A 57,671-nucleotide genomic window follows, 5' to 3' on the forward strand; every position below is an offset into this window, starting at 1 on the left:
CAAATGAGAAACTCCAAGCATGTCCGGCAGAACTTGCAAGTCCTAGCCATATTCAGAACGTTGCAGAAATGGCAGAAACCGCAGTGGATGCGGTCATCGAGGCAGAGTTCAATGCGTTTGAGGCTGAAACAGTAACATTCCCTGACTTTACCGATGCGTATGCAGAGGCGGTAGAAACTGCAGTGGATGAGATGATCGAGCCAGAGGGACGAATTATTCAGGCTGAAGCCGCAAAGGCCGCAGAAGCTGCAAAGGTTGCTGAAGCAGCAGAGGCCGCTGAAGCAGCAAAGGCCGCCGAAGCAGCAAAGGCCGCCGAAGCAGCAAAGGCCGCTGAAGCAGCAAAGGCCGCTGAAGCAGCAAAGGCCGCTGAAGCTGCAAAGGCCGCTGAAGCAGCAAAGGCCGCTGAAGCAGCAAAGGCCGCCGAAGCAGCAAAGGCCGCAGAAGCAGCAAAGGCCGCTGAAGCAGCAAAGGCCGCTGAAGCTGCAAAGGCCGCTGAAGCTGCAAAGGCCGCTGAAGCTGCAAAGGCCGCTGAAGCAGCAAAGGCCGCTGAAGCAGCAAAGGCCGCTGAAGCAGCAAAGGCCGCCGAAGCAGCAAAGGTTGCAGAAGCAGCAAAGGCCGCTGAAGCAGCAAAGGCCGCTGAAGCAGCAAAGGCCGCTGAAGCAGCAAAGGCCGCTGAAGTAGCAAAGGCCGCTGAAGCAGCAAAGGCCGCAGAAGCAGCAAAGGCCGCTGAAGCAGCAAAGGTTGCTGAAGCAGCGAAGGCCGCTGAAGCAGCAAAGGTCGCTGAACCTTCTATAACGGCTGCAAAAACCGCAGCAAAAACTGCAGTTGAGATCCTGACCGCGCCAGGCTTCCAGTCTGTTCCCTTTACAGGATTCGGCTCAGGATGCGACAGCTTTTTCGGCGGTTCCTCAGACGACAGCGACCCAATGATGTTCCTGCTGGAAAAGGATCAGACGGCTATCGAATACGCCTGCCCAGAGGATATAGTGGAACTACAGAAGTCATATAACGTCGCCCATGTGGCGCCTGACGGGAAGGCGCAAGAGCGTTGCGAGGGGTACGTCTGCTGCCTGAGAAAGACCGATACGGTGCAGGTATATGCGGTATTGTTCGGTACGCAGAGCGGCAAGACCGGAGTGTATGCTCCGGAAGTGCAACCTGCCGACGAGGGTGGGGTGGCCGCGACAGTAGCCGGGGCGATCAGTTTTCTGGAGCAGGTGGGATTGATGGTCGACCCCGTTGATCTTAGCTCACCTCAGAAGCGGACAGAGATCATGACGACCTGTCCTGTACTAAGGTGCACCGCCCTCGATACAGGCAGTGCTGCTGCAGCCTAGACGACATTGGCAAGAGGAGGCGATCTGTTTGGGGGGAGACGCCACAGACAGCTGAACACAGGATGGCGAGCAGAATATACTGCGGCGGAGTAAGACCGTGTTCCTGGGACTCTTCCCGGAACACGGCACAAAAACTCATAACACTTTGCTCGATGTCAAACACGACACTCTTCGCGGTTATGCACCCTTATGGGACGACCACCTGCAGGTGATTCCCCAACGCGACATCATCAACCGCTGCCGTCACTACCTTGGAGACCGGAATCAACGCGGCAAAGGCCCTTTCAACCTGCTTGGGATCCTTCTCAAGTCTGCAGCGAACATCCTGCGACATGGGGTCGGGGAAAATTTCCTCGTCATCGTTCTCCAGCCCAGCCAAGATTGCGGCGGCGACCTGCTCCGGGGTCGCCTTGGGCATTTCCTGGCCGGCCGTCATCCTGGTATCCACCGGGCCGGGGTAAACCCCGACCACCCGTACCCCATGGGGAGCAAGTTCGGCCCTCACCCCCTGCAGAAGGGAGTGCACAGCCGCCTTGGAGGCGGAATAGGTCCCGTTGACGGGCAGGTTGACCAAACCGACGACGGAACATACGTTCACGATCACTCCCCCCCGGGAGGCGAGTATAGGCGCGAATGCACGACACATGGCCAAGGTGCCGAAGAAATTCACCTTCATTTCATCCTCGGCGCTTGCCACGCCGGCAGGCTCCAGCAGGCCGGTGCACCGATTGACGCCGGCATTGTTGATCAGCAGATCCACATCCCGGCAGAACTCTGCGGCCAACGCCACACTGGAGGGATAGGTGATGTCCAGCCGGAGCGAGACAACCCTGTCGGTTTTGCTTTTGGACAATTTCGTTACCGCTGTGACGGTTCGCGCGGACGCATAGACCTTGGCGGCCCCCCTGTCGAGAAGCGCCTTGACCAAAGCCCCACCGATGCCTCCGTTGGCGCCGGTTACCAGTACATTTTTACCTTTTAGATCCATGATGATTCCTCTCTTGCTTGTAAACTGCAGTATGAGCCTGGGTGATGCAGGTGATCGGGAGAAGACGTCGTGCAGGGTTTTTCACCCGCCTTTACGAGGTTGAAATTCTGGTAGCCAGCTTATCTCTTTTAGCGGCTCCCCTTCCTTGTAGTACAGGGATGGAGACAGCGGCACAAAGAAGATATGGACATCCCGATAACCGAAATGGCTGAGGAGGTCGTTGAGGTTTTCAGCGATCCGATCGTGCTTTTCCTGCGACCTCAGAAACATGAATATCTCCAGCGAACGTGGAGTAGCCGTGAGCTGGATGACGGGAAGTAGCTCGATCTTTACTATTTCCCGCGGCACGGCGGCGACACGGGCAAACTCCTCGACCAGCACGGGGAGTTGCTGCCGCAATAAACCTTCGTCGAACCCCTTGAATCTCAGATAGGGCATTGCAGTCTCCCCCCCTCCCAGCACTCCTCCCCCGTTGCATAGAAACCGGATGTATCCCCCGGAGCCGGCGATGATTCAGGCGCTGAAATCTCATAGAGGGCGGCGGCAGCCCTTTCCAGAACCGGCGCAACAGTGCCGCGGAGGGCAAAGACGAGGTGCGGCCGCTGGTGGATGATGAGCCGGCGAAGTGCGTGAGGCATCACTGTCTGCCCCGCTGCCGTACAGTGCTGACGGTGGTTTCCAGCCGCTCGACAAATCCCGCCACCTGGGAAAACTCGCTGTCACTGAAGGGGCTCAGCAGCTCGCTTTCAAGATTCATCATCGTTCCGTGAATCCTGGCCACGACTGCCCGCCCCGGGGTGGTGAGGCAGAGGAGTTTAGCCCGGCGATCCGTGGCGTCTTCCGAACGCTCGATCAACCCCTTGGCGATGAGCGTGTCGAGCAGACGGACCAGAGAGGGGCCCTCGATCCCGATGGATGCAGCCAGGTCTTTCTGGCGAATACCTTCGCCAAGAAGATGAAGATGCAGGAGAGGACGCCAAGTAGCAGCGGTCAGGCCTGCATCCTGGAATTCGTTGTCCAGGATCTGTCGCCAGCGACGCGTCAGAAGTGCAAGACGGAAAAGCAGGTTGCTGCGGTCAATTTTCGTGGCGTATACGGTCATGAATTTTAGATAGCATTCTAACTATCATTATGCAATGTTTTTTTTGCCGATCCGCGGCTGGCGAGAGGTGAGGGCGGTCTTGCCGTAGTTACGAAGGTCCCCCTGGCTACGGCGCGGCAAGCTGCCCAGCCGTCCTGGGGTTAGGTGGGGATCGCCTTGCGCAACGCCTAGCAGAGTCATCATGGCCTAAGTGCGCACTTTCAACCAGGTCGAGGCATCTATCAACCGCAGCCCTGCCGACTTGCTGAGCGCCCTCAATCTTCTTTCTATTGACAGGCTGTGAGAGTTGTCTTCTGAATTATGACTGTTACTATAAATGACTGTGACTATAAGACATGATTAGGTGTAAGCTTTGTCAGGATAGCAGCAAGATACGAAATAACGACGGGCCGTCATGGCCCATATCATGAGGAGGTAAATCGAACATGTGCAAGATTTTGATAGTTCACTACAGTATGTATGGGCACATCTACAAGATGGCAGAGGCTGTAGCTGAGGGGGTTCGTAGTGTTGCGGGATGCGAGGCGGTTATTAAGCGCGTGCCGGAAACTCTGTCCGACGAGGTGCTTGGGATGATGGGGGCCCTGGAGGCGAAGAAGGGGATGGCCCACATCCCGGTTGCCACTGTGGATGACCTGGCCGATGCCGATGCCGTCATCTTCGGCACTCCGACCCGGTTCGGCAACATGTGCGGCCAGATGCGGCAGTACCTTGACGCCACTGGCGGGCTCTGGGTGAAAGGGACGTTGGTGGGGAAAGTCGGCAGCGTCTTCGCCAGCTCCGCAACCCAGCACGGCGGCCAGGAATCGACCATCCTCAGCTTTCACACCACCTTGCTGCACCAGGGTATGGTAGTGGTTGGCCTCCCCTACAGCTTCGCCGGCCAGATGGGGGTCGGTGAGATTACCGGATGCTCCCCTTATGGTGCGTCCACCATTGCAGGAGGTCAAGGTGAGCGGATGCCGAGCGAAAACGAGCTGGCAGGAGCCCGGTTCCAGGGTGCCCATGTGGCAGATATCGCTCTGAGGCTGAAAAGAAAATAAATTCCACTAGGTAATCCCCCGGCTCTGCCGGGGGAGGGTTACCCCGCAGACTGCTCTCCTTCTTTTTCTCGTTACTCCAACTGAGTAACTGGGACAATCAGTGACTGCCAAAATGCAGCTTATTAAGCTCATGAGGAGATATGTTACAGGTCTCTCGGCCCCACGGACTCGAGTTATGAAATGCGGGAGGGCTCATGTCGCAATTTGTCAGTCGTTTTTTTGAGGAGATTGATCAGATATTGCCGATGATCGAGGCCATATATAAAGATCTCCATCAAAACCCTGAACTGTCTTTGCAAGAGATGCGTACCGCCGGCATTGTCGCGCAGAAGTTGCGCGAGGCCGGTTACCAAGTGACCGAAAAGGTCGGCAAGACAGGGGTGATCGGTATCCTGGAAAATGGCGAAGGCCCTACGGTTATGTTGCGTGCCGATATGGACGCTTTGCCGATAAAGGAAGCTACCGGAGTGCCTTACTCGAGTTCCAAGGAAGCCGTAAACGCCAAAGGCGAGGCCGTACCGGTCGCGCATTCCTGCGGGCATGATATGCACACCTCTTGGCTGCTCGGAGCCGCCATGGTACTGGCCCAGAATCGCGATGCCTGGCGCGGCACCCTCATGACGGTTTTCCAACCGGCAGAAGAAACCGCCCAAGGGTCGCAAGCCATGCTCGACGACGGCCTCACCGATCGTTTTCCCAGGCCTGACGTCATCATGGGCCAGCATCTGCTGCAGTATCGCGCCGGCACCGTGGGCTGGCGTTCCGGGCAGGTTCTGACCTCCGGTGACAGCATGCTGGTGCGTTTTTTCGGCAAAGGAGCGCACGGCGGGATGCCCCAAAACGGGGTTGATCCGATCGTGATGGCTGCCGCAACGGTACTGCGCCTCCAGACCATCGTCGCTCGCGAGATTTCCCCCCAGGCGCAGTGCGTGGTGACGGTGGGCGAATTCCACGCCGGAACGGCAGAAAACATCATTCCCGCCGAATCATATATAAAGCTTAATGTGAGGACTACGGACGAAACCGTGCGCGACCACGTGCTGGCTGCGATCAAGAGGATCTGTATCGCCGAGGCCCGTGCTTCGAACGCACCGAAAGATCCCGAGTTCCAAGAAATCAACAATTACCCGCTGACCGTCAATGATGCGGAGGTGACCAAAAAGGTAGCCGACGCGTTTCGTGGCCGGTTTGGCGACCAGTTGATAGAAGTCCCATCTCAGGGTGCCAGCGAGGATTTCGGCCGTTTCGGGAATGCCTGGCACACCCCCTATACCTATTGGTTCGTCGGCGGTTGCTCACCAGAGAAGTATGAACAGGCGGTGCGGGAGGGAAGTGTGGCGCAACTGCCCGGTCCGCATTCGCCCTTTTGGGCGCCTACCCTGCATCCCACATTGCAAACCGGTATAGAAACCATGCTGACCGCAGCTGGTGTCTGGCTGGCCAAGTAAAACCGGAGTGAGCCGCGCATGGCTGCCAAGAATAGCTGTGTTGCAATTGTCGAAAGTGCTATTGCCGCCATCCAAGATGGTGGTTTCGTGCGGCAAAAAGACCCAGGCTTGAACAGGTATAGCCATGGAACAGACCGGGCTCATAATTTTGAAAAAGGAACTGACAGCGGAGCGGCTCGTTCTGGTGCTCGATCTTGTCGGTACCTTCGTCTTTGCCCTCAGCGGTGCCATGGCGGCGGTCAGACGGCACCTTGATATTTTCGGCGTTCTGGTGCTGTCCTTTACCGCAGCGACTTTCGGCGGGATCACCCGTGACCTGCTGATCGGAGCGGTGCCTCCAGCGGCGCTCAGTAACTGGCGCTATCTCGCAGTGTCGCTCTTTGCCGGAGTCATCACCTTTTACTGGCATGCTACCGTTGCCAAGTTGAAGAGTCCCGTACTCATCTTCGATGCTGCCGGATTGGCGCTATTCGCAGTCTCCGGAACGCACAAGGCGCTCTCCTTCGGGCTGGATCCGGTTATGGCAGCGCTGCTCGGCATGTTGACCGGGATCGGCGGAGGCATGGCGCGCGACGTCTTGCTGAGCGAGATTCCAACGGTCTTGCGAGCCGAGCTTTATGCCGTTGCCGCTTTGGCCGGTGCGGCCGTAGTGGTAAGCGGTGAAATGCTGGGATTTTCATCCACCGTGGCATCCCTCGCGGGCGCGGCCCTTTGCTTCTGGCTCAGGTTTATGGGCATCCGCCACGGTTGGCAGTTCCCCGTCGCCCGCGGTCACGATCCAGAGGAAACCAAGAGTCCGCATGACAAAAAATGACGGCTGACGGCTGACGGGACGCCGGTGACTGACGGCTGATCGCTGACGGAGACGCCGGTGACTTGTTGATTGAAACCAGGTGCTGTGAACGCGTTGGCTTTGCTTTTTGCCTTGAGGCATGTCCAGATGGTGGCGGTGGGGAAGTCGTGAGAGGACGCGGGGCCGCGGCAGACATACTGGTAGCCTCTGGCGCGGGTGACGAGAGGGCGGGACTGGCTGGACTCCATAACGAGAAACTCCGAAAATGTTTGCATTGATCTTTGCAAACGCCTTCGGAGTCTCTTATGATGCTGCGTAATAATTGAAAATTGGTGGGCGAGACGGGATTCGAACCCGTGACCCCTGGCTTCGGAGGCCAGTACTCTATCCAGCTGAGCTACCCGCCCGGGAAAGAATAAACTTTTACACTATTTCCACACCCAACTCAAGGGCTAATTGCAAAAAAAGTTGTGCTGGTATATCGAGTACTGGCTCTATCACCTCGCCACTGAGGCATAGATTGGTACGGTTATCTCTTTTTTGTTCGGACTACTCGTCATGATATGGACATAGCCGCTCAGGACCTTGGCTTCGGGGCGTGCAGTGACTGTCAGCTCGATGACTGCTGTCTCTCCCGGCTTCAGCTCATTCTTCTTGATCGTCGGCTTTATCTGAAGGGAAGTGGAGTTGACGTTCACCGAGAGAAGTTTGACGCTGCTCCCGCCCTTGTTGGTCACGCTGATCGAGACCTGCTTCGACACGCCCGCAGCCATCGCCCCCAGGCTCACCTGCCGCGGGGATACCTGCAGTTCCTCTACGATGTTTCCTTCCATGTTGAAGGTATAACTCGGTGTCTTCCCTGCATTGGTGTTCATTGTCACGGTTTTCTGCACCTTTCCGGAGAAGTTGGCGGAATCGAAGATCACTTCGACCTCCGCGCTCTTGCCCGGCAGGATGAGGGAGGAAGAGGGCTTGGCCGCGGTACAGCCGCACGAGGCGGTCAACTGCTTGATCTGCAACGGGCTGTCACCGGTATTTCTGATGATGAAGACGTGCTGTACTTTCTTCCCCTGGGTGATGGTCCCGAAGTTGAAGGTCCCATGGTCGACGGCAAGCTCGGGTGCGGCGAAGGCCGTAACCGCGGTCAGTAGGGTTGCCAGCAAGGCGAGAGCAGATAAGTGTACTTTCATGATGTCTTACCCCTTGGTTCTTTGCTATCAACCCGTAATTTATACCACAATGGAGCTCTGTAGACCAGAATGATTTGACAGTACAAATTGCATCTGTTATAGAAAAATGTGGAGAATATTAATGGAACTGGTAAAGTTTCCAAGCTCTCACGGAGCCGCGCTCTCTGGAAAGTATTGCTGACGAAGGAATTCTTAGACAAATCCAACGTGAAGGGATGTGCTGGTGGTCGAGAAAGGACCCGCGGTCTCACCCTTCATTTTTATGTTAACAACTTGCCGCTTTACCACGTTTCAAAAAAAAGTATGGAGACGCTGAATGATACTCCAATGTGACCAGTGCAACACCAAGTTCCGGCTCGACGATTCCAAGCTCAAACCGGGCGGAGTTAAAGTCCGGTGTTCGAAATGCCGCCATGTCTTCATTGCGGGGACTGAGCAAAAGCAGGAAGAGTCGGATTTCGATGCCATACTCTCCGGCCTTGGGGCCCCGACCCCCGGTAAGCCGGAGGACCAGGTGCCCCGGGAAGGGTTGACTAAGGCCCCCGAACCTGCAGCGCAAGCTGCAGAGCCTCCCGCACCGGAACAGCCCGCTGCCGCCGCGCCTGCCCCCGAACCCGATTTCGCCGCCGAGTTTGCCGGGTTCGAGTTCGCTCCCGAGGCTGCCGCTCCCGCGGAGCCGACGGTCAAAGAGGAGGCTGAGGCGACGCCACCTTCTCAGGGACTCGATTTCGGCGAGTTCGCTTTCATGGAGGAGCCTGCCGCGCCCCAGGCGGAACCGGCAGCGGCCGCAGGTCCGGGCCCTGGAGAAGAGCTGGAACCGGCTGAAGGCGCCGGGGAGAAGGAAGCCGCCGCGCCGTCCGGCAGCGCTCTCGAATTCGGGGAATTCGATTTCAACCCCGAGCCCACGGTGAAGCCGGAGGCGGCAGCTGCCGCTCCGGAACTTGATTTCGGGGAGTTCTCGTTCCCTGAGGAACCGGCCGCACCAGCCGAGGAGGCGGCGCCTGCCGCTCCGGAACTTGATTTCGGGGAGTTCTCGTTCCCCGAGGAACCGCCTGCACCAGCCGAGGAGGCAGCGCCTGCCGCCCCGGAACTTGATTTCGGCGAGTTCTCCTTCACCGAGGAACCGCCTGCACTAGCCGAGGAAGCAGCACCTGCCGCCAAAGGCGAATTCGACTTTAGCGACTTCAGCTTCACTGAAGAGCCGGCTGCGGCTGAGGAAGCTCCCGCTGCCAAGGAGGAGTTCGACTTCAGCGACTTCAGCTTCTCCGACGAGCCGCCGGCCATGAAGGAAACCACTGCTGCAGAGGAAGGGAGCGATCTGAGCGAGTTCCCCTTCGGTGAGGAAATTTCGCAAAAGCCGGAAGAAGAGGGGGGCGAGCCTGGCGGCTTCAGCCTCGGCGAATTCTCCTTTGCCGAAGAGAAAGAGACTCCTGCTGTTGAGCCGGCGAAGCCGCCCGCAGGCGAAGGGATGGCAGAAGGGCATGCTGCCGGCGGTCTCGCCGCTGCCGGCCTCGCTGCTGCCGGCCTCGCTGCTGCCGGTGCTGCTAAATCCGTGGCTCCTGAACCGGCCGAAGCCCCCGTGCCGCCTGTGCAGCCGGAGCCGCAGGCCAAGAAAGAGGCTGGCAGTTCCCTCGACTTCTCCTTCGGTGGCAAGCCCGAGCCGATCGCTGCCCCCTTTGGTGGCGAGGAAGAGGAGGAACTCCCCCCCCTCTCCATCTCCTCGAGACGCAAGGGGCGGTCGATCCTCACTGTCTCGGTCGTTGCCATCTGCGTGGCAGTGATCCTGGCCCTGACCGGCGCCGGTCTCTACCTCCTGCAGAGCGGGCCGACCGCGCTGGCCAAGTTCGACAAGCTGGGCCTCGGGTTCGTCGGCAAGTGGTTCGGCATGGAGACCCCCGAGGAAGGGCGCATCACCATCAGGAAGCCTCTGGCCTCCTTCTACCAGAACAAGGAAGCAGGCGAGCTTTTCGTGATCACCGGCGAGGCGGTCAATAATTTCAAGAAGGCCAGGGCCTCCATCCACGTCAGGGTCACCATCTTCGACAAGAAGGGTGCCGTGCTGGTGCAAAAGACCGCCTACTGCGGGAACAGGTTGTCCAAGGAGCAGCTCGAAACGCTCCCGATGCCGAAGATCGACGCCATCATGAACAACCAGTTCGGCGATTCCCTCTCCAATCTCAGCGTCAAGCCGGGGCAGGCGATAGGGTTCGTGGTTGCCGTCGCCAATGTTCCCAAGGATGCCGCTGACTTCGGCGTTGAGCCGGTCGGGTCGACGGTGGCCAGCCAGTAGGATCTGTAACCACAGCTGAAAAAAGAGAAGGCCGGCTAAATGCCGGCCTTTTTTTGTCCTGTCTGTGATGTTGATAAGCCGTGAATCCCGACCTCCATGGGGAGGGCAGGGGGGTAGTTTATTTCAGAGCGGCGATGTAGCTCTTGATCCCGGTCAGGATGCCGTCTGCCGTCAGGTCCTGGTACTGGGGATCCTTGAGCTTCTGCTCGTCTCGTTCATTGCTGACAAAGGCGGTCTCCACCAGGATGCTGGGCATGGTGGCCCCGACCAGCACGTAGAAGGGACCCTGCTTGACCCCCAGGTTCTTCACCGTCGGGTATCCTGTCAGCGCCTTCTTGTGGAGCGCCTTCTGGACCTCGTTCGCCAGGTGTGCGGAATCGTTGAGCTTGTAGTTGGCCATCAGGTCGAAGAGCACCGCCTGCAACAGACTCACCTTCTCCAGGGTCGTCCCGTTCTCCTTGGCCGCCAGTTGGGCCACCTTCTCGGTCTTGGCCAGGTTCAGGTAATAGGTCTCTATACCGCTTGCCGCACGATTGAGCGAGGCGTTGGCATGCACCGAGACGAAGAGGTCGGCGCCGACCTTGTTGGCGATGGCCGTCCTCTCCTGCAGTTCGATGAAGACATCGGTGGACCTGGTCATGACGGTGTCGATACCGAGTTCCTCGCGGATCTTCGAGGCCAGCTTGAGACCGATCTGGAGCACGATGTCCTTCTCCCTGGTTCCGGAAGGGCTCATGGCGCCGGGATCATGCCCCCCATGTCCGGGGTCGATCACGATCCTTCTGATCCGGCCGGGCTTGAACGGAGCTGCCTTCGGTTTCTCGACCGGGGCAGCCTCGTGCTTGTCGGCCTCGATGACCTCCTTCGAGGCCGAAATCTCCTGTCTCCTGTCTCCCTTGACGTCGATAATGATGCGGAAGGGTTCGGAGAAGGTGAAGATCTTGTATTCCTTGATGCTGTCGAGGTCCAGCACCACACGGACCGTCGAGGCCCGGTACTGGGCGATGCGAACGTTCTTGAGGAGGCCGTCCCCGATGGCGAGGTCCTTGACGCCCCGGTTGAGATGTGCCCCGCTGATGTCGAGGTACAGCTTTCCCGGGATCTTGTGGTGCTCGAACTTCGCCTCTTCGTCCAGGGTGATGGAGACCCGGGTGTAATCGGGGGTGGACCAGTGCTTCAGTTCCGTCACCCCGATCAGGCCCCCTTTTTCGGACTGAGCCGCCAGGGACAGGAGCGGATTCATCAGCACCGAAGCCTGAGCGGCCATGAGCTCGCAGATGAGCCATTGGTGCATGGGCGCCGAAATACCCAGGTACTTGAGGAACTCCCGTCTTTTCATCGGCGAGCCCCCCCGGAGGTGATACGGAAAGATCCTGCTATTTCAATAGGGTACGTCGTCATCCCTGAACCATCCTTTTTAATTCGTCCACAAGATTTAGAGCCTCGAGCGGGGTCAGGGTCGTCACCTCGACGCCCCTGAGGCGTTCCCGTATCGCATCATCGGAGGATGATCCGAACAGGGAGAGTTGCGGCGACTGGGGAGGCGTCTTCTTTCCGCGGGCCAGGCGGGGGACGCCCCCTTCGCCGTATTCCCCCTTCTCGAGGTTAAGCAGGATCTCCTTGGCCCGGTCGATGACCGCCTGGGGAAGCCCTGCCAGCCGCGCCACCTGGATGCCGTAGGAGTGAGAGGCCCCGCCGGGGACGATCTTCCTGAGGAAGATGATCCGCTCGTTCCATTCCCTGACCGCGATGTTGAAGTTCTTGATGCCGGGACGGGTCACCGCCAGCTCGGTCAGTTCATGGTAGTGGGTGGCGAAGAGTGTCTTGGCCGCGTGCATCCTGTTGTCGTGCAGGAACTCGGCGACGGCCCAGGCGATGGAGACGCCGTCGAAGGTAGAGGTGCCGCGGCCGATCTCGTCAAGGATCACCAGGCTCTTCGCCGTGGCGCCCCTGAGGATGGCGGCGCTTTCCATCATCTCGACCATGAAAGTGGAGTGGCCGCGCGCCAGGTTGTCGGAGGCGCCGACCCTGGTGAAGATGCGGTCCACCAGCGGGATGCGGGCCTTATCGGCCGGCACGAAGCTCCCCATCTGGGCCATCAGGGTGATGAGGGCGACTTGGCGCATGAAGGTCGATTTACCCGCCATGTTCGGGCCGGTGATGATGATCAGCTGGTTTTCGCCGTTGTCGAGCAGCGTGTCGTTGGGGACGAAGCGCTCCGAAGAGTGCATGTCCTCGATGACCGGGTGCCGGCCCTCAGTGATGCCGAGTTCGCTTCCTTCGTGGACCTCCGGGCGGCAGTAGCGCTTGTCGTGGGCCAGTTCGGCCAGGGAGAGCAGCACGTCCAGGGTGGCCAGCCGGTCCGCGGTGCGGGCGATGCGCTCCCCTTCGGCCGCCGCGGCCTCGCGCACGCTCTGGAAGAGCGAGAATTCCAGGTCCCGGATGCGCTCCTCGGCCCCCAGCACCTTCTCCTCGTACTCCTTCAGCTCCGGCGTGATGTAGCGCTCGGCGTTGGCCAGGGTCTGTCTGCGGATATAGTCCTCGGGGATGGCTGCGACGTTGGCCTTGGTGACCTCGATGTAGTAGCCGAAGACCTTGTTGTAGCGGATCTTCAGGGAGCTGATCCCGGTGCGGGCCTTCTCCTTGGCCTCCAGCCTGGCGATGAAACCTTTACCCTCGCGGCTGATGGCGCGGAGCTCGTCCAGCTCTGTGTTGAAGCCGTCGGCGATGATCCCACCCTCACGCAGCACGAAAGGTGGATTCTCGACTATGGCCGCCTCGATGAGGGCGCAGATCTCCGAGAGGGGATCGGTGGCGCCATCGAGCTCCCGCAGAAGCGGCGACGAGAAGGCGGCAATCTTCTCCTTGATCCCGGGTATGCGGGAAAGAGAAACCCTGAGCGAGGCGAGATCCTTCGCGGTGGCTGAGGCCAGGCTGATCCGGCAGTTCAGGCGCTCGAGATCGTAGACGCCGTCCAGCAGCTCCCTCAGCTCGGCCCGGGTTCCCGGCGCCTGCAGCAGTTCTTCCACGGCATCCTGGCGCTGGTGGATCTTCTTCAGATCCATGAGGGGATAGTTGATCCACTGCTTGAGCTTCCTACCTCCCATGGCGGTGATGGTGCGGTCCATGAGGCCGATAAGGGAGCCCTTGCGCCTTCCCTCGGAGATGGTGGCGGTCAGCTCGAGGTTGCGCCTGGTCGACTCGTCCAGCAGAAGATGTTCGCTGTCGCTGTAGGGCGTTATGGTCGTTACGTGCGGAGCGTTCCCTTTCTGGGTCTCCAGCAGGTAGTGCAGGACCGCGCCGGCGGCGAGCAGAGCAACGGGAAGGCCGTCGCAGCCAAGAGAGGCGGCGGTGGCGCCCTTGAACTGGTTGGCGATCATGCGCCTGCCGTAGTCGGCATCGTAGACCCACTCCTCGAAGTAGGTCAGCGTCCGGTCCGCCCCCAGCAGGGCCAGCTCCTTTGCCTTGGGCTGGTCCCTGAAGCTGGAAGGGAGGATGACCTCGCGGGGTGATATGCAGGCGACTTCGGCCAGGGCCGCCAGCATGCCTGCCAGTTCGGTGATGCGGAACTCCCCGGTCGAGAGGTCGAGGTAGGCGAGGCCGAAGCGGTCGCCTTCGGAATAGAGGGCCAACAGGTAGTTGTTTTCCTTGGGCGAGAGGGAGGCATCCTCGACCACCAGCCCGGGGGTGATCACCTTCACCACCTCGCGCTTCACTATTCCCTTGGCCAGCTTCGGATCCTCGGTCTGCTCGCAGATGGCCACTTTCTCGCCGGCCTCGACGAGCTTGGCGATGTAGGGAGCGCAGGAGTGGAAGGGTATCCCGCAAAGGGGGACGTCGGCGCCGTCGGAGTTTTTGTTGCGCGAGGTGAGGGTGATGCCCAGGATGCGGGACGCCTTTATCGCGTCGTCCAGGAACATCTCGTAGAAGTCACCGAGTCTGAAGAAGAGGATGCTGTCGGGGTAGTCTGCCTTTATCTCAAGGTACTGCCGCATCATGGGCGTAATTTCGGACATTTGTAAACCTTTTCGGGTAGGAGAGAAGCGGCGGACATCTTAACAAAATGGCTGTGCCATGTAAAGCTCTCGACGGGGGAGCGCGGGAATAAATGGATGGTTGAGGGGTGGGGGGAAGGACGGTGCCCCGTGGCGGCTCAGCGGCAGGCATGCCGGTCGATCCCTTTGGCATTTAGACCCCCTCGGCTATACTTGACGGGAAGGTTTACAGTCACTGCACGGAAGGCGGATAATAAGACATTAGAAAACCTGGTGGCGTGAACCGGCACTAATAGGAGAGAGCGATGCCAAAGGGAATGAGAGGTATATTGAGGTGCTCCCCTTCGAGCGGACATCACTCATACCCGAAGGACCTGGTGTCTTTCATCTACGAGAGGTGGCAGGACGCAGCCTACGTGTCCCGGATGTCCGTGGGGCAGGAGCCGGGGTTCAGGCTGCCGGACCGCGCGGTACTCGAACAGGTTCTCTCCACCTGCTACCAGGCGAGCCTGATGAGGGAAGAGGAGCGGCCGGTGATGTTTCGGCTGATCGTCAGGGAATCCCATCTCTTCCCCGCCAAGGAAGGTCCGCCGACCGGCATCCATAGGCTGATCTTCTCCAGGAAGCGTCCCTTCAACGAGTACGAGCTTCATCGGCTGGCTCCTGCCGCCGACTTCTATCGCACGCTGATAGGTATTTCGATGGATCCGGTGGAGGGTGCGCAGATCTGGGGCCTCCTCCACTCCGGCACCCGGTGGATGCACAACGTCTACGGCGGCAGGAAGACCTCTCCGCCGCTCCCTTTTTGCCTGGTCATCTATGTCACCGGCGCAGGCCAGCTTTCCGTCTGCATCGGTTCCGAAATCATCGCTTCCCTAAACGGCGGCTTCATCAACTGTCCGACACTGGATGTATTCAATTCGAGATGGATCGCCGACAGCCTTGCCACCGTCCACTCCGAAACCTGGGACATGCATAAGGCGGCGCGGGCGCGAGCGGAAAGACCCTGGGCGAACCTGGACCCCGAATTCGGGAAGTACGTCAATCAGCAGGCGATCCGCCGCATCATAAGCGTCATCCGCAACTCGCACCACGGCGGTCTGCTGGTCTACCTCCCCCCCGAGATGACCGACGAGATCATGAAAGAGAACCGGTACATGACCATCAAGTACCAGTTCCTGGAGCTCGAGTCGCGGCAACGTTTCCGGACCCTGACCCTGCGGATCATGAACACCCTGGCCGAGATTCATGGCGACGCCAAAAAACCGGAGAAGCAGGTCGGCTGGCAGGAGTACGTCAGCAGCAAGGATGACACCATTGCGCTCTTGGACGAAGCCATCTTCGACGTGGCCCATTTTATCGCGGCTCTCTCCGCCGTGGACGGTGCGGTCGTGATCACCAAGCGCCAGGAACTTCTCGGCTTTGGCGGGGTGATCTCCGGGGATCTCGACAGCGTCGGCATGGTCACCCATGCGCTCGATACCGAGGGGATTCAGTCGGAGGCGGTGCTGAGCGAGGGGGTTGGGACGCGGCACCGGGCGGCTTACCGGCTATGCCAGAAGCTCCACGAGGCGATCGCCATCGTCATCTCCCAGGACGAAAGCGTGCAGATAGTGAAGTGGCACAACGGGTCTGTGACCTACTGGGATCAGGTGCCGACAGGGGTGCCGGGGTTCTAGGGGCGGTGAAGGGTAAAGGGTGAAGGGTGAAGGGTGAAGGGGCCGCCGCGGGTCGCTGCAGAAGCATTGTCCTACCGTAACGCAAATCCTCGAACCTCGGTATTCATTCGACGCTGTTCCTAGTCGACATCTACATTGCGGAGACCTTCCGGACGCCAGGCGGGGGAGATGACTTTGGAGCCGCCATCCTTGCCGAGCAGGCTTCCGAAGGTCACGGAGAAGTCCCCGAAGCGGTTGTTGACGTCATCCATGGCACTGGCCAACAGGGCCTTTTTCCGGTCCTGCCCGAAGAGCGGCAACTGCTCTTCGTGATAGCGCAGGTTGCTGATCCTGACTCCCAGAAGCCTGACGGATTGGGTCAGTTCGACCGTTTCCAGCAGCTTCACTGCTGACAGGTAGATCTCATTGCTGTTGTTGGTGTGGCTGGCCCTGCTTTGCTGCCTGGAGAAGGTGGTGAAGTCGGCATAGCGGATGGTCAGCGTCACGGTCTTCCCGGCCACCTGGTACCTCCTGGCCCGTCTCCCCACCATCTCCGAAAGCTGTAGCAGATATTTAAGGATTTCTTCATGGTCAGTTATGTCCCGGTCCAGGGTGGTGCTGTGTCCGACGGTCTTTACCTCCTCGGACTCTTCCTCTGGAACAACCGGTGCGTCATCGATCCCCAACCCCATCAGGTGGAGCCTCTCGCCGACCACGCCGAAATTTCTTTTCAGGACGTCAACGGGGAACCTTCCCAACTCGCCACAGCTCTTTATCCCGAACTTGCTCAACTGCTCCTGTAACTTTGGGCCGATGCCGCAAAGGTCCTTGATCGGCACCTTCTCCAGTATTCGCGATACCTCTTGCGGCGCGATCACCGTCAGCCCGTCGGGCTTTTGCATGTCGGAGGCAAGTTTCGCGAGGAGCTTGTTGGGGGCGATGCCGACGGAGCAGGTGAGGCCGAAGCTCTCCCTGATGCGGGACTTGATCTGGTGGACGATTTCGTGGGGAGAGCCGAAAAGGGAGAGGGAGCCGGTGACGTCGAGAAAGGCCTCGTCGATGGAGAAAACCTCGACCATGGGGGTGTACTCCCGCATGATCTTGATGATCTCCTTGGAGGTGTAGGTGTACTTGCGGTTGTTGCCCACCACGAAGATCAGCTGCGGGCACTTCTGGCGCGCCTCCCAGCTGTTCATGCCGGTCTTGACCCCGAAGGCGCGTGCCTCGTACGAGCAGGTGGTGATGACGGTTCGTTTCGCCGCCCCTGTCACCGCGATCGGCTTGCCGCGCAGCTCCGGGTTCGACTGCTGTTCCACGGAGGCGAAGAAGGCGTTCATGTCGATGTGGAGGATGATCCGCTGAACTTCCAACTCTTTATCCTTCGGGTGCGAAAGTAAAACTGGAACGGGGGTGCTACCGCTCCTCGACCCCCTCCAGGGTCCACTGCTGATCGTGGAGGTCGAACATCAGCTCGAACAAATTGCTGCCGTCGCTCACGGCAAAGTGCAGCCTGGTGGCCTCACCGCAGCAGTCCTTCCAGAAGTAGGAGGTCTCGGTGATGGCATGCTTCCGCCGTCGCCACTCGAACCAGACCGGCTTGACCTGGGGGCCGGGGGCGAAAACGGCGGCGACCTTTATCCTTTCAGCGACACGGTGCATCAAGCTACTCCATTTGCCGATAGATGCCAACAACTTTCCCCACGATAGAGACCTCGCCTTCTCCCTCCCTGATGATGATGGCGTCATAGTTGGGATTTTCCGGCTGCAGCCTGATCCGCCCGTTCTCCCGGTAAAACCTCTTCAGGGTTGCTTCCCCGGCCACCATGGCCACCACGATGTCGCGGTTCGTAGCCGTTGGCTGGGGGCGCACCAGCGCCAGGTCACCCTCCTTGATGTGGGCGTGGATCATGGAATCTCCCTTCACCCGCAGGAAGAAGGCCCCTCCTGCCTGAAGCTGGGAGCGGTCGATGGCGAAGTGCCCCTCGATCTCCTCGATGGCGGGATGAAGTGCTCCCGCCCGCACCTGCCCGACTATGGGGAGGCTGACGGCCTGCGATTGGCTGGAGAGGGTGATTCCCCTGGTGCTTCCTTCCTGGCGACGGAGATAGCCCTTCTTCTCCAGAGCCTCCAGGTGTTTCATTACGCCCAACGTCCCAGAAACTCCGAGCTTTTTTCCGATCTCCCGCAAGCTTGGCGGGTAGCCGTACTCGTTGATGTACCCGGTGACGAAGTCGAGAACTTCCTGTTGCCTGGCTGTCAGCTGCTCCATAAACCCCTCCTGGTTATCTTATGACAACCATACCAGATGGTAACCATCGCTTGTCAAGGGGCTTTCTAAAAGTTGGCAGGGCTGGGTTGAGCATCGGTAATTGTATCCTATAGTTAATTGGTCAATGCCTACCGTCGCAGTCATCGGCAGAAGGCGAGGGAGGAGGTCATGAAGGGATTAAGGAGCTGGAACGGAGAAAAAGCGATTTCGGTCCTTCTCGCAACCCTGGTCTTCATATTCTGCGGAGACCTCTCCGTAATTCCTTCAGCCTCGGCAGATCAGGCAGTGGCAGCGGCCGCGACCGTCGGTGCCACCCCTCAGCCTTATCACACCCCGCTGGCTGGTGAAGCGCAGGAAGCTACTTTCCTGGGGCAGGTTATCCCCATTCCTGCGGTCGACCGAAGCCACATGACCTCTATCACCCTCGGCGGTACCATCCTCGCTCCGAAACAGGACGGCTCCCCCGGGACGCCCGCCGTCGCCCTCTATATCAAAAGGGATAAGGAGAGGTACCGGACGCGCGACGTGATAAGCGTCCTCTACAATGAGCTCGAGTATGACAGGAGGTTCGGTCAGTATGAGCTGGTGGGCCATTTCGAGAACTACACCCTCCCTGGGGGCATCACGGAGTTGCAGGACAACCGGGAGATAAAGCAGACTGGGGTGGTCTGGGGAACGCTCATGGCATCTCTCGGACCGGGCCTCAGGTTCCGGGTGCCGCCTTACGAGGTGGACAACGACATGAAGCTCCAGCTCCTCGGAAGGGTAGGTTACATGTACGCCGATCGTGACGATGATACGGGGCGGGACGTCGTGGTACCGCCGAGCACTTTCCTCTACGGTGCGCGGCTGCGGGGACGCTACGACGGGCTTACCAGGAACCTGCTGGAACTGCCCCACCTAGGCATCGCCATGGGCTTCGATCTCGATTACGCCCATCGCAACAAGTGGCGTGACCTTAGTCCCACCGGTACCGGCTCTGTCCATCGGGATTTCATGCAGGTGAAGGGATATTTCGTCGGTGCCGGCGGTATCCCTGGATTGTCGGAGCGCAACCGCTTGCTGCTGAGGCTCAATGGCGGCAAGACCATTAGCGGAGATCGCTACAACGCCTTCATCATCAATGGCGGATCGTTTCCGAGCGAGACCGACGACCTCGCTCGTCCCTTCTACACGGGCGTCCTTTACGACGACATCAGGGCCACCAACTACGCCACGGCATGCCTCGGCTACCGCCGCGAGCTGACCTTCTTCCTGTACCTGAGCCTCATCGGCTCGTACATGTGGGCCGACCGGGCAGTGGTCGAGGGCTCCGACCAGGTCGTTTTTAGGGAAAGGAGCGGTGCCTCTGGTACCATCAGCCTGGACAGTGCCTGCTTCTGGAACTCTTCTCTCTATCTTGCCTACAGCTGGGAATCCAACCTCATCCGCAACGGCAAATCGGGAAGCGGCGTGATGCTCACCTGGAACAAGCTGTTCTGATCTCACAGCGGCCAATGTCATTGTCCCTGCGGGTATCGCTCGCATCTCTGCCGGCCTAACAGTCAGTGTCTTCCAAAAATACATAGAAGACCTCGGTCCGCATACCTCGATACTATTAAGCCTGCCACCTGTGGCGACTTCAGGGCGAATTATCATTTGTCCCTACTTAATATCGGTGCTTGAACTTTTAAGCAAAGCCATTTACTCTTGTCGTTCCCGCAGTTTGAGCTTCCTCTCACACCACGGACCCGCACCTTCAACAGCAGGCGGGCACAGGAACTGGGGAAGTACGCGGAAGAGATGGGGAAGATGGAAGCCTGGGAGGATGGGGTCTACCAAGTGATGGCGGTCAGCCGGGAAGGTCACAGCCCGATCAGGTAGTCGGCTTCACTGTCCGCTACGGTCCCGGCCGCGAATTCCGGGATGTCCGGGAGGATGACGGTGCAGGCGAATCTGCCCCCGTTGCGGCCGAGATGGTCGGGAATGGCGTTCTTGATGGCGTGCCAGATCCCGGTCAGCACCACCACCTTGGTGCCGGGATGCTTGTTGAGATAGCGGGTGATAGAGAGGGCCATGCCGCTGTTGCGGAGAGTCTGGGCTTCGCAGAAATGGGTGAAGGTTTTCCCCTCCATGTGCTGGAACATCCCTTGGAAGATCTTTTTGAGAAAGACGGTATGGGGATTGTTGATGTCACAGCTTGCTCCTTGCGGGAGCCCCCGTTTTTCCTCGGCGGTCAGTGATTCAAACCCTTCGTGGGCAACCTTCCTGACTATCCCCTTCGGGACGTTAAGGGCCACCATCGGGATCCGGTTGTCCCGGGCGAAGAGGAAGATCTCCCGGTACATCTCCCAGTCAAGAGTCCAGTTGCTGGCAAAGACCATGCGGAAGGAGGCCTCATCCATCCTCCCGTTGATCCAGTCGTCCAGGTGCTGCTGGCTGGTCGATTCCATCATCTCGAGACCTATCGCCAAGGGGAGCTTTCTCTCCCACAGAGAGCGGATCAGGGCGAGCTGCAGCTCGTGATGAGTCTTGTTATCGTGCGATTCCCCTATCAGCACCAGGTCCGAATTCCCGACGTCCGCCAGGACCTGCGACAATGTGACATTTTGCCGGTCGCTCATGCGGGTGATGACTTGATGGCCGAAAGCTTGAGAGGTAACGGTTAAAAACGCCAGCGCCAGCATGATTCTCACAGTGGTTGACATGGACGCACCTCCCCGGAGCGAACCGCCTGCCCTAGACAGTGCAAGAGTACACCAGGATGCCGGCTATACAATCACGGGGGTGGATCGGTCGGCACCCGGCTCTGTCTATCATTTCCCGCCGAGGCCGCACCACTTGGACGATGACCAATCGGCCGTCGAAGGAGTTGCAATGAATGAATTGAGCATCAGGAGGTGGCTTGTGTCTCGTTTCTGGCTGGCGGCATTGGTTCTGTTCGTCTGTTTCATCCCCCGCTCCGGTCATGCCGAAGAGAGGCGGTCCCAGGTCCAGTGGCAGCACGTGGCTGTGACCTTGAAGCCGGAGAGCCATCAGCTTCTCGGCGAAAGCACCGTCATCTACTCACCGGGGATCAGCAGGGCGTCATTGAGGCTCTCCGAGAACGCCAAGATCCGGAAGGTCGAGGTGGCGGGGAAGGTGAGCGCTTATACCTTTTCAGGCGGGATGCTCTCCGTGGTACTTCCCGCCATAGGTGAACCCGTCCCGGTCACGGTCTCCTACAGCGGGACCTTCAACGATCCGGTCTCCCGCCACCCTGCAGCGGGCGAAGATCCCAGCTACGGGGTGAACGGCGCCATCACCAGGGAAGGGACCTTCCTCGGCGACGGGGCGCTGTGGTACCCTGTCCCGTCGCAGGTCCCGCTCCGCCGCTCTCTCACGGTGGCGGCGCCAGCCGGCGTCGAGGCCATCAGCTACGGTAGGCGAGTCTCCCGGGAAACGGTAGGCGCGGTGACAAGATCGAGATGGGAAGAGAAACGGCCAGTCGGGGGACTGTCCCTTTGCGCGGGGTACTATCGCATCGAGGAGAGGAGCATCAACGGCATCGCCCTCTACAGCTACCTTTATCCGGATAACGCCTCCCTGTCGTCGCGGTACCTCGATGCAGCAGCCAAGTACCTCTCCTTCTACAGCGAGCTCTTCGGCCCCTATCCCTTCGAGAAGTTCGCGGTGGTGGAGAATTTTTTCCCGACCGGATATGGCTTCCCGTCATTCACCTTGCTGGGGGGCTCGGTGATCCGGCTGCCCTTCATCATCGATACCAGCTTCCCCCATGAAATCGCCCATTCGTGGTGGGGGAACGGGATCGGGATCGATCCCAGGGAGGGAAACTGGTGCGAAGGTCTGGTGACCTACCTGGCCGATTATCTTCTGAAGGAGCGCCGCTCACCGGCGGAGGGGCGGGAGTACCGCCGGCAGTTGCTGATCGACTACGCCTCGTTGGTTACACCCGCCAACGATTTTCCCGTCACCTCCTTCGAAAGCCGCAGCGACCCGGCCTCCCGGGCCATCGGCTACGGCAAGTCCGCCATGGTCTTCCACATGGTCCGCTCCCGCATCGGCGATGGCCCCTTCTTCACGGCCTTGCGCGAGATCGCCCGGGACCGCATGTACGGCGCCGCTTCCTGGAGCGATTTTGTGCGTGCCTTCTCGCGCAGCTCCGGTACGGACCTGGCTCCTTTCATGCAGCAGTGGCTTACCCGGACCGGCGGCCCCCGGCTCTCCCTGGCCGATGTCACCACTCGCCGGGAAGGGAAGGGGTGGACGGTTTCCGGCGAGATCACCCAGGCGGCGCCTACTTACGGCATTGCGGTGCCGCTTCGAGTGGAGACGGCGGAAGGGGGGCGGCTTGAGGAGTTGGTGGAACTTCAGGGTGAAAAGACCAGCTTCACCATCTCGAGTGCCAAGGCTCCCGGCCGGCTCCTGCTGGACCCGGAAGCCCAGGTGTTCCGGATCCTTTCGCCAGGCGAGATACCGGCCACGGTGAATAGCCTGAAAGGGGCGTCCAACCTGGTGGGGGTCATGACCCCGAACTGCCGGGCAAGTGGCGAGTCCTTCAGGAACCTGCTGGCCTCCCTTTCCCAGGGGAAGGCACCGATCGTCGGGGAGGGTGAGCTGGACCGGCATGAGCTAGGGACCCGCGACCTCATCTTCTGCGGGATGCCGCAGGACAGGGCGCTCCTGCCGGTACTCCCCGGGGAGATCGAGCTCTCGGACGGGAGCTTCTCCGTGGAGGGGGAGCGCTACGCGGCTCCCGACGGGCTGCTGTTGACCGTGCTGCAGCGGTCAGGGGCAGCGGGGCGGGTGAGCGCCCTTTTCCTCCCTCTTTCGCAGGACGCAGCCGACCGCTACCTTCCGAAGATCACTCATTACGGCAAGTACGGCTACCTGGTCTTCGCCGGCGGGATAAATCGCCGCAAAGGGACTGCCGCTGCTACCGGCGGCGGGGTCGTGGCAGATCTCCATCCCTGAAGGAGCTTTTGGGATGCAGTTGCCCATTTCCCGGGTACTCTTTAGGGAGTTTTGACAGGGAGACGGGGCCATGGGGCAAGCTGCCAAGCGAGTAGTGATCATCGGAGGGGGGTTCGCCGGCCTCAACGCCGCCAAGGTGCTGGGCAACACCCCGGTCAAGGTAACCCTGGTCGACAACCGCAACCATCACCTCTTTCAACCGCTGCTCTACCAGGTGGCCTTGGCGGGACTTAATCCGGCCGATATCGCGGCCCCCATCCGGGGGATCCTTTCGCGTTTCAAGAACATCACGGTGCTCCTGGCCGAGGCCACCTCGGTGGACCTCGAGCGCCAGATGGTGATGATCAAGGACCACGGCAGTATCCCCTTTGACTATCTCATCGTGGCCAGCGGTTCCGACCACGCCTACTTCGGCCACGAGGAGTGGGAGCATGACGCTCCCGGGCTGAAGACCATCGAGCAGGCCAGGGAGATACGCAGGAGGATCCTTATCGCCTACGAGCAGGCGGAGATGAACGAGGATCCCCAGGAGAGGCAGAGGCTTTTGACCTTCGTGGTGGTGGGAGGGGGGGCGACCGGAGTTGAACTCGCCGGTGCCATCGCGGAGATGAGCAAATTCACCCTGGCCCGTGACTTCAGAAGGATCGATCCCCGCTCCAGTCGTGTAGTCCTCATCGAGGCCTCGCCGCGCATCCTGGCTTCCTTCGCCCCGGAACTTTCCCAAAACGCCGCCGACAAGCTGGCAAGGCTGGGGGTGAGGATCACGACCAACACCAGCGTGACGGCGGTCGACTCTGACGGGGTGGAGGCTGCGGGCGAGCATATCCCGGCTGGAACGGTGATATGGGCTGCGGGGGTGCGGGCCTCAGGTCTGGGGGCCACCATGGGGGTCCCGCTGGACAGCCAGGGACGGGTGCTGGTGGAGGAGGATCTAAGCGTCAAGGGGCACGACCATGTATTTGTCCTGGGCGACCTCGCCCATTTCGCGGGGCGGGACGGGAAGCCGCTGCCGGGCCTGGCCCCGGTGGCCCTGCAGCAGGGGAGAAAGGCGGCACGGAACATCCTGCGCGACCTGTCAGGGACACCCAGAAAGCCGTACCGGTATATCGACAAGGGGATGCTGGCCACCATCGGTAAGAACAAGGCGGTGGGACAGTTCCGGAAGCTGCACATCACCGGGTTCACCGCCTGGCTTGCCTGGCTGCTGGTCCATATCTACTACCTCACCGGCTTTGCCAACAGAATTCTCGTCGTTTTCCACTGGGGTTGGTCTTACATGACCTTCAAGAGAGGGGCCAGGCTGATCCTGGGCCAGGACTGGCGCATGTTCCATGTCAGAGCCGGAGAGGCTCAAAGATCAAGTAAAGGTTGAGGAAATAGAGGCAAGGCTCAGTTATGTCGGGGAAGTTCATTTTGTATTCCCAGGCGTCGTGCACACGGTGCAATGGCAATGAAAACAGCACATTGACAGCTAATATTGCTGATAGTAAGTTAATAAGATTCGTACATGGCACCCTCTAAGCCGTTCCTCATATTTCTGCAGGCACCGCCTCCCGGCCCGTTGAGCAAATTCAGCTCCCGGGAGTGACGTCGCTTGGGAGGTAGACGTGAAAGTCTTGGTAGTGGGCACTTTCCTTGTCTGGCTGTTAGTGAGCCTGGTGGCCCTGTTCCGCAGCAGAGGGGAGTGACTGTTGCTTCCCCTCCTCCCGTCCTGTCACCTGCTCCCGCTGATCCTTGGGCATTCCGGCATTGACCTTCCCTTCCGCACCCGGTCCAACGGCACTTCTGCCTCGCCGGCAACGACCTGCTCCTGCCGTGGACCGCATTTCACCTCAGGTTCCAAAGCCCTCCTGTAATTTCAGCTTCGCCATCTGATCTTCCCGTCCTGATTTAGCTCGTCATCCCTTTCCCTGGCCGCATCGCAGGTCAAACCCCACCAGTCGGTCCGGTTTAACGTTTTAATATTAAAAAATGCTTAAGTTGCGAAGCCCTCTGCCGATACCTATTTCTAGTGTGTGCAAGAAATCGCGTTCCGGGGTAGGCCACCCCATCGCAAATTGCACCAGATAACCTTTACGGTTGGAAAACCACCGGCAGAAGGCCGGGCCGCCTAGAAAAGGAGGAAAGCCATGACTGTAAGCGATATTTCCTTGACCGCCGGAATGAGGAGCAACCTCCTCAACCTCCAGAAAACCTCTTCTCTCCTGAACCGTACCCAGCAGAGGATCTCATCAGGCAAGCAGGTCAACAGCGCGCTCGACAATCCGACCAACTTCTTTGCCGCGCAGAATGCGAACCAACGCGCCAGCGACCTTTCCGACCGTAAGGACGGCATGGCCGAGGCTGTGCAGACCGTCAGCGCAGCCAATGCGGGCATTACCGCCATCACCGGTCTGATCGCCGCAGCAAAAGGTGTCGCCCAATCCGCCCTTTCAACCAGCGACCTTACTGTTCAGTCAAAGCTGGCCAAACAGTACAACACCATTCGTTCCCAGATCGACAACATTTCGTCGGACTCGGGATACCGGGGCCTTAACCTGCTGAGCGCCGTCAACACCCTGGTGGTGAACTTTAACGAGAACGCCTCCTCCAGGCTGGACGTGCTCGGGTTCCTGGCCAACTCAGACGGCCTGAGTCTCTCGGCGGCCAGTAACTCCTGGCAGACCACCTCGGATATCACCACGGATACGGCGTTGATGGATACCGCCATCTCCACCCTGCGGACAAATACCCAGACCCTGGCGGCCAACCTGAACATTATCACCACACGTCAGGACTTCACCGACAGCATGATCAACACGCTGCAGACTGGTGCCGACAACCTCACCCTTGCCGACATGAACCAGGAAGGCGCCAACATGCTGATGCTGCAGACACGGCAGTCCCTGGGGACCACCTCCCTCAGTCTGTCGTCGCAGGCGGCTCAGTCCATCCTGAGACTCTTCTAGACCGATCCCGGGCGGGATGGACTCCATCCCGCCTTCCTTCCGGAAGGAATAGATCATGACGACCCGGATCCTGCACGGTGAGGAGAGTAATCCTGCGCCGGAAATATTGTTTCAGGGTGCCGTAGCGGGGCCAGAAAGGCCGGTGTCCGAAGCCGGCAACGAGGGCGGATCTTCAGGCGGCCGGGGCGAGGGGAAGAATCTCCTGGAACTGCAGGCACGCCAGATGGTGGCGGGGAAGCCTCTGGAAAATTATTCGGAAAAAGTGCAGGTACTTCTCGGATGGCTTTAGGCCTGCCAGCGCCGGCAGGCTTACCGACGGGGCGGGAGGAGAACGATGAAGCTGCGACTAGCCCTTATGCTGCTGTGCGATGCGGTGCTGGCCTTGCTGGCCCAGTACTCTGCCATGGCCCTGTGTTTCGGAGTAACCTCGCTGTGCCAGGATTGGAGCAGAGGGCAGCTTCTAAGGACCGGGATTATTTTCGTTGCCTCCACGCTCTTCTGCTCATACCTCATGGACGTCTATGCCCTGGACCGACGCTGCAAGAAGTGGGAAGTCTTCATCAATTCGCTGCAGGCCGCGGTAACTGCCCTGCTTTTTCTTTTCGTCATCTACTTCATCGCCCCTTCCGCCATGGTGGCACAGACCGAACTGGTGATATCTGTCGCATTTTTCGCGCTGTACCAGTTCCTGTGGCACGCCTTCTCGGTATTCGCGGTACGCTCCCCTCACTTCTGCCAGCGGGTGCTCATACTCGGAACCGGTCCGCTGGCACGCCAACTGGGCGAGATGATAGAGAAGGGGGAGACCCAGTTTACTCTCGCCGGCTATGTCAGCTGTCCCGAGGCGGACGACAAGGACGGGGCTAACATTCCTACGGAGCTGCGCGTCCAGAGGGAGGGTGACCTAATCGAGACCGCGGCCAAGGCCAAAGCAGGGGTCATCGTGGTGGCGGTCTCGGAGAGACGGGGTGTGCTCCCCTTGCAGGAGATGCTGCAGTGCAAGCTTGAGGGGATTAAGGTTTTCGACGCCCCCACCTTCTATGAGACAGTCCAGGAGAAGCTGCTGCTCGAGGAGATCACCCCCAGCTGGATCATCTTCTCCGCCGGCTTTCACAGAACTAGGCTCTTTCTCTTCCTTAAGCGCTGCTTCGACATGGCCATCTCCCTGCTGGGGCTCATGCTGGCAGCCCCGTTGTTTCCCATGGTGGCCCTGGCGATCAGACTCGATTCTCCCGGTCCGGTTTTCTTCAAGCAGGTGAGGGTCGGCGGGGGCGAAAAGCTCTTCACTCTTTACAAGTTTCGATCGATGAGGACCGATGCCGAGCGCAACGGCGCGGTCTGGGCCGCTGAAAACGACTCACGCGTCACCCGGGTGGGACGGATTCTGCGGGACTACCGGATTGACGAGATACCCCAATTGATCAACGTGCTGAAGGGGGATATGAGCTTTATAGGCCCCAGGCCGGAGCGGCCGGAGTTTGTCCAGACGCTGAAAGGGCAGATCTACTACTACTCGAAGCGCCACATCCTCAAACCGGGGCTGACCGGCTGGGCGCAGGTCCGCTACCCGTACGGGGCGACTGTTGAGGATGCATTGGAAAAGCTGCGCTACGATCTTTACTACATCAAGAACCACTCGTTCATGCTTGATTCACAGATCATTTTCGAGACGCTGAAGGTTGTGGTCTTTGGTGTGGGGGGGAGATAGCGAGAGAGTAGGGACCCGGGCTGTGAGAATCATTTTTCAGGTTATACTTTAGCAGTAGCGTCAAGGGTCCTGATTTCCAAAGTCTTGTTGCCACTCTGGGGGCGATCGCGAAGTTACAGGCTTAGACGAGGTGAACCATGAACCGCATCATATCGCTCTTCGCGCTTCTTTCGCTGCTGCTCATGCCGCTCAACCTTTCCGCCGCAGATTACATGATCGGCGAGGGGGACCTGCTGGACATCGCCGTGTGGGGGGTGAAGGATCTGAACTTCCCGGTCAAGGTCCGGCCGGATGGCAAGATCACCATTCCCGGCCTGGGCGATCTGGTCGCCAGCGGCAGGAGCCCCAGTCAGCTGCAGGCAATTCTCACCGAGAGGCTCAAGGCTCTGGTGAAGAACCCCATCGTGACAGTCACCGTGAAGGAGATCACCAACAGCAAGGTCTACGTGTTCGGTTCCGGTGTCAAGGCTTCGGTGCACGATCTATCCCAGAGAACCACCCTGTTGCAGCTGCTCTGCACCCTGCCGGAGGTAAAGCTGGCCGACCTGAAAAACGCCTACCTGCTGCGCGGAGGCAAGAAGGTGAAGGCTGATTTCTTCAAGCTCTTCATCGAGGGGGACATAAAGGAAGATCTCCTTCTTCAGTCCGGCGATTCCCTATTCATGCCGCTGCTCAACGAGCGCAGCGTCTATGTGGTCGGCGCGGTCCAAACGCCCAAGGCACTCGAATACCGTCAGGGTATGAAGGTGATGGAGGCGATCCTGGAGTCTGGAGGTTTTACCAAATTCGCAGACCAGAACGACGTGGTGGTAAGAAGGAAGGGGGGGGAGTTCGAGGTCAAGGCCAAGAAGCTTTTCAACGATGGCGATCTGACCCAGAACATCGAACTGAAGGCGGGTGACTACGTGATAGTCAAGGAAAGCTTCTTTTAGAGCTTGAGGATTCGCCGGAGCCGAGCTGACTCCGGAGTATCCCAGAGGAAGTGCCTTATGCAGTCTTCCCAGATAGACTACAAGAAGTATCTGAACCTGGCATTGCGGCGCAAGGAACTCTTCGCTGTCCTGGCGCTTCTGATCATGACCGTCGCCTTTGCCGTCATTTACCTGCTGCCGAGGCAGTACGAGTCGAGCAGCACGGTCTTTATCGAGAAGAACGTGATCAGTGAACTGGTCAGGGGGATCACGGTGACCCCCTCCCTGGATGACAGCATCAACGTCCTCAACTATGCCATAACCAGCCGCAGCCTGATGTCCAAGGTGATCGACACCATGCACCTAGATCCGGGTAAGAAGCAGCGCGACCGCGAGGCGCTGATCAAGAGGCTGCAGGCCAACACCACCGTGAAGGTCAAGGACAAAAACCAGTTCACCATCTCCTTCACCGACGGCAACCCGCGCCTGGCAAGAGATTTCGTCAACACCCTGGTTTCGATCTACATCAACGAGAATATGTCCTCCAAGCGCGGAGAATCATACGAAGCCACCAACTTTCTCTCCGACCAGATTAAATCCTTCGGGGCACGGTTTGAGAAAGCCGAGGACCAGGTCAACGCGTACAAGCGCGAGAAGGGAGGGCTGATCTCCCTCGATGAGGGGAGGCTTTTCCAGGATATATCACAGGCCCGGCAGAAGCTCTATGACCTGGAACTCAGGCGCCGTCAGCTCGAGGGGATGCGGCAGGTAACCAGACGGGTCGACGATCCCCTGCAGTCCAAGCTGGGCGCCCTGCAGAAGAAGCTCGAAGAGCTGCAGGTTCAGTACACCGAGAACTTCCCCGAAGTGGTCCAGGTCAAGGGGGAGATCGCCGCGGTCAAGGAGCAGCTTAAGGGGAGACGGTCACGGACCCAGGTAGACAGCCAGGAGGTGGGTAGAATCGATGCGGAGGTAGCTGCCATAAGGATCAGCGAGGAAGGGCTGCGCCGCTACATAGCCTCCAATTCGGCGCTTTTGCAGGAGATCCCCGCAGCCAAGGCCGGTCTCGAAAAGCTGGAGATGGAGAAGCAGAACCAGAAAAAGATCTACGACCAGCTCTTCGCCCGGCAAGGGCAATCCGAGGTCTCGAAGCAGATGGAGGTGGAAGACAAGTCGACTACCTTCAGGGTCATCGACCCTGCCGTGCTGCCGGCGAAGCCCAGTAGTCCCAATAGGCTCAGGCTGATGCTCATGGGCATTTTTGCCGGTCTTGCCGGCAGCTTTGCCATCATCTTTCTGCTGGAGCAGCTGGACGGTTCGGTGAAGGACGTTGAATTCGTCAAGGGGCTGGGTGCGCCGGTGCTGGCCATCATTCCCCGTATCCAGGACCCGGCCCAGGTGGTACAGCAGCGCCGGCGGACAACCTGCTTCTTCGCCGCGACCGGATTATACCTGCTGGTGATTCTTTCCTTACCGGTGCTGGAGCTGCTGGAGCTGCCTTACGTGGATCGGCTGCTGAGCCATGGAACAAGTAGTCATGCCGGACAGGTCTTTGGGGCTAAGGTGCGCTAGCGTAAGAGTCCAAGGGGCTTTTTATGAGCAGAATCGAAACGGCAATGGAGAAAGCTGCCAGGCTTAGGGCTGAGAGAGGGGGAGGGGAGCTCGGTCCGTCCTCGGCCGAGGCTGCGGAGACCCCTGTTCCGCAGTATGGGAAGCTCACACCGAAAAATCCCTTCCTGGTTGGTCTCAACGACCCGTTCTCGCCAACGGCTGAGGAGTACCGGAAACTGAAGTCGGCGCTGGTGCAGATATCCAAGGCTGAAGGGCACTTCAGGAACGCCTTCCTGGTCACCAGTTCCGTCCCCTGCGAGGGGAAGAGCCTGACAGCCTTGAACCTTGCCATGAGCCTCGCCCAGGAGTTCGATCACACCGTGCTACTCATCGATGCCGATCTGCGCAAGCCGTCCTTGCACCGCTATCTGGAGATCGAGCGAGGGGTGGGGCTTTCCGATGTGCTCCTCGACCGGGCGCAGATGTCAGAGGCCATCCTGGCCACCGGCATCGGGAAGCTGTCACTGCTGCGGTCGGGATCTCCGGTGGAGAACCCCGCAGAGTTTTTCTCCTCCTCCAGGATGAGGAGTGTGGTGGAAAGGCTCAGAAGTTCCTATCCCGACCGCTATCTGATCTTCGACACCCCGCCGGTCCTTCCTTTTGCCGAGACGAGGTCGCTGGCAAACCTAGTGGACGGCGTGATCTTCGTGATCATGGAGAGGCTGGTCTCGCAGGCAAACGTGCACGAGGCACTGGAGGCCCTGAAAGCCTGCCGGGTCTGCGGCACTGTCTACAATGCAGCCCTGGGCGGCAGCCATGAAGAGCGTTATTCCCACTACCACGGCTATTACCACAGGGAAGAAAAAGAGCGCCAGGCAGAGGTCGCGACGGGCGCCACTTCCTGAGGAAGGCCCCTTACTTCCCACCCGGGAGACCGCATGTACGAGGAATTTTTCCAGCTGCGCAGAAAGCCGTTCGAGCTGGTGCCCGATCCGGAATTCATCTATCTGAGCCATTCCCACAAGAGGGCGCTCACCTACCTTGACTACGGCGTAAGGGAGCGGGCTGGCTTCATCTTGCTCACCGGAGACGTAGGCTCCGGAAAGACCACCCTGATCAGAGACATGATCGGCAAGCACTACGACAGAGTGGTGCTTGCCAAGGTCTTCAATACCCGCGTGACCTCCGACCAACTGCTGGCGATGATCAACGACGACTTCGGCCTTACCGTCTCTGGAAAGGACAAGGTAGCGCTGATGCGGGATCTCAACGACTTCCTGCTCCAGCAGTTCGCCGCCGGTCATCAGCCGATCCTTGTCATCGACGAGGCCCAGAACCTTGCAGCTGAGCTCCTTGAGGAGGTCCGCCTACTGTCCAATCTGGAGAACTCGCAGAGCAAGCTGCTCCAGATCGTGCTGGTGGGACAGCCAGAGTTGCGCAGGACGCTGGCCGCACCGGCGCTGCTGCAACTGCGGCAGCGAATCGGAATCAGCTGCCACCTGAGGCCGCTCACCCGGCAGGAGGTGGCTGAATACGTGGTTCACCGGCTATCGGTGGCGGGCAACGAAGCGGCACTGGAATTCCCCCTGGAAGCGATGGACCTAGTTTTCAGGTACAGCAGGGGGATCCCCAGACTGATCAATATCTTCTGCGACTTCATCATGCTGGCCGCCTTTGCCGAGGAGACCAGGGTAGCATCTCTGGAGATCGTCAACGACGTGATACAGGACCTCGATTTCGAAAACCACTTCTGGGGGAGCGACCCGCACCAGTCCCAGTCCCAGCAGGAGCCCATCGAGCTGACGGCGGTGGAACCTGACGTCGATCTTCCTTCCGGCTCGGCCTTGGCGGAGATCAGCGGGCGTCTCGATGACATGGAGAGGGAAAGCAATGACCATCTCGCTGCTTTGAAGGAACTTTGCGAAACCATGGCCCTGTTCAGAGCCGAAGTTGCAACCCAGGTGGCCGCCCACGAGGCGATGGCGAGGGAACTCCGCGCCAAGGTGGAATCGGTATCGTGCGAGCTGCAATACCTGGAGCTGTGCCGCACCGAGCCTGCTTCGGCCTCGGTGGGCTTCACCCGTCAGCTGATCGACGGCATTACCGGCAGCAACGGCAAAAAGTGATGAAACGGCCCACTAGGGACATCGTCTCATGCCTGATAGGCCTCGTTGCCGTCGCCCCGGTAGCAGCAGCCGAGCTTCGTTTCACTCCCACGTTCGCCCTGACCGAAGACATCACCGATAACGCCAACGAGACCCATTCCCACAGGCGCGCAGAGCTCCTCACCGTAGTCCAGCCGGGGGTGGGGGTCAATTACCTCAATTCCTCATCCGAGTTAAATGTCCTCTATCAATTCGACTACCGCTACTATGCCGAGAAGACCAGGAGTAGCGACATAAGTCACACCCTTAACCTTGCCGGATCCTTCGCCCTCGTGCAGCAGTATCTGAGGCTCGATGTCAGCGATGTCTTCAGCCGCGTTTCCCTCGATGTCGCCCGCGACACCACGGCAGAGAGCGGATACCACGACCAGACCGACCAAAACAGCGTCACCATCTCCCCGTATCTGCAGTGGCGGATGGGTGAAAAAACCGAGCTTAAAGCCGGGGGCCGCTACACCGACACCCGCTACTGGAGCGACGCGGCAGTCGATCGTCAGCAGATCGGGGCTTTCGCCGAGCTAAGCCACCAGGTTTCCTCCAGGCTGACCGTGAACGGGAGCTACGTCTTCCTCGATAACAAGACCAAGAGCGGCGCTGCCTTCAGTAATACCACCAGCATCGGCAGGTACCGCGATCACAGCGCTACCGCAGGGTTCAGGTACGAGTACGCCGACCGTTCGTTCATCTCCGGGAGCGCCGGAAATAGCTGGCAGCACTTTTCCAGGAAGAGGAGTAAGAGCTATCCCATCTGGGATGCCGCCCTCAGCAAGCAGTTCGATACCGCCCTAGCCACGCTGGAAACGAAGCGGCGCTACGTCGAGGATCCACTCTCGGCATCCTTGCTTCAGACGACTCACAGCTTCAGGATCGACAAGCTGCTAAAACGCTCCACCGTCGGGCTTTCCGCCTCCTACAATGACTACGTCGCTCCGTACGACCCACTTTCCAACCGCCACGGCGTCATAGTGTCGGGCACCGGGACCCGGGAACTCGGTCCCAATCTTACCTCGTCGCTCACCCTCACGGGAGACTGGCTGAGTCGCAGGAACTCCGTCGATTACCCCTACCACCTCACCGCCACCGGCACGTTGCTCTATATGCTAGGTCCCAAGAGCAACGTCGACCTGACCTATACCTACGCTACCTATCGCTACAAGCCTGGTCAGGCCAGTGGTTCTGTTGACGTCAACCGAGTGGTCGTGCAGTTGAAGAGGACGTTCTAGGGGAGTAGCAGATGCTCGATCACATCGAATAGAATGAGACGGTAGCGTGAGGCTAATCAAGTTGTGAAGGAGAGCGGCATGAAAATTCTCATCACCGGCAATATGGGGTATGTGGGTCCGTGTGTAGTGAGACAGCTGAGGGCATCATATCCTGAAGCCTCGATCGTAGGGGTAGACACCGGTTTCTTTTCCGGTTGCCTTACCCCCCAAGATTTTCTCCCCGAGCTAAGGCTCGATCAGCAGCTTTTTGCCGATGTGAGGTGGCTCCCTGAAAAGGCGCTGGAAGGGGTCGATGCGGTGGTGCATCTGGCAGCCATATCCAACGATCCCATCGGTAACCTCTACGAGAACGTCACCATGGAGATCAACCACAAGGCGTCGGTGAAACTTGCCCAGCGGGCGAAAAGGGCGGGGGTGCGGAGCTTCGCTTACGCCTCAAGCTGCAGCGTCTACGGATCGGCTCAGGAGTCCGACCGCACCGAGGAGTCGCCGGTGAATCCACTGACGGCCTATGCTCGTTCCAAGGCCCAGACCGAAGTTGATCTCAAGCCGCTGGCCGACGAGCGCTTCACGGTGACCTGTCTCAGGTTTGCCACCGCCTGCGGCCTGAGCGAAAGGCTCCGCCTCGACCTGGTACTGAACGATTTTGTGGCGGGAGCCGTGGCCGCGGGCGAGATACAGATCTTGAGCGACGGCACGCCATGGCGGCCACTGATCAACGTCAACGATATGGCTCGCGCCTTCGACTGGGCGGTCGGGCGTGATCGCGATTGCGGGGGGCACTACCTCGTGGTCAACGTTGGCGGGGAGTGGGGGAACTACCGCGTGAAGGAGTTGGCAGACGCGGTAGCGCGCGTGGTTCCGGGGGTGAGGGTGAAGGTGAACGAACATGCCCAGCCGGACAAGCGCTCCTACCGGGTCAATTTCGAGCTCTTCAAGAAGCTGGCACCCAACCACGGCCCCATCCACGACCTGGAGAGGTCCATTGTCGAGCTCAAGAAGGGGCTCGAAATGCTGAACTTCAGGGATCGTGAGTTCCGCTCCTCCTTTTTCATGCGCCTCGTGCAACTGAGCGACCTGCGGGGAAAGGGTCTTTTGACAGAGGATCTTAGATGGAGCCACCGCTCCTGATCTTTATTCGGGTCCGTTTCGGCAGCGTACCGTCGATAAAAGGAGAATTGTTATGCCCTCCCAAACCATTTGCCGTTTTTGTGGCGAGACTTTGAGCCGCACCTTTGTGGACCTGGGGATGTCCCCCCTATGCGAGAGCTATATCAGCCTCGAGCAAAAGAACACCATGGAGCCGTTTTATCCGCTGCATGTCCAGGTCTGCGCAAAATGCTTCCTGGTCCAATTGGACCAGTACGTTGACTCGAGCGAAATCTTCACCGAGTACGCCTACTTTTCTTCATATTCCACGGACTGGCTGAGGCATGCAGAGCGCTACGTGTCGATGGTGATCGAGAGATTCGGACTTGACGGCTCTTCTCATGTTGTCGAACTCGCCAGCAACGATGGCTACCTCCTCCAGTACTTCGTCCGGCGTGGCATCCCGGCCTTGGGGGTGGAACCGGCACGTAACGTGGCCGAGGTCGCCATAGAGAAGGGGGTGCCGACCCGGGTAGATTTCTTCGGCGAAAACCTGGCCCGTACTATGATTTCGGAGGGGCTGGCCGCCGATCTGGTGGTGGGAAACAACGTGCTCGCGCAGGTGCCTGACCTGAATGATTTCGTCCAGGGAATGAAGATCCTGCTGAAGCCAAAAGGCGTCATCACTATCGAGTTTCCACATCTGATGCGGCTCATGGAGGAGAACCAGTTCGACACCATCTACCATGAGCATTTCTCCTACTTCTCCTTCGTTACCGCGGAAAGGATCTTCGCAGCTCACGGACTGGTGCTCTTTGACGTGGAGGAGTTGCCGACCCACGGAGGCTCGCTGAGGATCTACGCCAGCCATGCGGAGGCTGGGACCGTGGTGACCTCGCAGGTGACCGAATTGAGGAGACGCGAAGTGGAAGCCGGCATCGAGCGGCTGGAAACCTACGGCAAGTTTGCTGAACAGGTGAAGGAAACGAAGAGGAAGCTCCTCGACTTTCTCATTGCAGCCAAGCGAGAAGGGAAGAAAGTAGTCGGTTATGGAGCTCCCGGCAAGGGGAACACCCTTCTTAACTACTGCGGCATACGCACCGATTTCCTCGACTACACGGTCGACAGGAACCCATACAAGCAGGGGAAGTTCCTGCCCGGAACCCACATTCCGATCCATTCCCCGGACAAGATCAGCCAGACCAAGCCCGACTACATCCTGATCCTTCCCTGGAACTTTAAGGATGAGATCATGGAACAGGAAGCCCATATCCGCGAGTGGGGAGGGAAGTTCCTCGTTCCTATCCCCGAAGTGAGGGTCTACCCATGATTTTCAGCGAAACAGACGTCGTGGGGGCTTACCTCATCGAGGTCGAGAAACGCGAGGATCAACGGGGATTCTTTGCCCGCTGTTGGTGCCAGCATGAGTTCGAGGCCAACGGCCTGAACCCGCGGCTGGTTCAGTGCAACATCTCCTTCAACGCCGATAAAGGGACGCTTCGGGGCATGCATTACCAGGCCGGTGCTTTTGCCGAAGCGAAATTGATCCGCTGCACCATGGGAGGGATTTATGACGTCGTGGCGGACCTGCGCCCGGAATCTCCCAGCTTCGGGCGCTATGCCGCCGTTGTCCTTACCCCTGGCAACCGCAGGATGCTTTATGTGCCGGAAGGATGCGCCCACGGGTTCCTGACGGTGGAGGAGCAAAGCGAGGTCTTTTACCAGATGTCAGAATTCTACACCCCGCAGGCTGCAGCAGGCTTCAGATGGAACGACCCCTTCTTCTCAATCGAGTGGCCCCTGGAGATCAGTGTCATCTCGGAACGGGATGCAAGTTATCCCGATTTTCAGCCGCCAAAGGGAGTGTAGAGTGCAGAGCCAATCAATTGCATATCCCGCGGAGTGGAGAGAGGTGGGGGGAGAGATGTACTCCCTTATCGCCGAGCTCTATCCGGTGTGCCGAAGCATCACCGGAGACGGCGTGCGGCAGACCCTGGCCGCGCTGGGCCGTCGCATCCCTCTGGAGGTGCACGAGGTGGCGTCGGGGACCGCCGTCTTCGACTGGGTGGTGCCTAAGGAGTGGAATATAAGGGGGGCATATCTGAAGAACCCCAGGGGCGAGAAGATAATAGACTTCGATAACTGCAACCTGCACGTCCTCAATTACAGCCTTCCCATCCACAAGTTGGTGACTCTCAAGGAATTGAAGGAGCATCTCTTCACGCTCCCTGACCGTCCTGACTGGATCCCCTACAAGACGTCCTACTACCGGGAGAACTGGGGCTTTTGCATCTCGCAGCGGCAGCTCGAGTGCCTGGAGGATGGCGACTACGAAGTCTGCATCGACAGCACCTTGGAAGACGGCTCTCTCAGCTACGGCGAGTGCCTCTTTCCGGGAGAAGGAGAAGAGGAGATCCTAATCTCCTGCCACATCTGCCATCCGTCCTTGGCCAACGACAACCTCTCAGGGGTAAGCCTCGCAACCATGCTGGCCTGCTCTCTGGGTTCTGTCGCCCATCGCTATACCTACCGCTTCCTCTTTATCCCCGGGACTATCGGTGCCATTACCTGGCTATCCCTCAATCGCAATGCCGTGCACCGCATCAGCCACGGCCTGGTGGTGACCGGGGTGGGAGATCCGGGAAAACTTACCTACAAGAAAAGCCGCCGCGGCAACGCCGAGATAGATCGGGCAGCCCTCCAGGTCCTCAAGGACTCGGGCGGGCCATACGAGGTGAGGGAGTTCCATCCCTACGGCTACGATGAGCGCCAGTACTGCTCGCCCGGCTTTAACCTCCCTGTCGGGCGTCTTTCCCGCACCCCTTACGGGGAGTACCCCGAGTATCACACCTCGGCCGACAACCTGGAATTCGTCGAGCCGCAGGCGCTGGAAGGAGCGTTCAGCATCCTCAGAGGGATTGTTTGCCTTCTGGAGGAGAACCGCAGGTACTTGAACATTAACCAGCACTGTGAACCACAATTGGGGAAGCGTGGGCTTTACGAGGCTGTCGGGGATCAGGAACTTGCCATGCTATGGGTGCTCAACCTTTCCGACGGCAGCAACTCCCTCCTCGATATAGCCGAGAGGTCGGGCTTGACCTTCTCAGAAATCGCCGGCGCAGCCCGGCTGCTCGTCAGCCACTCCCTGCTGCAGTGAGAGGAGCCGATCCACTGGGGCCGGCAAGTCCGGCCCTGACGAGGTGAGCCATGAAATTCGAGAAATCAGAGAACCTCAGGGGAAAAGCGCACCGGCTGATCCCCGGCGGATGCCACACCTATGCTAAGGGTGACGACCAATACCCGCTCTGCTCACCAGGGTTTATCGCCAAAGGGCAGGGCTGCCGGGTCTGGGATGTCGACGGCAATGAGTTCATCGAGTACGGTATGGGCCTGCGCGCGGTGACGCTAGGTCACGCCTACCCTTCGGTGGTGGAGGCTGCGGGCTGGCAGATGCTCCAAGGGAACAACTACACCCGCCCCGCGCCGATTGAGGCTGAGTGCGCCGAAGCCATCGTGGAGCTCATCGACGGAGCGGACATGGTCAAGTTCGCCAAAAATGGCTCCGACGTCACCACTGCCGCCGTACGGCTGGCGCGGGCTTACACCGGGCGGGATCTAGTCGCGATCTGCGGCGACCAGCCCTTCTTCTCCGTGGACGACTGGTTTATAGGGAAAACAGCCATGTCCGCCGGGATTCCCGCAGCCGTAAGTAATCTGACCGTCACCTTCCGGTACAACGATACCTCCAGTATCCAAGAGCTATTTGCCAAGTATCCCGGCAGGATCGCCTGCCTGATCATGGAGGCCGCGACCGTAGTCGAGCCTGCCGGTGGTTTCCTAAACGATGTGCGCAGGCTATGCGACGAAAACGGCTCTCTGATGGTCCTGGACGAGATGATCACCGGCTTTCGCTGGCATCTTAAAGGCGCCCAGCACTACTACGGCGTGGTACCCGATCTCTCCACCTTCGGAAAGGCAATGGGGAACGGCTTCTCCATTGCCGCGCTGGTGGGCAAGCGCGAGATTATGGAACTGGGCGGATTGAACCATCAGAAGGAGCGGGTCTTTCTCCTCTCCACAACGCAGGGCGCCGAGAACCACGCCCTTGCCGCGACTTTGGCCACCCTCGCCATCTACCGCAGAGAACCGGTGATCGACCATCTCTGGGAGGTCGGGAAGAAACTTAACAGGGAAATCGGGAAGATCGTTGAGGAATTGAAGCTTGAGGATTATTTCCAGCTGTTGGGGCGGCCCTGCAATCTCGTCTATGCCACACGTGACGCAGAAAAGCAGCCGTCACAGCCTTTCCGGACCCTATTTCTCCAGGAGACCATCAAACGGGGGCTGTTGATGCCATCGTTAGTCGTGAGCTTCTCCCACCAGGAGAGGGACATAGAGTGCACAATACAGGGGGTGGGGGAGGCGCTGGTGGTTTACCGTCGAGCCTTGGACGAGGGAATCGAGAAGTATCTTGTTGGCAGACCAGTACAACCTGTCTTCCGGAGATTCAACAACTGCTGATGTGGCGGGGGCTAAGTCGCTGGCGGGTGACGAAATGAACAACGAGCGGGGAAGGAAAATAGGGCTCATCAGCCCTTGTGGCTGGGGCAATCTGGGAGATGCTGCCATCCTGGATGCCGTTATTCACCACCTCATAACTCGCTTGCCTGATGTAGAGCTCTATGGGTTCACGATGAACCCGGAAGACACAGTCAGGCGGCACAAGATACCTTCATTCCGGATTACTGAGCTGTCTCTCGCTCATTACCACACCACCGCCGCACACCAGAAGGAGTATGTGCCGGATTCCACGGAGGGAGAGGAAAGATCAGCTGCATCGCGGGTCACTAGCGCATTAAAAAAAATGCCCCTCCTGTACAAGACGTTAAGCAGAGTTTACTGGCGGTTCTCCAGCGAAGATTTCTTACCAAGGCAAGTAAGAAAAGAGGTGCGGGGGGTCAGGGCGTGGTTGCGGACGATGCGATCATTCGACTGTCTCATCGTCTCCGGCGGAGGACAGCTGGATGAATTCTGGGGCGGGCCCTGGGGACATCCTTATGCGCTTTTGAGATGGGCAGTTATCGCGTCGCTTACTCGAACCAACTTCATTGTACTTAGCGTAGGAACATCATCCATGGTGTCCTGGTTGAGCAGGATCTTCGTCAGGGGAGCTCTGAAGCTGGCCGACTATAGATCGTTTCGTGACCATGCATCCAAGGTGCTGGTCGGTTACGTTAAGACAACCGCAGGCGATCCAGTTGTTCCAGATCTCGCGTACAGTCTCCCTGTTCCGGTCCTTCCGACCAGCAATCCGAAAAACTCCCGCTGCCTTGTCGGTGTCAGTCCAATGGCTTATTGCGATCCGCGGGTGTGGCCTGTATCTGACCGGGCGAGGTACCGGAAGTATCTGGAGGAGTTGGCGACCTTCGTAGCCTGGCTTATCACTAACGGCCACGACATCCTTCTTTTCGCTTCGGATGGACCTGACCTCAGGGTTGTCGAGGACTTGCGAAGCGTAGTCGGAACGAAGGTGGACCGAGCAGCGATGGATGCGCATGTGTGTGGCCCTCCGGAGCTCACAGTGGGAGGGCTGTTGAGTGAACTGGTGAATGTTGAATATGTCGTGACCAGTAGACTGCATGGAGTCATCCTGTCCCACATCCTCAACCTTCCCGTCCTTGCCGTCTCCTACGATGCCAAGGTTGAGAACCATATGGCCAACGTAGGCCAAAGTGAAAGTCTTTTGAAGATAGATGATATTTCCGCCGGGGATCTTATTTCAGCATTTCAACACCTGAAAGGAAACGTGATTAAAGTCAAGTCAGTTCTGAAGCAACACGTTTCATGGTTCAATGTGTTGCTCAATGACCAGTACGACAACATCCTGAAGTACATTGGGTGATCAGATGCCAGCCGAATCTTTTGTCAGCATCCTTACGCCTTTTTACAATACCGAATATTATATTGCCGAATGCATTGAAAGTGTTCTCAGCCAAACTTATCAAAACTGGGATTACATCCTGCTCGATAACTGCAGTACCGACGGTTCATTGGCTATTGTCATGAAATATGTGAACAGCGACAAGAGAATAAAGCTCATCCGCAACGATCACCACCTGCCTCAGGTGGAGAATTACAATCGCGCCATGGAATTGATTTCCCCGCAAAGCAAATACTGCAAGATAGTCCAGGCCGACGATATGATCTTCCCCACTTGCATAGCTGAAATGGTCAAGGTTGCAGAAAGTTGCGGCTCAATTGCCATCGTGGGATCGTACTACCTCAAAGGAGACTCCGTCGAGGGCACCGGCGCCCCGTTTCCATCTCCCATAATCTCAGGCCGTGACGCCTGTAGGAAACACCTTCTCCAAGGTCAGTATTTGTTCGGTTCTCCTACCTCGGTCATGTACACATCCGAGGTTGTCAGAAACAGAAGGCCCTTCTACGCTTATGGTACATATTTGGAGGATACCGAGAGCTGCTATGACTTATTAAAAGAGCATGACTTCGGCTTTGTCTACCAAGTCCTCTCCTTTACGAGAACCGATAACTGTTCAATCAGTTCTAAACTTACATATTACAATCCGAACCTTCTCAACAAGTACATACTAGTATCTAAATATGGTAAATTCTATTTGACGGAAGGTGAATTTAAACAGGTATTAAAAGAAATTTCATCAAATTATTATGCTTTTCTTGGCGCAAAGAGTTTGCAAAACAGGTCCCAAGACTTTTGGGAATATCATAAAAAAGGACTTAGATATATAGGCGACGATCTCAGTATATTAAAAATTTTCTGGTATACTTCTTACAAAGTCTTGAGCAATCTTTTGAATATCAAGAAGATGCTTGGCTACTTCACCAGTTAATAATTAAGCGGTGCCGGTAGAATAGTTCGGTGATAAGGAGTCGGTTATGAGCAGTGCTGGGACTTTGTACAGGTATCGCGATTTGTTCTATATGATGACCATGAGAGAGATCAAGATTAAATACAAGCAGTCTGCTATGGGGCTTCTTTGGGCATTGCTGATGCCAATTATAATCATTGCATCGGGGGTATTTGTAAGGATGGCCTTTGCCAAGCTTTCTGGAGCTCCCTTCACTATGAGAGATGTGGCAGGTGTCTCGGCAAAGGCCATACCGTGGGCCTTTTTCATCTCGGCTGTCAAATTTTCCACCAACAGCCTGGTCTCCAACTTCAGCCTGGTCACCAAGATCAAGTTCCCGAAGATCATTTTCCCTCTCAGTGCCATATGCTCCCAACTGGTCGACTTCATGATTTCCTGGGCCTTCCTGATGATTTTCCTGACGGCAAATGGTTATGGCTTGAGGATTGAATCGCTATTCTCCCTGGTGCTGGTCATCATTCTGGTTTTGCAAGCAACTGCACTCGGCATTCTTCTTTCTGCTGCAAATCTCTTCTTTAGGGATGTTAAGTATATCGTTGACGTCATAGTCACCTTTGCCATTTTCTTTACCCCGGTTTTCTACGAGGTGAAGCTTTTCGAGAAATGGCAGACACTGTTACTGCTTAATCCCTTGGCTCCCCTTCTGGAAGGCCTGAACGGCTGCCTAGTGCTCGGGACCATCCCGTATGGCGGCTGGATCGTCTACAGCGCCATTTTTGCAGTAGTGTCAATGGTCGCCGCAGTCCTTGTTTTCGAAAAGATAGAGCCGATGTTTGCAGAGTATATTTAGAGGGGCCTGCTCCATGTCCGAGTTCGCCATTTCTTTTCGTGATGTCTCCAAAAGGTTCCGGAAAGGGCAGATGTATGACTGCTTGCGGGACTTGGTACCGGCCCTGACCCGGAGAGCTCTTGGACGCCAAGGAGAGAGACCGCTGGGGAAAAATGAATTCTGGGTGCTAAAGGACATTTCCTTCGAGGTCGCCAAGGGTGAATCAGTCGGCATTATCGGTCACAACGGCGCCGGCAAAAGCACCATGCTCAAACATCTCACCGGAATCATGAAGCCAACCAAAGGAACCATAGATGTTCGGGGGAGGCTCTCCGCGCTCATTGAGGTTGGGGCTGGTTTTCATCCTGATCTGACGGGGCGTGAAAACATCTTCCTCAACGGGACCATACTTGGAATGACACGAGCCGAAGTGCGCCGCAAGTTCGATGAAATAGTCGATTTTTCAGAACTGGAGGAGTTTATCGACACCCCCGTCAAGCGTTATTCCTCCGGCATGTACGCCCGCCTCGGATTTTCAGTTGCGGCCCACCTGGAACCAGACATCCTTGTGGTCGACGAGGTACTGAGCGTAGGTGACTACCTCTTCCAGAAGAAGGGTGTTGAGAAGATGCGCTCGGTGCTGACAGCGGGGGCGACAGTCCTGTTCGTTTCCCACAATCTCAGAGCGGTATCCGAGCTCTGCAAGAGGGCAATCCTACTGGACCACGGCAGGATGATGATGGACGGCCCCGTCGATGAAGTCATCAGTCGCTACTACTACCATCCCCGTGACACAAGCCAAATAAACACCGAAAAAGAGGTCTTTATTTCGACGCTCACCATCCATGAGGGTGGTGGCGAAAAGCTGGATTTCCAGTCGGGTGCCAAGGTGCTGCTGGAGATCGATGTACGGGCCAACAAGACCTGCCACAATCTGTCTCTGTGCATCTCGCTAATGGACGACGAGTTCAAGTACATCTTTGATACCTCCTCGGAGAGGCTTACCGGGAAGAGTTTCTCTTTAGCTGAAGGAGAATCAAAAAGTATGGCTTTTGAGCTCACCCTCAATCTTGGACCGGGAACCTATTATGTCGCGGCCTGCGTCTACCGCTATGACATCCAGAAGCTCTATGACGAACTTGCTCCCGCCAAAACCATCTTCGTCAAAACCGACAGGGACGCCCGCGGGGTTGTCAATCTCTACCCTAGCCTCATCCGCTGCTGAGCCTTTTGCTCCATCCACCAAACCCGATTGCAGGAGGGCTAGATGAAACCAGACGCTAAGATCCTGACGCTTCAGGAACAAGAAGCATGGGATGGTCTCAATGAGCAGCATTTAGATAGGACAATGGCTGACCTCAATACTGCCTCTAGAAGAAAGAAGGGCCACGAGAGTCATAGAACCTTGCTCTTTGCTGCCCTCTAATCACCAAAATATGATCGGGATTGGGCAATCTAACATCTTCCTGGCCCAGAGATGCAAGGCATCTCCGTGACCATCGCTAAGGAGGTGGGAAATGAAAGTTGTCCTCTTTTGTGGCGGGATGGGGATGCGGCTGAGGGATTACTCGGAATCGATCCCAAAGCCCATGGTCTGTGTGGGACATCGCCCTATACTTTGGAACGTGATGAAGTACTACGCTCATTACGGCCACAAGGAATTTATTCTCTGCCTCGGGTATCGGGGCGACACCATAAAGAACTACTTTCTGAACTACACCGAGTGCCTCTCCAATGACTTCACCCTCTCCAACGGTGGCAAGGATATCCTCCTCTACAACAATGATATCAGCGACTGGAAAATCACCTTCGCCGATACTGGCATCGCCACCAACATAGGGCAGCGGTTGAAAGCAGTGCATAAGTACCTTGAGGGTGATGAGGTGTTCATGGCCAACTACAGTGATGGACTCACCGACTTTCATCTGCCGGAGATGATAGAGCGCTTTAATTATAGCGGAAAGACAGCGTGTTTCCTCAGTGTTCGTCCCAACCAGAGTTTCCACATAGTGAATGTGAACGACGACGGGCTGGTCAACGAGATAACCGGTCTTGAAAGATCGGACATCTGGATGAACGGTGGATTCTTCATCTTCAAAAAGGACATCTTCAGCTATATCGACGAGGGCGAGGAACTGGTTCATGAACCGTTCCGCCGACTGATCGACCGAGGGCAGCTTCTCAGCTATCGCTATGACGGCTTCTGGGTCAGCATGGACACCTTTAAGGATAAACAGCACCTCGATGATCTCTACAGCCGGGGAAATACTCCGTGGGAGGTCTGGTCGAGCAACGGGAAGGCCACTTCCGCAAGGGTTGGCGTCTGATGTTAGCTCTCGAATTCCTCAAGAAAAAGGATCTCAAGGTCCTTTGCCTGGGCGCCCACTGCGACGACATCGAAATAGGCTGCGGGGGCACTATCCTGCGGCTGCTGGAGGAGAATCCCTCCGCCTCCGTCGCCTGGACTGTCTTTAGCGGCACCAGAGTCCGTGCCGCCGAGTTCCTCGCTTCGACCCGCAGCTTTCTGGGGGTTGGCAGGGCGAGGGGCAGCACTTCCCATCACTTCCCCGACGGCTACCTCCCCCATGTATGGAAGGAGGTCAAGGATTGTTTCGAGCAGATGAAACAGGTGATGGACCCGGATCTGATCTTTACCCATTTCCGCAACGACCTGCACCAGGACCACCGCGTCATCTCCGAGCTGACTTGGAACACCTTCCGTAACCATCTGATTCTGGAGTACGAGATCCCGAAGTTCGACGGAGACCTCGGGAGCCCGAACTGCTTCTCTCTCCTTTCAGAGGAACACTGCAGAAAGAAGGTCCACCTGATACTGAAGAACTACCCAAGCCAGGCGCATAAGGGGTGGTTTACCGAGGATACCTTTAGGGCTCTACTGCGGCTAAGGGGGGTCGAGGCCGGCTCCCCCACCAAATTCGCTGAAGCCTTCTACGCCCGCAAGGTTACCTACTAGCCCACAGCGGCGGCTTCAAGGGCCAAAGGCCCGGGAGTGGAGTCAATCAAGGGGGATATGTGAAGTTGTCGGTTTTGTTGCTGAGAATTTTATGCCTGGTCAGCTGCACGGTGGCTATGACCGGGTTTTTCCGGCAGAGAAACACGGTTTCGCTGGAAAGATCTTCTGTCGTTGCGGCAACAGGCCCGCTTGCGAGATCTCACGCTAATCCTCGTTACTTTTGCGATCCCACCGGAAAGGTCGTACTGCTGGCGGGATCGCATACCTGGAACAACTTTCAGGACATGATGGCGCAAGGGGCTTCCGGCCCCTTTGACTACGACGCCTATCTCGAATTTCTGCGCAAGAATAACCACAACTTCTTTCGTCTCTGGGTCTGGGAGCAGGGATGGGGCGCAGCCGATGTCGATGCCAACCTGCGTTTCGCTCCTCTTCCATATCGCCGGACCGGTCCTGGTAAGGCCTTGGACGGGGGAGTCAAATACGACCTGACGCAGTTCGACGACGCCTTCTTTCAGCGCCTGCGCTGTAGGGTCAGTCGGGCCCGCGACTGTGGCATCTATGTCTCGGTGATGCTTTTCAATGGCTGGAGCGTGGACGGCAAGTCATTGGGAATGGGTAATCCCTGGAATGGGCACCCCTACAACAGAGCCAATAACATCAACGGCATCGATGGCGATCCCGCCGGCACCGGTTTCGGAGTGGAGACCCATTCCCTGCGCCACAAGGAGATCACACGTCTGCAGGAGATGTACGTGCAACGAGTGATCGATTCCCTTAACGATTTGGATAATGTGCTGTGGGAGGTTTCGAATGAAAGCCCCCCCGGCTCCCAGGAGTGGCACTACCATTTCATCTCCTTCATCAGGAAGTACGAGGCTTCGAAACCTCACAATCACCCGGTCGGGATGACCTCCATCTGGCCGGGTGGGAATAACCGCGACTTGAGTCGGAGTCTGGCGGACTGGATCTCCCCCAATGATTTGGGCTCGGCGCCTTATAAGGAAGATCCGCCCGCTGCTACCGGCGAACAGGTGGTGGTCACCGACACCGACCACCTGTGGGGGATCGGCGGAAATCACCGCTGGGTCTGGAAGAGTTTCACCCGAGGCCTCAACCCGATCTTCATGGACCCCTACGTGAGTAGTCGTGTGACCATCGGCGATATCCCCGCTGGTTACCGAATCGATGACCCCGTAGTTGTCAGCCTGCGCAGCAGTCTCGGCTATGTTCGAGCCCTTGCTGAGCGCATCGAGCTAGCGGGGATGGTGCCGCGCAGCGACCTCTCGTCGACAGGTTACTGTCTGGCTCGCCCCGGGCGCCAGTACCTGGTTTACCAGCCAGCAGAGGGACCCTTTTCGGTGAGGCTCGAGCCAGGGAGCTACCGGGCCGAATGGTTCGATCCCCTGCGTGGCACACTCAGCACGGACAGGATAGAAATCGGTACCGCAGGGATGAAGAAATTTCGGGTGCCGAGTTGGGTAGAGTCAGATGCGGTGCTTCTCCTTGCCAGAAATGGTTCTGGAAGGGGCCCGTGAATCTATCCGTTTCTGCTCCATGGAGGGCACGACATGCTAAACGCCCTGACCATAGATGTGGAAGATTACTTCCAGGTAGCAGCCTTCTCTGAACAGATCCGGCCCGCACAGTGGGATAGCTATCCCATGCGGGTCGAGGCCAATACCTACCGGATTCTCGATATGCTCGACGAGTTCGAGGCGAAAGCCACCTTTTTCGTTCTCGGCTGGGTCGCCAAGCGCATTCCCTGGCTCGTCCGTGACATCAAGGACCGGGGGCATGAAATCGCCAGTCACGGCTATGGCCATCAGCTGGTCTACCGGATCGGTCCGGAGATGTTCAGACGTGACATCTCTACAGCCCGAGACATACTAGAGGGTATCTGTGGAGAGCGGGTGTTGGGGTATCGTGCTCCCAGCTACTCCATCACCAAAAAATCGCTGTGGGCCCTGGACATCCTCGTCGAGGAGGGGTTTGCCTACGATTCGAGCATCTTCCCCATCATCCATGACCTCTACGGCATTCCCGATGCCAGCCGTTTCCCTGGGACCATCGCCTGCGCCTCGGGAAGGATAAGAGAGTTCCCCCTGTCGACTCTCCCCTTCCGTCTGCAGGGGAGGGAATACCGGCTGCCGGTTGCCGGAGGAGGCTATCTGCGCCTCTTCCCGGTCTGGGTCATAAGGAATGCCTTCCAGACCATCAACAACGTGGAAAAACAACCTGGTGTGCTCTACTTCCACCCTTGGGAGATCGATCCCGACCAACCGAGGATAAGTACAGGATACAGGTCGCACATAAGGCACTACCTTAACCTCCACACCACCGAGAGAAAGCTAAGGACCCTGCTGGCTGAATTCAAGTTCGGGACCATGCGGCAAGTCCTCGATAGTTATCGCGGAGCGGATGAGAGTGAAAAATGGAAATGACAGTCAGCTCATACAATGCAGACGGTGCCGAATGGAACGCATTCGTCGGTTCCTGCGGTGAGGGGACCAACTACCACCTCTACGGCTGGCGCCGCGTCATCGAGGAAAGCTTCGGCCATCGCGCGCACTACCTCACGGCGCGAGACCGGTGCGGTCAGGTCCAGGGGGTCCTGCCGCTTTTCCACATGAAAAGCCGACTCTTCGGGAATTTCCTGGTCTCGCTTCCCTTTCTGAACTATGGCGGGCTGCTCTGCGCTGACGACGCGGCGGTGGAGCCACTTCTGGAGCGGTCTAGGGCCCTGCTGACTGAAGTCGGTGCCGCCCACGTCGAACTGCGCCATTTGAGGAGCCGGGACGGCCTCTATGAGAAGCGGCATAAAGTGACTATGCTGCTTCCACTTCAGGAGAGCCCGCAGGCTCAGTGGACGGTGCTGGACCCCAAGGTTCGCAATCAGGTGCGGAAGGCGGAGAAGAGTGGTCTGACGGCGGTTATGGGGCAGTTGGAACTTATCGACGGCTTCTACGACGTCTTCTGCCGTAACATGCGGGACCTCGGGACTCCTGTCTACGGCAAAATCTTTTTTGAAAGGGTATTAGCCACCTTCCCGGAAAGCACCCGGATCATCTCCGTTCTCCTAGAAGGACGGACTGTCGCCTCAGCCATCCTAACCTCTTATCGCGACATACTGGAGGTTCCCTGGGCGTCGTCGGTAAGGGAGTTCCGCGGGCTCTGCCCCAACAACCTGCTGTACTGGGAGGCGATCAAGTATGCCATCGGCAGCGGCGCTGCCATTTTCGACTTCGGCCGGTCCACCCCAGGGGAAGGGACTTATCATTTTAAGAAGCAGTGGGGCGCAGGGCCAAAACAGCTCTATTGGGACTATCTCCTAAGGCAAGAAGGGCCCGTGCCAGACCTCAGCCCGGCAAACCCGAAGTACCGTCTGGCGGTGAGGTTGTGGCAACGGCTGCCACTGGGCGTGACCAAGCTACTGGGGCCGCCCCTAGTGAAAAACATTCCCTGAACACAGAATTCTCGCTCCGCGCGGCCGAGACCCGCCCTGATAAGGACTTCTGCACATGGCTGATGCCTTTTTCGTAACGCTTACCGTGCTGGTTGCATACATCTATGGCGGCTACCACCTCCTGCTCTTTCTGCTGGCCAAGATTTTCCCGCGCGTCCACTTTTTTGACGAGCGCCACGAGCCGACGGTGGCGCTTATTGTCTCGGCCCACAACGAGGCCAAGGACATCGCAGCGAAACTGCAAAATGCCTTGGAAACGGAGTATCCTCACAAAAAGCTGACCGTCCTGGTCGTTTCCGATGGCTCCACCGACGGCACCGATGAGATCGTCCGCAGCTTCGCCAGCCGAGGCGTGGTGCTGGTCCGTCCGCCGGAGCGTCGCGGGAAGACGGCAGGGCTAAACTTGGCATTGTCCGGGGTAATGAGCGATGTGGTGGTCTTTTCCGACGCCAACGCAATTTACGACCGTTGCGCGGTCCGGCTGCTGATCAGGCACTTCGCAGACCCCACGGTCGGCTACGTGGTTGGCTACGCCAGTTATGAGAGCACGTCCGAAACAGCAGCCGGCAGTAGCGAAGGTGCCTACTGGAATCTGGAAGTAAAGCTTAAGGAATGGGAATCTGCGCTTTCATCGGTTGTGGGGGGAGACGGCGCCATATACGCGATCCGCAGAAATCTGTACGAGCCGCTCCAGGAGAGCGATATCAACGACTTCGTCAACCCACTGCAGATCGTGGTCAAGGGCTATCGTGGTATCTTCGATCCGCAGGCGCGGTGCAGCGAGAAGCCGGCCGGCGTGTTCGAGAAGGAGTTTTCCCGCAAGGTCAGGATTGCCAACCGCAGTTTCCATGGGGTCCTGCGGGTGTCTGCGTCCTGCAACCCTCTCAAGGTCGGAATCTTCGCGTGGCAGGTCATGTCTCATAAAGTGCTGCGCTGGTTCTCGCCGTTCATCATCGGTCTGCACCTTGTGGCTTCGCTTACCGCTGCAGGAAAGGATGGTGTGGTTCCCTTGCTGGCTCTCGCCTCTCTTGGCGCTTATGGCACCATGTCGACCCTCGCGCTGGTCGGCTGGTTTCAGGAAAAGAGTGCCAAGCAGGCGCGGGTCTTCTTCCTTCCCTACTATCTGGTACTGATGAACGTGGCGTCGGCCGCAGGGATCATACTGCGCCTGAGGGGAACGGTCATCTCGGTTTGGGACACGGTGCGGGGGCCGGCTACAGGGAGACCCCCCTCTTCGGCACTGGTCCCTTTCGCTCTGGCCGGAATGGTCCTGGCCGTGGCGGTGAAACTAGCCACGGTCCTCGGCGTATATGTCCTTCAGGTGCTGGAGCCATGAATCTTCATTAGGTTGCCGGTCGAGAGGCTCACAACGATGTCATCCAACCATCACTTCCCAGGTTTTTTCAGGGACCCCCTCGATAAGCGCGCAGCTCGCACGGAGGATTGCGCGACTGATCTGGAGCCCCGCAGTCCCTGGCGCAGGAGGAGCAGCTGATGTGCGGAATAGCAGGGTTCATGCGTGCATGCGCTTCGGGAGCCGACCAGAAGATCCTCGAGAGAATGGGGGAGGTGATGCTGCACCGCGGCCCGGATGCCGGTGGCACCTATCTGGATGAGCGGGTGGGGCTGGTCCATCGGCGGCTGAGTATAATAGACCTGTCATCGCAGGGAAATCAGCCGATGTTCTACGGCGACGGCCGCTATGTCATCGTCTTCAACGGCGAGATCTACAACTTCCTGGAGCTGCGGGCCGAGTTGACGGAAAAGGGGGGCACGTTCCAAAGCCGCACCGATACCGAGGTCGTTCTGGCCCTCTTCGCATTGGAAGGAGCCGCATCACTGACGCGCCTAAACGGCATGTTCGCCTTCGCCATTTGGGATCGAGAGGAGGGGACCCTCTTCCTGGCGCGCGATCGCATCGGGAAGAAGCCTCTCTACTACTACCATGGCGGATCAGGAAGATTTGCTTTCGCCTCCGAGATCAAGGCCCTCCTTCAGGTCCCCGGCGTGCCGCGCGGGATCGAACCGACTGCCTTGGCTGACTATCTGAAGTACCTCTACGTACCCGAAGGAAAATCAATATTCAAGGGGATAGCCAAACTTCTCCCCGGCCACTACCTTGTGCTGCGACCAGGGGAGGCACCTCGTACCGTCGAGTATTGGGACGTGGACTTCTCGCGCCGCAGCAGCCCCATCGATGAAGACGATGCCGCTTCAGAGCTCCTCCGGCTGCTGGAGGATAGCACCGCCTGCCGGATGATAGCGGAAGTCCCGCTGGGAGCATTCCTGAGCGGGGGGGTCGATTCCAGCGCCGTCGTTGCGCTCATGGCCCGGGCTTCCTCCTCCCCGGTAAAGACGTGCTCGATAGGTTTTGCCGACAGGGACCATGACGAAACTCCTTTCGCTCGGGAGATCGCTTCCCTCTTTGGAACCGAGCACAGCGAATACCAGGTCGGAGAGAGCCTAGTGGAAACGGTCGCGCTGCTCCCTCGTTTCTTTGATGAGCCGTTTGCCGACTCTTCCGCGGTGCCAACCTACCACGTGTCGGCGCTGGCCCGACGGACGGTCACCGTTGCCCTTGCTGGTGACGGCGGCGACGAAAACTTCGGCGGGTATCAAAAATACATCACCGACCTCTGGGAGGACCAGGTGCGCCGCCTGGTCCCGCGGATGATGCTCAGGACCGTTGGGAGACTTGCCTGCGGCCGGCGCGGCACACTTTGGCGCAAGGCCGGCACCCTTGCCCACGGCGCGCTGATGGATCCCGGTCGGGCCTTCTATCGCACCAACACATTCATTGAGGATGCTGTTCTGGAAAGGCTGCTCTCCGCGAAGATGCGGGCCCAATGCCTTGGCTACGACCCGGCCGAGCACACACTCAGGTATTGGGATAAGGTGCGCGACGCTGATCATATCACCCGCATGCTCTACACCGACATCAAGACATACCTCCCGGGGGACATCCTGGCCAAGGTCGACCGTATGAGCATGGCCCACTCCCTGGAGGTCCGAGCGCCTTTGCTCGATTACCGGGTGGTGCAATTCGCGGCCTCACTCCCTAGCACCTTGAAGATCAAGGGGCGCAGCAAAAAACATGTGCTCAAGAAGGCTTTCCAAAGCCTCCTCCCGGAGTCAATCCTCGAGCGTCGCAAGCACGGCTTCACGGTGCCCCTCGACCACTGGTTCCGTCACGACCTCCGCCCGATTGTAGAGCAAAGCCTGCTTTCCAACACGGCGTTAGGGGAATACCTGGACCTGGAGCAAGTTCGGCGCATCTTCGATGAGCACCGAGCGGGCAAGGGCCATCAAGGGACCCTTCTCTGGAGCCTCCTCTCCTTTGCGCTGTGGCACCGGCAGTACCTGGAGAAGTGACATGTTCGACTATCTGAAAACCGATTTGCAGCGCCTCAGCCCCTCTGGGAAGCCGACGATGCGCACCCTGCTCTCTGGTCTCATGTCCCAGGGATTTCAGGCCATAGTGGTTTACCGTTTTTTTAATTGGCTCCATGAGCGCCGCATCCCAGGGCAGCCGCTACGCTTTTTCTGTGAGCGGTTCATTGAGATTACCACCGGCATCTCGATTCCTGCCTGCTGCCGGATCGGCAGGGGGCTGCGCATCCACCACTTCGGCGGCATCATCTTCCATCCAACCGTAGTGATCGGCGATAACTGCACCCTCTACCAGGGTGTCACCATAGGCGACCGGGGAGGGGCAGGGGGGGCGGCCAGGATCGGCAACGACGTGATGCTCGGCGCGGGGGCCAAGGTGATCGGCGAGATTGTCATCGGCGACCGCTGTATCATAGGAGCCAACGCGGTGGTCACCAAGGACATGCCCCCCGATACCGTGGCCGTCGGTTCTCCTTCGCAGTTCAAGCCGCTCCGTGCGGAGGTTAGGCCGCAGCCCCGACGATCTGTCATCCCGCGGGTAATGGACCTCAGAGGTACCTACAAGGGGGGGGGCGGCCCCGACAAGACGGTCCTCAATTCAGCGGCGCAGCACGACCCGGATCGGGTGCATGTACTGGTGACCTACCTGCGCCAACCCCATGACGACCAGTTCTCTATCCCGGAAACGGCGCGGCGTCTGGCGATCAACTACACTGACGTGGTTGATGGCGGTATTGTCGATCGCGCCTGCCTGAGGACGCTGAAGCAGCTCGTGAAGGAGCATGAACTGAAGGTCATCCACGCCCACGACGACAAAACGTTGCTCTACGCCTGGCTGCTCAGGCTGACCACGCCTCGACTAAAGATCATGTACACCTGCCACTCTCACACGTTAGCGCGTCGGGAGGAGTTCGCTTCGCAGAGGGAGTATCTGGCCCTAAGGGCCCGGCAGTGGGTTCAGGTTTTCCTCATGCGTCGTTTCGCCAAGCCGATCATCACTATTTCCCAAGATACTCGTAAACGTCTCATAGACAACGGTGTTCCGGGGCGGGACGTGGTCGTTCTTGCAAACGGCATCGATGCGGCGGCATGGCGGCGTGACATGGCACGGCCGGTGCTGCGGGAGGAACTGGCAATCCCGGCAGACGGTTTTCTGGTAGGGACCGTGGCGCGGATTTCCGGTGAGAAGGACCTCCCAACCTTCTACCGGACGGCGCAGATGGTGGCTGAGAAAGTACCAAACGCCACTTTCGTCATTGTCGGTGACGGCTACGGCGACGACCTGGCCAAGGCGCGCGCCGAGGTTTCCCGGCTGGGCATCTCCAACCTCGTCCGCTTTACCGGCCACCGCAACGATCTGCGCGATGTCTACGCATCCTTCGACGTCTTCCTGATAACTTCCCTTACCGAAGGAATGCCTAACACGCTGCTCGAAGCCATGGCCTTGGGTATCCCGTCTGTGGCCACGAGCGTCGGGGGGATCCCCGAAGTTCTTGAGGACGGCGAGGGGGGGTTCCTGGCTTCCGCAGGCGACTCAGTGGCGCTGGCTGCAAGGGTGGTCTCCATCCTTCGCGACCCCCTCCTGCGGCAATCGTGTGGCCAGCGGTCCCGCGAGAGGATCGAGCAGCACTTCTCTTTCGCCCGCCGTGTAAGGGTCATGGAAGATTACTATGCCTGGTTTGCCGGCCTAGGGCCGCAGCCTGATCCATAGATGCCAAAACCTAAAGGAGAGAAGCGTATGTCCATAAATATCGGCCATGCCTGTACGGCAGAACAGTGTCAAAGAGGCCTTTCCGAAAAGCGCGCCTTTCGCTGGTTGGGCGCTCATGGCGAGGTCAGGGATTACACCTTCGAGGAGTTGGACCGGTTCACCTCCCGCTTTGCCAACGTCTTACAAGGCCTTGGTTATCAAAAAGGTGACGTCTTTTTTACGTTCCTGCCCAAGGTTCCGGAGCAGTTCGTTGCCATCCTCGGCTCTTTAAAGCTCTGCCTGGTGACCGGCACACTGTTTTCCAATTTCGGCGATGATGCACTGCTTGACCGCCTGGCTGACTCCAGGGCCAGCGGCATCATTACGCGGCAAAGCCTGCTCAAGAAGCTCACCAGGATCCGCCACCATCTGCACGATCTCAAGCACATCATCGTCACCGATCTGGAGGAGCATCTGTGCGGGGAGGTTTTGAGCTTTCCGCTTTTGATGCAGGAGGCGAGTGAAGATTTCACCATTCCCGATACCGCTGCGGAGACGCCGTCCTTGCTTCATTACACCTCCGGTTCGACCGGAAAGCCCAAAGGAGCGCTGCACTGCCACGGCAGCCTTCCCCTGCAGGCCCGCACCGCCATCCACGTGCTGGGACTGCGCCATGATGACATCTTCTGGTGCACCGCGGACCAGGGGTGGGTTACCGGCACGTCCTACGGTGTCATCGCTCCATGGAGCCTTGGCGTCACCCAGATCCACCACGGCGGGGCCTACGACGCCGAGGAGTGGTTCAGGACCCTGGAAACGGAGAAGGTGACAGTTTGGTACACGGCGCCGACCGCGCTGCGCATGCTGATGCGCGAAGATCCCTCCCTTTTTCAAAGATTCGACCTGTCCAGGCTGCGTCACATCTGCAGCGTGGGGGAGCCGCTCAATCCCGAGGTGATTCATTGGGGCAGAAGGATTCTCGGCAAGGAGATATACGACACCTGGTTCCAGACGGAGACCGGCGCCATCATGATTGCCAACTCTCCTGGTCGCCCGATACGACCAGGATCGATGGGGTTACCTTTTCCCGGCATTGAGGCTGCCATTGTGGCTGACGACGGGACAGAGGTGCCCAGTGGCGCACAGGGGAACCTCTGCCTGCGGCCTGGGTGGGAGTCGATGTTCATCACCTACCTGGGGAATGCAAAGGTCTATCGCCAGAAGTTCCACGACGGGTGGTATTGGACCGGCGATACTGCCAGGCGCGACAATGACGGCTATTTCTGGTTCATGGGGCGCAGCGACGACATCATAAATACGGCCGGTCACCTGATCAGCCCATTCGAGGTCGAGTGCGCCCTGCTGGAGGTTCCAGAGATCGCGGAATCGGGGGTAATAGGAGTTCCCGATGACCTCCTGTTCGAAAAGGTGGTGGCCTTCGTGGCGCTGCACGAGGGCAAGGCGTGGACCGAGGAACTGGAACTGCGCGTGAGGCTGCATGTTGCTAATAAGGCCTCTTCGGTCGCTACCCCGCAGGAGATTTTCATCCTGGACGCCATACCCAAGAATAAAAGCGGCAAGATCATGCGGCGACTGCTTAAGGCACGCTACCTAGGCCTCGACCCGGGCGACGTGTCAACGCTGGATATCTAGGAAGTGGAAGGGGGAACCAGGTCGGAAGAAGGTCGGGAACCTGATTAAACGGATGGAGCATAGGAGCTAGCCAGCCTTGCGGAGCGTAGGTTTAAAATTCCTTTCATACCTGAAGAGGTCAGCGGTGCTGGCCGGAGCGTTCTGTGCATTCCTCCTGGCCGTTGAGCTTTGCGCGAGGCTCGATGACTATCTGACGTATCAGGCATCGCCGACAGCGCCGTACTCTGCGGAGAACCTGCGAAGCAGTAGCAATGGCCTCCCCTTTAACGTCCCCATGGCGAGCTTCGAGAAGTGGCGTAATAACAGCTACGGGTTCCGCGGCCCTGAGATCTCCAAGAGGAAGGCTGCCGGCAAGGTGAGGGTAGGTTGTCTGGGGTCGTCAGAGACCTACGGCCTCTATGAAACTTCGGGAAAGGAGTGGCCTGCCCAGTTGCAGGCATTATTGGGCCAATCCCGCTATGAGGTGTTAAATGCTTCCGTTGCCGGTCTGAGCCTCAAGAAGTATGGCCGCTATTTCGACAGTTACCTGGCTCCGTTTCGACCCGACATCATAGTGCTGGTCGTTAATCCCCTATTCTACTTCACTTCCCAGGAAAGAAGCCCGCAACCGACGGCGGCAAAGCTTGACGCTGCCGACGCCATAACCCCTTCAAAAAAGGCAGCGGTGAACGAGGGACTCAAACAACTCCGATCTCTTCCCAAGGGCAAACAGGCATTGAAACAGGGTCTTGCCGCGAGTTTCCCGGATCTGCTCAGGCGCTGGCAGTTGTATGTCCTGCAAAAACAGCTTGCAGAGATCGAGTTCCAACGCCTGAAGGGCCGCAAACCCAGGGATTCCGTCCCCGCCAGCCATCTGGTCGGCTTCCACAACGAGCTCGCGGCAACCGTGGCAGCGCTGCAAGCCGATGGCGCCCGGGTAGTATTGACTACCTATCCGTCCCTGATCAACAAAGACAACGTGGAAAGGTATCTTGAGATATTCCTGGACAACAGAAGGTTCTGCATCGAACTCTCACTCTTGGGGATGATCGACGCCTTCCAGCAGTACAACGCCGTCATCGGATCGGTAGCGGCAGAGCAGGGGGCCTTGCTGGTCGAGACAGATAAGCTCATTCCGAAGACTTCCGAGTACTTTGGCGATAACGTCCACTATACCGACAAAGGGGCAGCTCTTTTTGCTCGAGGCGTGGCCGAGGTGGTGAGGGGCACCGCGGTTGACTCGGTGCCGCTATCCGCGATTCGACGTCCACAAGCCGTCATGGGTGAATTGAGATGAGCTTCACTTCTCTTGTCTATATCATTTTCGTCCCCGCAGCCCTGCTGGTTTACTCGCAGGTGCCGGCAACAGCCCGTTGGGCGGTGCTGCTGGCTGGAAGCTACCTTTTCTACGCCTGGCTAGGTGACCCTTCCTTGCTGATGGTTCTTCTTGCCGTCACCTGCCTCTGCTATAGCTGTGGAGTTCTGATCTCTCGCTCGAAGAACCCGGTGACCAAGCGGTTTTTGCTCCTAACGGGCATCACCTTGAATGTCCTGCTGCTCTTCTGGATGAAATACCTGCCTTTCCTGCTGGAAAACCTGAAAGTGGCCCTGCACATAATGTCCTTCAATTTCACTGCCCAGGCCACGGCCTACGCCGCCATCGGCGTCTCCTACTACGTATTCCAGGGGATATCATACCTGCTGGACGTCTACTTCGAGATGCTGGAGCCGGAGCGCCATTTCGGATATTTCGCCCTCTACATCACTTTCTTTCCCAAACTGCTCCAGGGGCCTATCGAGCGTGGTGGGGCGCTACTGCCTCAGCTACGTGATCTTGCGCCGTTGAGGTGGGAAAACCTCGTTTCGGGAATCCACCTCTTTCTTTGGGGGATCTTCAAAAAGGTGGTTATCGCCGACCGTCTCGCTACCTTTGTCGACCCGGTCTACGGCAATGTTGAGGCCCACCAGGGGATCTCTCTTCTAGTCGCCACCTATCTTTTTGCCCTCCAGCTCTACTTCGACTTTTCGGGCTATACCGATATGGCCCTCGGTGTGGCCCGCTGTTTCAATATTCGGCTCACCCAGAATTTCAATGCGCCCTACCTCGCCACCTCGATGGCCGACTTCTGGAGGCGCTGGCATATCTCCTTTTCAAGCTGGATACTCGACTACATATTCAAG

Annotated in this window: 48 protein-coding genes and 1 tRNA gene (1 of these 49 running past the window's edge); 38 read left to right on the top strand and 11 right to left on the bottom strand. The window is 58.2% G+C overall.

Annotation, left to right across the window (positions count from 1 at the left end):
- The coding region (locus AC11W3_RS02905; RefSeq protein WP_484092460.1) for a hypothetical protein at nt 1-1,337 on the top strand (1,337 nt) is incomplete at its 5' end.
- A gap of 187 nt (nt 1,338-1,524) precedes the next feature.
- On the opposite strand, the gene AC11W3_RS02910 is transcribed toward AC11W3_RS02905, so the two are convergent.
- The 3 genes from AC11W3_RS02910 to AC11W3_RS02920 all read right to left on the bottom strand — a co-directional run bounded on the left by AC11W3_RS02910 (nt 1,525) and on the right by AC11W3_RS02920 (nt 3,427).
- Nucleotides 1,525-2,325, bottom strand: a complete 801-nt coding sequence (locus tag AC11W3_RS02910) for an SDR family oxidoreductase (RefSeq protein ID WP_484090476.1) — start codon at nt 2,323-2,325, stop codon at nt 1,525-1,527.
- Between the two features lie 81 nt (nt 2,326-2,406).
- Nucleotides 2,407-2,763 carry a DUF1904 family protein gene (locus AC11W3_RS02915; protein WP_484092461.1) on the bottom strand — a complete coding sequence of 119 codons (357 nt, stop codon included), beginning with the start codon at nt 2,761-2,763 and terminating at the stop codon, nt 2,407-2,409.
- A gap of 199 nt (nt 2,764-2,962) precedes the next feature.
- On the bottom strand, nt 2,963-3,427 hold the full coding sequence (locus AC11W3_RS02920) for a MarR family winged helix-turn-helix transcriptional regulator (RefSeq protein WP_484090478.1): 465 nt from the start codon (nt 3,425-3,427) through the stop codon (nt 2,963-2,965).
- A gap of 425 nt (nt 3,428-3,852) precedes the next feature.
- Here AC11W3_RS02920 and wrbA point away from each other — a divergent pair, with 425 nt between their 5' ends.
- From wrbA to AC11W3_RS02935, 3 genes are all read left to right on the top strand, one after another.
- Nucleotides 3,853-4,470, top strand: coding sequence for an NAD(P)H:quinone oxidoreductase (gene wrbA, locus AC11W3_RS02925; protein ID WP_484090479.1), 618 nt, complete (start codon nt 3,853-3,855; stop codon nt 4,468-4,470).
- 194 nt (nt 4,471-4,664) lie between these two features.
- Nucleotides 4,665-5,918 (top strand): amidohydrolase, encoded by a 1,254-nt coding sequence (locus AC11W3_RS02930; RefSeq protein ID WP_484090480.1) that lies wholly within the window; start codon nt 4,665-4,667, stop codon nt 5,916-5,918.
- A 124-nt stretch (nt 5,919-6,042) separates the two neighbouring features.
- Complete coding sequence (locus AC11W3_RS02935; RefSeq protein WP_484090481.1) at nt 6,043-6,732, top strand: trimeric intracellular cation channel family protein; 690 nt, start codon at nt 6,043-6,045, stop codon at nt 6,730-6,732.
- Between the two features lie 309 nt (nt 6,733-7,041).
- Here AC11W3_RS02935 and AC11W3_RS02940 read toward each other — a convergent pair.
- Both AC11W3_RS02940 and AC11W3_RS02945 read right to left on the bottom strand, forming a co-directional pair.
- Nucleotides 7,042-7,118 (bottom strand) — tRNA-Arg (locus tag AC11W3_RS02940).
- A 90-nt stretch (nt 7,119-7,208) separates the two neighbouring features.
- A complete protein-coding gene (locus AC11W3_RS02945) occupies nt 7,209-7,901 on the bottom strand; it encodes a DUF1573 domain-containing protein (RefSeq protein WP_484090482.1) in 693 nt (230 codons plus the stop codon).
- A gap of 316 nt (nt 7,902-8,217) precedes the next feature.
- Here AC11W3_RS02945 and AC11W3_RS02950 point away from each other — a divergent pair, with 316 nt between their 5' ends.
- On the top strand, nt 8,218-10,191 hold the full coding sequence (locus tag AC11W3_RS02950; RefSeq protein WP_484090483.1) for a DUF3426 domain-containing protein: 1,974 nt from the start codon (nt 8,218-8,220) through the stop codon (nt 10,189-10,191).
- A gap of 118 nt (nt 10,192-10,309) precedes the next feature.
- On the opposite strand, the gene AC11W3_RS02955 is transcribed toward AC11W3_RS02950, so the two are convergent.
- Both AC11W3_RS02955 and mutS read right to left on the bottom strand, forming a co-directional pair.
- Complete coding sequence (locus AC11W3_RS02955; protein ID WP_484092462.1) at nt 10,310-11,530, bottom strand: N-acetylmuramoyl-L-alanine amidase; 1,221 nt, start codon at nt 11,528-11,530, stop codon at nt 10,310-10,312.
- 58 nt (nt 11,531-11,588) lie between these two features.
- Entirely contained in the window at nt 11,589-14,207 is a 2,619-nt protein-coding gene (mutS, locus tag AC11W3_RS02960; protein ID WP_484090485.1) for a DNA mismatch repair protein MutS, read from the bottom strand.
- Nucleotides 14,208-14,563: 356 nt separating this feature from the next.
- Here mutS and AC11W3_RS02965 point away from each other — a divergent pair, with 356 nt between their 5' ends.
- Nucleotides 14,564-15,865 carry a putative sensor domain DACNV-containing protein gene (locus AC11W3_RS02965; RefSeq protein WP_484090486.1) on the top strand — a complete coding sequence of 434 codons (1,302 nt, stop codon included), beginning with the start codon at nt 14,564-14,566 and terminating at the stop codon, nt 15,863-15,865.
- A 119-nt stretch (nt 15,866-15,984) separates the two neighbouring features.
- Here AC11W3_RS02965 and dinB read toward each other — a convergent pair whose 3' ends face one another.
- Genes dinB through lexA form a run of 3 tightly spaced genes read right to left on the bottom strand, consistent with a single transcriptional unit; the run spans nt 15,985 to nt 18,113 of the window.
- Nucleotides 15,985-17,214 carry a DNA polymerase IV gene (dinB, locus tag AC11W3_RS02970; RefSeq protein ID WP_484092463.1) on the bottom strand — a complete coding sequence of 410 codons (1,230 nt, stop codon included), beginning with the start codon at nt 17,212-17,214 and terminating at the stop codon, nt 15,985-15,987.
- A gap of 43 nt (nt 17,215-17,257) precedes the next feature.
- Nucleotides 17,258-17,503, bottom strand: a complete 246-nt coding sequence (locus tag AC11W3_RS02975; protein WP_484090488.1) for a hypothetical protein — start codon at nt 17,501-17,503, stop codon at nt 17,258-17,260.
- A gap of 4 nt (nt 17,504-17,507) precedes the next feature.
- On the bottom strand, nt 17,508-18,113 hold the full coding sequence (gene lexA, locus AC11W3_RS02980; RefSeq protein ID WP_484090489.1) for a transcriptional repressor LexA: 606 nt from the start codon (nt 18,111-18,113) through the stop codon (nt 17,508-17,510).
- A gap of 168 nt (nt 18,114-18,281) precedes the next feature.
- Between lexA and AC11W3_RS02985 the strand changes: the two genes are divergently transcribed.
- Complete coding sequence (locus AC11W3_RS02985; protein WP_484090490.1) at nt 18,282-19,595, top strand: porin; 1,314 nt, start codon at nt 18,282-18,284, stop codon at nt 19,593-19,595.
- Nucleotides 19,596-19,957: 362 nt separating this feature from the next.
- Here the strand turns inward: AC11W3_RS02985 and AC11W3_RS02990 are convergent, their stop codons facing one another.
- On the bottom strand, nt 19,958-20,800 hold the full coding sequence (locus tag AC11W3_RS02990) for a ChaN family lipoprotein (protein ID WP_484090492.1): 843 nt from the start codon (nt 20,798-20,800) through the stop codon (nt 19,958-19,960).
- A 199-nt stretch (nt 20,801-20,999) separates the two neighbouring features.
- Between AC11W3_RS02990 and AC11W3_RS02995 the strand changes: the two genes are divergently transcribed.
- The 31 genes from AC11W3_RS02995 to AC11W3_RS03145 all read left to right on the top strand — a co-directional run.
- Entirely contained in the window at nt 21,000-23,066 is a 2,067-nt protein-coding gene (locus tag AC11W3_RS02995; protein ID WP_484090493.1) for a M1 family metallopeptidase, read from the top strand.
- Between the two features lie 70 nt (nt 23,067-23,136).
- Nucleotides 23,137-24,438 (top strand): NAD(P)/FAD-dependent oxidoreductase, encoded by a 1,302-nt coding sequence (locus AC11W3_RS03000; RefSeq protein ID WP_484090494.1) that lies wholly within the window; start codon nt 23,137-23,139, stop codon nt 24,436-24,438.
- 757 nt (nt 24,439-25,195) lie between these two features.
- Nucleotides 25,196-26,014 carry a flagellin N-terminal helical domain-containing protein gene (locus AC11W3_RS03005; protein WP_484090495.1) on the top strand — a complete coding sequence of 273 codons (819 nt, stop codon included), beginning with the start codon at nt 25,196-25,198 and terminating at the stop codon, nt 26,012-26,014.
- 55 nt (nt 26,015-26,069) lie between these two features.
- Nucleotides 26,070-26,303: a hypothetical protein gene (locus tag AC11W3_RS03010; RefSeq protein ID WP_484090496.1), complete on the top strand. Its 234-nt coding sequence runs from the start codon at nt 26,070-26,072 to the stop codon at nt 26,301-26,303.
- A 45-nt stretch (nt 26,304-26,348) separates the two neighbouring features.
- Complete coding sequence (locus tag AC11W3_RS03015) at nt 26,349-27,722, top strand: TIGR03013 family XrtA/PEP-CTERM system glycosyltransferase (protein WP_484090497.1); 1,374 nt, start codon at nt 26,349-26,351, stop codon at nt 27,720-27,722.
- A gap of 137 nt (nt 27,723-27,859) precedes the next feature.
- Nucleotides 27,860-28,654 carry a polysaccharide biosynthesis/export family protein gene (locus AC11W3_RS03020; RefSeq protein WP_484090498.1) on the top strand — a complete coding sequence of 265 codons (795 nt, stop codon included), beginning with the start codon at nt 27,860-27,862 and terminating at the stop codon, nt 28,652-28,654.
- A gap of 57 nt (nt 28,655-28,711) precedes the next feature.
- Nucleotides 28,712-30,205 (top strand): XrtA system polysaccharide chain length determinant, encoded by a 1,494-nt coding sequence (locus AC11W3_RS03025; protein ID WP_484090499.1) that lies wholly within the window; start codon nt 28,712-28,714, stop codon nt 30,203-30,205.
- Nucleotides 30,206-30,228: 23 nt separating this feature from the next.
- Complete coding sequence (locus AC11W3_RS03030; protein WP_484090500.1) at nt 30,229-31,089, top strand: XrtA-associated tyrosine autokinase; 861 nt, start codon at nt 30,229-30,231, stop codon at nt 31,087-31,089.
- Nucleotides 31,090-31,122: 33 nt separating this feature from the next.
- The gene (locus AC11W3_RS03035; RefSeq protein ID WP_484090501.1) at nt 31,123-32,310 is read left to right on the top strand and encodes an XrtA/PEP-CTERM system-associated ATPase; all 1,188 of its coding nucleotides are present in this window, start codon (nt 31,123-31,125) and stop codon (nt 32,308-32,310) included.
- Nucleotides 32,310-33,572, top strand: a complete 1,263-nt coding sequence (locus AC11W3_RS03040) for a TIGR03016 family PEP-CTERM system-associated outer membrane protein (RefSeq protein ID WP_484090502.1) — start codon at nt 32,310-32,312, stop codon at nt 33,570-33,572. The genes AC11W3_RS03035 and AC11W3_RS03040 overlap by 1 nt, the downstream gene beginning before the upstream one ends.
- A 78-nt stretch (nt 33,573-33,650) precedes the next feature.
- Nucleotides 33,651-34,703: an NAD-dependent epimerase/dehydratase family protein gene (locus AC11W3_RS03045; RefSeq protein ID WP_484090503.1), complete on the top strand. Its 1,053-nt coding sequence runs from the start codon at nt 33,651-33,653 to the stop codon at nt 34,701-34,703.
- 52 nt (nt 34,704-34,755) lie between these two features.
- Nucleotides 34,756-35,991 (top strand): methyltransferase domain-containing protein, encoded by a 1,236-nt coding sequence (locus AC11W3_RS03050; protein ID WP_484090504.1) that lies wholly within the window; start codon nt 34,756-34,758, stop codon nt 35,989-35,991.
- Nucleotides 35,988-36,530 (top strand): dTDP-4-dehydrorhamnose 3,5-epimerase, encoded by a 543-nt coding sequence (gene rfbC, locus AC11W3_RS03055; protein ID WP_484090505.1) that lies wholly within the window; start codon nt 35,988-35,990, stop codon nt 36,528-36,530. Before AC11W3_RS03050 ends, rfbC begins: the two co-directional genes overlap by 4 nt.
- A gap of 1 nt (nt 36,531) precedes the next feature.
- Entirely contained in the window at nt 36,532-37,818 is a 1,287-nt protein-coding gene (locus AC11W3_RS03060) for a DUF4910 domain-containing protein (protein ID WP_484092464.1), read from the top strand.
- 50 nt (nt 37,819-37,868) lie between these two features.
- Entirely contained in the window at nt 37,869-39,182 is a 1,314-nt protein-coding gene (locus AC11W3_RS03065; protein ID WP_484090507.1) for a glutamate-1-semialdehyde 2,1-aminomutase, read from the top strand.
- Nucleotides 39,136-40,563: a polysaccharide pyruvyl transferase family protein gene (locus tag AC11W3_RS03070; RefSeq protein ID WP_484090508.1), complete on the top strand. Its 1,428-nt coding sequence runs from the start codon at nt 39,136-39,138 to the stop codon at nt 40,561-40,563. Before AC11W3_RS03065 ends, AC11W3_RS03070 begins: the two co-directional genes overlap by 47 nt.
- 4 nt (nt 40,564-40,567) lie before the next feature.
- On the top strand, nt 40,568-41,530 hold the full coding sequence (locus AC11W3_RS03075) for a glycosyltransferase family 2 protein (RefSeq protein WP_484090509.1): 963 nt from the start codon (nt 40,568-40,570) through the stop codon (nt 41,528-41,530).
- A 46-nt stretch (nt 41,531-41,576) separates the two neighbouring features.
- A complete protein-coding gene (locus tag AC11W3_RS03080) occupies nt 41,577-42,359 on the top strand; it encodes an ABC transporter permease (protein ID WP_484090510.1) in 783 nt (260 codons plus the stop codon).
- Nucleotides 42,360-42,372: 13 nt separating this feature from the next.
- Entirely contained in the window at nt 42,373-43,563 is a 1,191-nt protein-coding gene (locus tag AC11W3_RS03085) for an ABC transporter ATP-binding protein (protein WP_484090511.1), read from the top strand.
- A 42-nt stretch (nt 43,564-43,605) separates the two neighbouring features.
- On the top strand, nt 43,606-43,764 hold the full coding sequence (locus AC11W3_RS03090; RefSeq protein WP_484090512.1) for a hypothetical protein: 159 nt from the start codon (nt 43,606-43,608) through the stop codon (nt 43,762-43,764).
- A gap of 91 nt (nt 43,765-43,855) precedes the next feature.
- On the top strand, nt 43,856-44,665 hold the full coding sequence (locus AC11W3_RS03095; protein ID WP_484090513.1) for a sugar phosphate nucleotidyltransferase: 810 nt from the start codon (nt 43,856-43,858) through the stop codon (nt 44,663-44,665).
- Nucleotides 44,665-45,312, top strand: a complete 648-nt coding sequence (locus AC11W3_RS03100; protein WP_484090514.1) for a PIG-L deacetylase family protein — start codon at nt 44,665-44,667, stop codon at nt 45,310-45,312. The genes AC11W3_RS03095 and AC11W3_RS03100 overlap by 1 nt, the downstream gene beginning before the upstream one ends.
- Before the next feature lie 59 nt (nt 45,313-45,371).
- Entirely contained in the window at nt 45,372-46,850 is a 1,479-nt protein-coding gene (locus tag AC11W3_RS03105; protein WP_484090515.1) for a DUF6298 domain-containing protein, read from the top strand.
- 33 nt (nt 46,851-46,883) lie between these two features.
- Entirely contained in the window at nt 46,884-47,756 is an 873-nt protein-coding gene (locus tag AC11W3_RS03110) for an XrtA system polysaccharide deacetylase (RefSeq protein ID WP_484090516.1), read from the top strand.
- Entirely contained in the window at nt 47,747-48,778 is a 1,032-nt protein-coding gene (locus tag AC11W3_RS03115; protein WP_484090517.1) for a FemAB family XrtA/PEP-CTERM system-associated protein, read from the top strand. Before AC11W3_RS03110 ends, AC11W3_RS03115 begins: the two co-directional genes overlap by 10 nt.
- Before the next feature lie 55 nt (nt 48,779-48,833).
- Nucleotides 48,834-50,114 carry a glycosyltransferase family 2 protein gene (locus tag AC11W3_RS03120; RefSeq protein ID WP_484090518.1) on the top strand — a complete coding sequence of 427 codons (1,281 nt, stop codon included), beginning with the start codon at nt 48,834-48,836 and terminating at the stop codon, nt 50,112-50,114.
- 158 nt (nt 50,115-50,272) lie between these two features.
- Nucleotides 50,273-52,150 carry an asparagine synthase (glutamine-hydrolyzing) gene (asnB, locus tag AC11W3_RS03125; protein WP_484090519.1) on the top strand — a complete coding sequence of 626 codons (1,878 nt, stop codon included), beginning with the start codon at nt 50,273-50,275 and terminating at the stop codon, nt 52,148-52,150.
- A gap of 1 nt (nt 52,151) precedes the next feature.
- Nucleotides 52,152-53,879, top strand: coding sequence for a glycosyltransferase (locus AC11W3_RS03130; protein ID WP_484090520.1), 1,728 nt, complete (start codon nt 52,152-52,154; stop codon nt 53,877-53,879).
- A 27-nt stretch (nt 53,880-53,906) separates the two neighbouring features.
- Nucleotides 53,907-55,511, top strand: coding sequence for an AMP-binding protein (locus AC11W3_RS03135; protein WP_484092465.1), 1,605 nt, complete (start codon nt 53,907-53,909; stop codon nt 55,509-55,511).
- A gap of 124 nt (nt 55,512-55,635) precedes the next feature.
- A complete protein-coding gene (locus tag AC11W3_RS03140) occupies nt 55,636-56,787 on the top strand; it encodes an SGNH/GDSL hydrolase family protein (RefSeq protein ID WP_484090522.1) in 1,152 nt (383 codons plus the stop codon).
- On the top strand, nt 56,784-57,671 hold the 5' portion of the coding sequence (locus tag AC11W3_RS03145; protein WP_484090523.1) for an MBOAT family O-acyltransferase. 612 nt of this gene lie beyond the right edge of the window; the window shows 888 of its 1,500 coding nt (coding positions 1-888); the start codon lies at nt 56,784-56,786; its stop codon lies off the right edge, out of view. Before AC11W3_RS03140 ends, AC11W3_RS03145 begins: the two co-directional genes overlap by 4 nt.

The organism is Geomonas sp. (assembly GCF_056994735.1).

Bases quoted from the DNA above. Each gene is read 5' to 3' on its own strand.
- rfbC (WP_484090505.1), top strand. From the start codon at position 35,988: ATGATTTTCAGCGAAACAGACGTCGTGGGGGCTTACCTCATCGAGGTC.
- AC11W3_RS02930 (WP_484090480.1), top strand. From the start codon at position 4,665: ATGTCGCAATTTGTCAGTCGTTTTTTTGAGGAGATTGATCAGATATTG.
- AC11W3_RS03020 (WP_484090498.1), top strand. From the start codon at position 27,860: ATGAACCGCATCATATCGCTCTTCGCGCTTCTTTCGCTGCTGCTCATG.
- AC11W3_RS03005 (WP_484090495.1), top strand. From the start codon at position 25,196: ATGACTGTAAGCGATATTTCCTTGACCGCCGGAATGAGGAGCAACCTC.
- AC11W3_RS03085 (WP_484090511.1), top strand. From the start codon at position 42,373: ATGTCCGAGTTCGCCATTTCTTTTCGTGATGTCTCCAAAAGGTTCCGG.
- AC11W3_RS03075 (WP_484090509.1), top strand. From the start codon at position 40,568: ATGCCAGCCGAATCTTTTGTCAGCATCCTTACGCCTTTTTACAATACC.
- AC11W3_RS03050 (WP_484090504.1), top strand. From the start codon at position 34,756: ATGCCCTCCCAAACCATTTGCCGTTTTTGTGGCGAGACTTTGAGCCGC.
- AC11W3_RS03065 (WP_484090507.1), top strand. From the start codon at position 37,869: ATGAAATTCGAGAAATCAGAGAACCTCAGGGGAAAAGCGCACCGGCTG.
- AC11W3_RS02935 (WP_484090481.1), top strand. From the start codon at position 6,043: ATGGAACAGACCGGGCTCATAATTTTGAAAAAGGAACTGACAGCGGAG.
- AC11W3_RS03025 (WP_484090499.1), top strand. From the start codon at position 28,712: ATGCAGTCTTCCCAGATAGACTACAAGAAGTATCTGAACCTGGCATTG.
- wrbA (WP_484090479.1), top strand. From the start codon at position 3,853: ATGTGCAAGATTTTGATAGTTCACTACAGTATGTATGGGCACATCTAC.
- AC11W3_RS03115 (WP_484090517.1), top strand. From the start codon at position 47,747: ATGGAAATGACAGTCAGCTCATACAATGCAGACGGTGCCGAATGGAAC.
- AC11W3_RS03035 (WP_484090501.1), top strand. From the start codon at position 31,123: ATGTACGAGGAATTTTTCCAGCTGCGCAGAAAGCCGTTCGAGCTGGTG.
- AC11W3_RS02915 (WP_484092461.1), bottom strand. From the start codon at position 2,763: ATGCCCTATCTGAGATTCAAGGGGTTCGACGAAGGTTTATTGCGGCAG.
- lexA (WP_484090489.1), bottom strand. From the start codon at position 18,113: ATGGAGCAGCTGACAGCCAGGCAACAGGAAGTTCTCGACTTCGTCACC.
- AC11W3_RS03120 (WP_484090518.1), top strand. From the start codon at position 48,834: ATGGCTGATGCCTTTTTCGTAACGCTTACCGTGCTGGTTGCATACATC.
- AC11W3_RS02975 (WP_484090488.1), bottom strand. From the start codon at position 17,503: ATGCACCGTGTCGCTGAAAGGATAAAGGTCGCCGCCGTTTTCGCCCCC.
- AC11W3_RS03130 (WP_484090520.1), top strand. From the start codon at position 52,152: ATGTTCGACTATCTGAAAACCGATTTGCAGCGCCTCAGCCCCTCTGGG.
- AC11W3_RS02945 (WP_484090482.1), bottom strand. From the start codon at position 7,901: ATGAAAGTACACTTATCTGCTCTCGCCTTGCTGGCAACCCTACTGACC.
- asnB (WP_484090519.1), top strand. From the start codon at position 50,273: ATGTGCGGAATAGCAGGGTTCATGCGTGCATGCGCTTCGGGAGCCGAC.
- AC11W3_RS02910 (WP_484090476.1), bottom strand. From the start codon at position 2,325: ATGGATCTAAAAGGTAAAAATGTACTGGTAACCGGCGCCAACGGAGGC.
- AC11W3_RS02950 (WP_484090483.1), top strand. From the start codon at position 8,218: ATGATACTCCAATGTGACCAGTGCAACACCAAGTTCCGGCTCGACGAT.
- AC11W3_RS02990 (WP_484090492.1), bottom strand. From the start codon at position 20,800: ATGTCAACCACTGTGAGAATCATGCTGGCGCTGGCGTTTTTAACCGTT.
- AC11W3_RS03045 (WP_484090503.1), top strand. From the start codon at position 33,651: ATGAAAATTCTCATCACCGGCAATATGGGGTATGTGGGTCCGTGTGTA.
- AC11W3_RS03010 (WP_484090496.1), top strand. From the start codon at position 26,070: ATGACGACCCGGATCCTGCACGGTGAGGAGAGTAATCCTGCGCCGGAA.
- AC11W3_RS03000 (WP_484090494.1), top strand. From the start codon at position 23,137: ATGGGGCAAGCTGCCAAGCGAGTAGTGATCATCGGAGGGGGGTTCGCC.
- AC11W3_RS03100 (WP_484090514.1), top strand. From the start codon at position 44,665: ATGTTAGCTCTCGAATTCCTCAAGAAAAAGGATCTCAAGGTCCTTTGC.
- AC11W3_RS03135 (WP_484092465.1), top strand. From the start codon at position 53,907: ATGTCCATAAATATCGGCCATGCCTGTACGGCAGAACAGTGTCAAAGA.
- AC11W3_RS03095 (WP_484090513.1), top strand. From the start codon at position 43,856: ATGAAAGTTGTCCTCTTTTGTGGCGGGATGGGGATGCGGCTGAGGGAT.
- AC11W3_RS02955 (WP_484092462.1), bottom strand. From the start codon at position 11,530: ATGAAAAGACGGGAGTTCCTCAAGTACCTGGGTATTTCGGCGCCCATG.
- AC11W3_RS03015 (WP_484090497.1), top strand. From the start codon at position 26,349: ATGAAGCTGCGACTAGCCCTTATGCTGCTGTGCGATGCGGTGCTGGCC.
- AC11W3_RS03090 (WP_484090512.1), top strand. From the start codon at position 43,606: ATGAAACCAGACGCTAAGATCCTGACGCTTCAGGAACAAGAAGCATGG.
- AC11W3_RS03110 (WP_484090516.1), top strand. From the start codon at position 46,884: ATGCTAAACGCCCTGACCATAGATGTGGAAGATTACTTCCAGGTAGCA.
- AC11W3_RS03080 (WP_484090510.1), top strand. From the start codon at position 41,577: ATGAGCAGTGCTGGGACTTTGTACAGGTATCGCGATTTGTTCTATATG.
- AC11W3_RS03040 (WP_484090502.1), top strand. From the start codon at position 32,310: ATGAAACGGCCCACTAGGGACATCGTCTCATGCCTGATAGGCCTCGTT.
- AC11W3_RS02985 (WP_484090490.1), top strand. From the start codon at position 18,282: ATGAAGGGATTAAGGAGCTGGAACGGAGAAAAAGCGATTTCGGTCCTT.
- mutS (WP_484090485.1), bottom strand. From the start codon at position 14,207: ATGTCCGAAATTACGCCCATGATGCGGCAGTACCTTGAGATAAAGGCA.
- AC11W3_RS02920 (WP_484090478.1), bottom strand. From the start codon at position 3,427: ATGACCGTATACGCCACGAAAATTGACCGCAGCAACCTGCTTTTCCGT.
- AC11W3_RS03030 (WP_484090500.1), top strand. From the start codon at position 30,229: ATGAGCAGAATCGAAACGGCAATGGAGAAAGCTGCCAGGCTTAGGGCT.